We start from the raw sequence: 48,320 nt of genomic DNA on the forward strand, positions 1-48,320 counted from the left end.
ATCGGTAACATTCTCCATACACCTTATCTTATTCTCTCATCCCATTTGGCTATTCAGCATTGAGATAGGGAAATATGAATCGTTGAACCGTAGGGGCGCACGGCGTGCGCCCTCATCTTACCGATGTGCGCCCTCATCTTACCGATGTGCGCCCTCATCTTACCGATGTGCGCCCTCATCTTACCGATGTGCGCCCTCATCTTACCGATGTGCGCCCTCATCTTACCGATGTGCGCCCTCATCTTACCGGCGTGCGCCCTCATCTTACCGATGTGCGCCCTCATCTTACCGGCGTGCGCCCTCATCTTACCGGCGTGCGCCCTCATCTTACCGATGTGCGCCCTCATCTTACCGATGTGCGCCCTCATCTTACCGATGTGCGCCCTCATCTTACCGATGTGCGCCCACCCATGGTGAATGAGCCTTTGATACTCATCAACGAGTGTTTGATACTCATCAACGAGTGTTTAATACTCGCCAACGAGTGTTTAATGCTCATCAACGAGTGTTTGATACTCATCAACGAGTGTTTGATACTCGCCAACGAGTGTTTGATACTCATCAACGAGTGTTTGATACTCATCAACGAGTGTTTAATGCTCATCAACGAGTGTTTAATGCTCATCAACGAGTGTCTGATCCTCATCAACGAGTGTCTGATCCTCATCAACGAGCCTTTGATACTCGCCAACAAGCAAAATCGTAGGGTGCGTTAGCGAAGCATAACGCACCATCGCTAGTTTGCGGTTAAATTAGGCGCAGGTTGGTAAAGAGCGCACGTCGGTGCGCCCCTACGGGGATTGTTGGTTATCCGGTGGAACGCCTGTAATCGTAAACGCCGCCCAATAATAGGGATGTTTATATGGTTTTTCTTGCTGCTTTGGGCGCTGGGGAGATAGGTAATCGTGAAGGTATCGGGAAATAATGCATGGATAGGAAAGCGGTGTAAGTCGCGGTGGGGAATCAGAATTAAATTGTGAATGTGAGCACTGGGATTGGTGATGGATTCGGGATTCAGTTGAGTTAAAATGGCGGGAATATTGAGGATATGCTGTAATTCTTCGAGTAAGTTAGGCAAATTATCCTGCCAAGATTTCCCCAAATCTGGCTCCCCCTTTTCAAAGGATCGTTGCTCTTGCTCCCCCCTTTGGAGATCCCCCTCCCGTCCCCCTTCAAAAGGGGGAAGCCAGGGGATGCTTCGCTTTTTTTGCACGGGGGGCTGGGGGGGATTCTTCCGATAATCCTGATAACATTCATCCCAGGTTTTAATCCAATCCTCTAAGGGTTTAATCCCCCTGACTTCCCCCGACGCGGAGAGAGGCGCATCAATAATAATCGGATTTTCGCTATTGTGTTTAATAATAAATGTAGTCAGGGCATTTGGACTCAGATGCCAATAAACAATCGCGGTTGTGGAATTAGCGAGGGATTTAATCTGGCGATAATTGGGACTAAGCGTGGTTTCCTTTCGGGCATCAAGTATCCAGGTGAGATAGAGATTCTTATTCATCTCGACGGCTTTTAATGCCGAGATAGGTTCACCTTCTTCGACTAAAACATCGACCCGCATTTGGGAGAAGGGGATAAATTTAGCTAGGAGTTGGCGTTTCTGGACTGTGGATTTTTGACTATTTAATAGCGTCTGGAATACCTTTAAGCCTTGGTTGCGCCATTTCTTGGCTTCTGTTTCTTGGTTTAAGCTCAATAAGACGCGAATTAAGTCTTGGAGAACCTCTAAATGCTGTTCAGGATAAGCGTTTGGGGTGAGGGTAATCAAGGCTTGGTGATATTCGGTTACGGCTTTATGCCAATAGTGGCGGTAATTGCGCTGGTACTTGCCTTGTTCATAGTAATTGGCGATCGCTTCTTTATGTTCTCCTAATTGAAACAGCGCCAAACCCCGGTTGAACCAAGCTTTGTAGTAATCAGGTTTGATTTGAATGATTTTGTCCCAAGATGCGATCGCTTGTTCAAACTGTCCTAACTCAAAGTATTCACATCCCCTAACCCCTTCTCCATCCCCCCTAACCCCCCTTTTAAAGGGGGGAAGGGAGAAGGGGAACCATTACTGTTTTGCTCCCCTCTCCCAACCCCCCTCGTTCCCCCCTACGAGGAGGGGGGAGGACTAAGGATGCTTCGCTTTTTTTGCACGGGAGAGGGGCTGGGGGTGAGGGGTTTTAGTTAACATCAATATTACGCATCTCTTTGATGTCTGGAGACGATTCAATCGGTGATATAGCGCTTTCTTTTTCTTTTAATTTATCCATCGCCACACCCCAGTTTTACCAGACTAATTGGCAATCCGCTATCTCCCTCATCTCCCCCTCACCTCACCACTGATTCAGCAACCCCTATTGATGTCGGATCATCTCATAAATTTTCACATACTTAGATACCGAAGTACTCCAGGAGTAATCATACGCCATACCTTGAAGTGCCAATTTACGGAACTCTTCAGGATAGTCATACCACAATCCCAACGCCCGATCCATCGCGGATTCTAACGCATAATAATCGGTGTGACTGAATACATACCCATTGCGTTTTTCCATGGGGTGATTCGGGTCGTGATCTCGGTCAAACACCGTATTTACCAGTCCCCCCACGCTCCGCACAATTGGTACGGTTCCATACTTTAAGCCAATGATCTGAGTCAGTCCGCAGGGTTCGTAATTACTAGGCACCAGAATAAAATCTGATCCGGCATAAATCAAATGAGATAATTCTTCATTAAAGCCCAGCTCCAAATGGACATCAGGATTATCATTTAAGTAGTATTTCTCGTGCCAGAACCAGGAATTAATTGCCGCCGCTGTTGCTGAACCTAATAAAACGAATTGAGCGCCCTTGTGGAGTGAATAGTAGATGGCGTGATGGACGAGATGAACTCCTTTTTGATCATCTAAACGACCAATAAATGCCACAATCGGTTTATCGACATCCTGTAGCAGTAGCTGTTCCCGTAACGCTTTTTTATTTTTCGCTTTGTCTTCAAAGGTATCTGGGGCGTAGGGATAGGGAATATAGCGGTCTTGTTCCGGATTCCAAAAATCATCGTTAATGCCGTTGAGAATCCCGGTAAACTTATCCTGATGCAAATGTAAGATATGACCTAACCCACATCCTATGGGCGTGAAACGAGCTTCCCAGGCATGATGAGGAGAAACAGTTGTAACGGCATTAGAGTACACAATACCGCCTTTCATAAAGTTTATGGCAAAGGGATTAAAATTATCTTTCAAGCGATCATCCTGAAAATAATAGGCTTCCTGATTCAACCCGGTTGCCCTAAGAATCTCATTTCCCCCCATTCCTTGGTGCTTAAAGTTGTGAATGGTGTAGCATACCCGTTGATTCCCCATGCCATGATATTTGTAGATCTCAAAGAGCATGACTGGGAGTAAACCCGTCTGCCAATCGTGACAGTGGATGACATCAGGACGTTTATTACTCTGCAGTAGAAACTCTAAAGTGGCTTTACAAAAGAAAGCAAACCGCATGTTATCGTCATCACAACCGTAGTAGCAGCCCCGATTGAAGAAATTATCTTGGGAATGGGGTTCGATAAAGAAACAGACTCGTCCATGCACCCAACCACAATAGACGGAACAGTGAATCGCTGCACCATACCAGGGTACCCATAGATTAATATAAGCATCATGGAGTCCCCAGATGTGGTCATAGCGCATGTTGTCGTATTTGGGCAGAATCAGCTCGACGCAATGTCCCTGAATCTCTAACTCCCGGCTTAGACCATATACCACATCCCCTAAGCCTCCGGCTTTGATTACAGGGGCGCATTCAGAGGCAACCTGGATAATGTACATTCCGCTTCCTCACTTAATTATCCCGTTTATTTAAACTAAGATGTTGTACCATTTTTAGTTAGCCTCTGTCATCCGCTAAGAGTGTAGAGACGCGCCATGGCGCGTCTGGAAGATGGGGGAGCAGGGGGAGCAAATGACAAAGGACTAATGACAAACGAATAATGTACGTATTAATCGGCGGCGCGGGATTAGTGGGGTTGAGTTTAGCCCAGCAGTTAGTAGAATTAGGACATACGATCGCGATTATTGATACAGATCCTACAGCTTGTCGGTATGCTCGCGAACAAGTGGGGGTTATGGCATTTGAAGGGAGCGCCGTCACTACCCAAGTGCTACTCGAAGCTGGGATTCGCAAAGCCAATGCAATGGCGGCGGTGCTGCGAGATGATGCTTTGAATCTAGCAATGGTTACTCTGGCTAAACACTATGGTGTTCCCCATATTATTACTCGCATCCGCCAACGGGATTTTAAAGAGCCTCTACGCATTGCGGGCGCTCATCATATCATTAGCACCGTTGACTTAGCTGTCAATCGCATGGTCAACGCGATAGAATATCCGGAAGTGGAATCGATTATGCACTATAAACAGGGTCAAGTGGAAGTATTTAAACTTGGGATACCTGGAGAGTCGGATGTAACGGGGCGTACTGTGACTCAAGTGATTCAGGATTCTCGGTTTCCTGTCGGTTCTTTAATTATTGGCTATCAACCTCATCCCCATGCAGATTTAGTGATTCCCAATGGTAATACGGTGCTCGAACAAGGATCAACGATACTTGTGGTGACAAAAGCGGAACTGTTGCACCAAGTCATCAATTTTTTAGGGGTTGGTTCTAAACTTGCGCCGCTCGAATAGAATGGGGAATGATATCATGTCCGCCCAAACAGTTATTATTCCCTTGTACCTTGCAACCTTCCTCCTTCCCTTGGAGCCCTCTGCCCTCTGCCTTCTGAAAGCCTTCTGCCTTGTCTCCACCGATAGTGTAAGTATTCCACCGGACATGATATGACTCAAGCCCAACTCAGATTTTCCAGCTTTGACGACTATTTGTCCTATAATGACGGGACAGACAAGTTCTATGAATTGTACAACGGAAAGCTGATCGAAGTGCCACCCGAATCCGGAGAAAACGTTAGCATTGCCACCTTTTTACTCTTACAGTTTGTTCCCCTCGTTGGTTACTTGCGCGTGAGAAGTCAAGGATTAGAACTGGAAGTGCGCGGAGAACCCAGAAATCGCTATCCAGACTTAACAATTATTCGAGAAGAACATATTGCACAACTACAGCGCCGCAATACAATCCGGCTATCTATGCTTCCCCCACTGCTTGTCATTGAAGTCGTGAGTCCGGGTGAACTCCAGCGCGATCGCGACTACATTGCCAAGCGGCGACAGTACGAAGATTTGGGTATTCCTGAATATTGGATTGTAGACCCTCAAGTTGAATGCGCGGTCGTGCTAACCCTACAGGATCAAGTTTACCAGGAGGTGGGCATATTTCAGGGAGATAGTCAAATTGTCTCACCTACGTTTCCCGAACTGAACCTCACCGCTGAAACCCTGTTGAATGCCGGTCATTGAATCCGCGAGAGGCAATTATTAACCAGGATAAGGGCGGGTTTTGTTGTACAGTTATCCGTTAGATGTATTACGTTTGCCTCTAAACCCGCCCCTACAGTTTCGTGCTGCACTAATCATCTTCTAGCTTTAACAACTGCTCATCAATCTTTTTAATCCGCTCTTGCACCACAGCTTCCGATAGAATCCGCTTCCGCAGGGCGTCTGTTAACGCTCCTTTTTCTGCTAAGAGTAATTGCCGACGAATCGCTTCTAATTTCGTGCGATCGCGCCGATTTTCTGGTGAGTCTTCTGAACGCTGATTATAGATTTCCCGCAAGGTTCTATCAGCCGTGGCGACTCGCAGTTGATAGGAGGCTCGCATTTCTTCATAAATCGATTTCGGTAATACCCCAGTTTTCAGGAGACTGTCTAATTCATCTTGTGCCGCTTTAGCCGTCATCAATTGAGCTTGCAATTCTTCAATTTGCTGATAGGATTCTGAACGATAAGATAACTTCAAACGCCGTACCACCCAACGTAAACTTAGCCCCTGTCCCACCAAAGAAATTAAAACAATGCCTAAAACGATCGCAATCAGAGTTTCTCGTCCCGGCAAATCAGCAGGTAGACTCAAGGCTAGGGCGGTGGAGAGTGAGCCTTTAATATTACCGGCAAAGAGGATATGTCGCCAACGTACTGGAATTGGTTTATCAAAAAAACGCACCCAGGATAGCAAGGGATAAACAGTCAACATTCGCCCAACTTGATAAGCAATTAAGGCTAAAAAAACAGCGGGTAAAGTTTGCCACAGGGTAATTACGTTTATCTCTAAGCCAATCAGTAAGAAAATAAACGTATTAACGCCAAATCCGGCATATTCCCAGAAGCTAAATAAAGTAACTTGATTCGAGGCGGATGTCACCTGTGAATGTTCAAAGTTGCCCACAATGAGTCCCGCTATTACCACAGCAACTACACCCGACACATGCAAAACCTGTCCCGTTTGGAATGCGCCTAAAGCCAGAGCCACGGTGAGTAAAATTCCCCCCAAGGGATCTTCAGTTTTGCTCAATAACCCAATACTCAGATATCCCAACGCCGCGCCAACTAAAGCACCACCAATGAGTACGAATAAAAATTCTTGAACGACATCCAGCGCCGATAATGCTCCCGTTTCATGAATTGTCAAAATTAGACTAAATAAGACTAACGCGACATCATCGTTGAGCAGGCTTTCTCCCTCAACTAGAGTAACCAATCGGTGGGGAACCGAAACCTCTTTAAAGACAGCAATGACTAAAGCAGTATCGGTAATGGATAAAATTACACCTACCAGTGCAGCGGGTATCCAATCTATACCTAACTCAAATTTCAATAAAACTGAGGTAATCCCCGCACAGAGTAAAACACCAGGTCCGGCGAGAAAAACAATGGGTTTAATCGTGCTGCGGAGGCGAGAAATATCGGTATTAATTGCGGCTTCAAACAGGAGAATCGGTAAAAAGAGATTAAAAATCAGCGCCGAATCCAACCCGACGCGACTGGGTAAGAGTTCCGTAATCGCTAATCCGGCTAACACTAAGCCCGTAATGTAAGGGATACGGAATCGGCGCGAAATCAAAGCCACTCCTGTGGCGACTAATAACAGAATAATCAGGAAACTGACAAGTTCTGCTACATTCCCCTCACCCTCGCTGACGGGAACATTCAGGAGGATGCGATCGCTAAACCATTGCCCAAGGTTGGTTAATATTAAGCTGGTGATGCTATTCGTGCTCAGTAAATTCACTCTTGGCTCAATCCCGTATCTTTCATGTAACTTAACAGCCAATTTGCAGCGGTGGCTCGACGTGTCTGTCTCGGACCAAATTCGCCGATTTTATAGCCTTTAAATCCTAACTGTTCTTTCAATAACTGTTTATTTTCCTTGGGAATCGAACGAGTTAGTTTAACTGTGGCGAGACGACTCTCGATAAAGTTAGGCGGTTCCGGATAGTCCTGTTGCCATTCCGGAGGTACATTGGTACAATTCCATTGGTTCGTTTTTTGGTCATAACGATAACCCAAATAGTGCCAGACGAGTTGATTTACGGTATCATCATCCAGTTCTTCATTCAAGATTTGCCAAAGGGTTTCGGTATTGAGTGGAGGAAGTTGAGACATCAGTTTAAGAGTTTTGAGTTTTGGGTTTTGAATCTGTAGGGGCGGGTTTGACGACTATCGTTTCTGGGCTTACCCAAATGCGATTAAACCCGCCCCGACTTTACCCTTAGCTTTTCGGGCATAGTTTTGATCGGCTGATTTGGCGCTAGCTATTGATGATAATGTTACCTCAAAACCCGCCCTTGAGTTAAATAGTTTTGAGTGTAGAGACACACCTGGGCGCTCGATTTAGCTAAAAGACTTGATGCTTGGCTGTTGGCAACTATCTTCTATGGCATAAATTCTCTTTCCAGAGAAGATAAGTTTAAAACAGTAAATCAAGTCAATACTATAGGGACAATAGTATAAGTTAGCCTTTCTGGAGAATTTGCTGAAGAAGAATGTAGATTAAATTGGCAGTATTGGCAAGGGGTGTAAATTAAAGATTTATGGCGAGATATATTTCGTTGATAAAGTATTTCAAGCTCATTAAATTAACAATTATAATATGCCCATTTAGGGTACAATATGTACTGTTAGAGATTATTGGTTGTGGACTGCAAAAAATGGCATCGACAAATAAGGGAAAAAATAAATCAAAAAACCTAGTAAAACCTTTCTTAAAGTGGGCGGGAGGGAAAAGACAGCTAGTTCCAGTAATTCGAGAAAACCATTTACCTAAGAATTACGATCTAAATCGGCATACCTACTATGAGCCTTTTGTGGGTGGAGGAGCGCTCCTTTTTGCCCTGCAACCCAAAAAAGCTGTGATCAATGATTGTAATGCCGAACTGATGAATTGTTATAAAGTGATCAGAGACTCGTTAGATGAACTCATTAATGATTTAGATAATCATGAAAATGAAAAAAATTACTATTATGCGGTTAGAGATTGGGATCGTGATCAAAGTTTTGAAAATAAGACTTCAGTCGAGCGAGCTTCAAGAATTATATTTTTGAACAAGACCTGTTACAATGGTTTATTTAGAGTGAATTCTCAAGGTCAGTTTAATGTGCCTTTTGGTAGATACAAAAAACCTAATATTTTAGAAGAAGCTGTGTTAAAAGCGGTCAGCCAATATTTGAACACCAACCAAATAGAACTGTTAAATCTAGATTTTAAAGACGCTGTTCAAGGAGCAAATAAAGGAGATTTTATTTACTTCGATCCACCTTATGATCCCATTTCTGATAGCGCTTCATTTACAGGCTACGATGTGAATAAATTTAATCGAGATGAACAAAGGAGATTAAAAGAAACAGTTGATGAGTTGAACCGTCGAGGTTGTAAATTTTTACTCAGTAATGCTTACACGGATTTTATTGTCGATTTGTACCGTGACTACAACCAAACTAGAGTATCTGCGATTAGAGCGATAAACTCGAATCCCAGTAAAAGAGGTAGAGTGGATGAAATTTTGGTAAAAAATTATGAATAACTCACGAGGAGAAACCGAAAAAACGAAGAATGATGTAGCTTGGGAGAAAATATTTCAAGACTATTCAGTCTGACGTTTGACCGGGCGAAGCATTCGCGACGGCAATTTAGCCGTCAAACCGAAAAATCTGGGCGCGAATGCTTCGCCCCTACGAATACGAATGTTACGAATGTTATGAATGCGTGAATTTTGGCGATCGCTAACTGCGGTTTGCTACTTGATGTTGACAAAAATTTAAATGTTATTCATAAAAATAAGGTGGGCAATGCCCACCCGACAAAGACGCGATCGCGGATTAGATTCCTTACTGCCAGACAAATACTTTGGCTTCGTATCCGCCAAGATCAATGGTTAAATTATTATCGTTGGCTTCCACCTCATAGTTACCTGTCCACTCGTGCCAAATGCCATTTTCAGGAAAGTTGGAAAGAGTATATCCAGCGAGGAAATTATCAGAAAAATTGGCAACGACAGCAACACGGGAGCCTTCATCATTCCAGCGCACATACGCTAGAACTTTGGCATCTGCATCTTCAAAGAAGAAATTAATGTTCTCAGTATAGAGAGCATTATTGTTTTTTCGCAGTCCGATTAACCCCTTATAGTAGTCCCACAACCCGCGATTATGATCATTACCCAGTAGTTGCCAATCAATCTTTCTGGATTCGATAGATTTCGGTTGATATTCCCCAAACTCTTCACCCATCCACAGCAAAGGAATACCAACTGCTGTCATTAAAAAAACAGCTCCTAACTTGAGCCGTTTGAAGGCTTCTTCATCAAAGATTTCCTGATTCGCCAAATCAACCATCAGGCGTTCGTGATCGTGATTGGTCAAGTAATTTACAACATTAGTCGTTCCTAGGTAGCCTTGACGCTTACAATCAATCACATCCTTAAGGGATTCTAACTCAAACCTTTCACCACAGATGTGAGGTTTAACAGTGTGGTAAAAGCTATCATGCCAGCAACCATCCATGGGTCCATCAACATTGGTGATGCTGGGATTGTCGGGGATGTATTCGGCAATATTGTAAAATGGTTTTGCCCCTGCCGTTTTTTTAGCCTCTTGGACAATCCAATGCATAAAGTCGTAGTTTGCCATTTGCCGCGCCGCGTCGTAGCGAATGCCATCAATATGATATTCAGTGATCCAGAACCGAACTACATCACCGATAAACTTCCGCGCGGGGTAAGTCTCTAGATTTTCGTCGTAATGTTCGTAGTTAAATTCGGGTCCCCAGTTGTTATCCGGGTCACGGGGAGAGTTATGATACCAGTAATCGTGGTCAATTTGGGTGAGAGGGCTTTCCGATTCTGAGTGGTTATAAATCCCGTCCATGATTACCCGAATTCCTTTGCCATGACATTCGTCTATCAGATGTTTCAATTCATCTGTAGAACCATAGCTAGACTCAGTAGCAAAGAAATAGCGAGGATTGTACCCCCAACTGTAGTCACCGGGATATTCTTTGATAGGCATTAACTCAATCGCATTAATTCCCAATTCCACCAGATAATCTAACTTTTCAATAACATGCTGGTAATTCCCCCGTGGATAAGGATCATCTTCGCCACCGGAAAAGTCACCGACATGCATTTCATAGATGACTAATTCATGGTCAGGAGGTAATGGTTTATCATCATGCATCCAAACGTAAGTATCGACAATTTGTTTTCCATCTTTGATCCGCACGACGCAATTCTGAGTCGGATCTTCAATATCGGTAGCGTAGGGATCATTGACCTCTACCCATTGATCAGGTTCAAAAAACCAAGATTTGGATTGAACCCGGAATTTGTACTTATAAATACCATCTTCAAGTTCAACAGATGTGCGAAAATAGCCCTGCTCATCTTTCTCCATGGGAATGTCTTCCCAATTTGAGAAAGAGCCAATCAATGATACTCCTTCGTTGTAAGGAGCAAATAAAGCAAATTCAATGGGAGCAGCCATTTAATTGACCCCCTTAGGGTGAAGTAAGGATTATTTCAAGATGATGCTTATCGTAAGGGGTATTTTCCAGAGATAGCTATCTAGCGGAAGATAGATCTTGCAATCCCTTGGTTATTGTTATTGCCTTTTATCGTCTTTTTAAGGTTGATGGGTTCTAGTGCAAGAAGGCAGAAATAACGCCAACAGCTACTATCTCCAGACGTGCCATGGCACGTCTCTACACCCCTTCCCCAGCTTCAAGAGCTTGATACACCCGACTGGAGGATATATTTTGTTCAAGTCTTAAGTAATATAAAAAAGTGAGGACAGGTTTACCCCTCCGGGCTGGCGGCATCTGCGTCAAATCAGAATTTCCATCATCAAAACACAACTATGGCATCCTCCGACTCCCAAACATCTATCCCTGACCCTTCCAACCAAGCGTGGGAATCCTCGGATTCCATTATCTCTGAAGCCGACCAACCCATGGGAAAATCGTCACCCACACCAAAATTATGGCTGGGATTGTTATTCACCGTTTTAGTGTTTGGTGGTGGTGGTTGGGCGGCTTGGCATTTTTTACGGCAAAACAACTCACCCCCAGCCGCCCAGCAACCTCAGGGTGTCCCCGTGAAACTGGAACAGGTGCAACCGAGTACGCTGGAAGAAAGTTCTCAGTTTGTGGGTACCTTAGAGGCAAAACAAAAGGTTGAATTACGACCTGAAGCTGCTGGTAGAATTACCCGAATTGTGGCTGCATCAGGCGATCGCGTAGAAGCTGGCGCTTTAATTTTACAACTGAAGCCGGAACGGAGTGAAGCCGAACTCAGAAGTGCGATCGCAGATGTGAGTGCCCAAACGGCTACCCTGAATAATGCACAAGCCGAAGTTAGAGCCGCTCAAGCCGATATTGCTCGTCTCAAAGCGGAAGTGGGGCGTCAAGCGGCTGAAGTGCAAAGTCGAGAAGCAGAATTAGAACTGGCGCGGGTAAACTATCAACGGGCAGAACAGTTAGTATCTCAAGGGGTTCAACCTAGACAAGAACTAGATGATAAAACACGCGATCGCAATCAATCCATCGCCGCCCGTGACGCCGCAGCCCAAGCCTTAGCCGCCTCTAAGGAAGCCCTGAATGTGGCACAACAACGAGTCCAAGCCGCCCAAGCCACGGAAGCCAGAGTCGCCGCCAACCTCTCTAGTGCGAGGGCGGATGTGGAAGTTAGGCAAGAGGAGTTGCGATTTAATCGCGTTGTCGCCCCGATTGATGGAGTCGTTGGGGATATTTCCGTCAAAGTGGGAGACTATGTAAATGTGGGTGATACCCTAACCACCATTACTCAAAACCAAACCTTAGATGTAGAAATCCCCATTGACGAACAGCAAAGCCAGAGGGTGCGCCAGGGACTCCCCGTTGAACTGCGAAACCAAGGCACCCCAGCCACCGAACCCCCCATTGCTACCGGGCGGATTAGCTTTATTTCACCGCAAGTGAATAGAGATTCCCAAACCCTCTTGACAAAAGCCACCTTTTCTAATCCAAATGGTCGCCTGTACGATCAGCAGAAAGTGGATGCACGAGTCATCTGGGAAAAACGCCCCGGTGTGTTAATTCCCGTCAATGCCGTATCTCGTCTAGCTGGGAAACCCTTTGTCTTTGTCGCCCAACCCCCAGAGGAAGCCAAACCGGGCGCCCCTGAACTCATCGCCCAGCAAAGACCCGTGACATTGGGTAATATTCAAGGGAATCAATACCAAGTCCTTGAAGGTATTGAACCCGGAGATAGAATAGTTGTCTCAGGTATCCTCAATTTATCCGATGGCGCTGCGATTATTCCAGATTCTTAGTTATTTGTCATTTGTCATTCGTCCTTTGTGTTTCGTAACTATTCCTTATTTTTGGGTTCTCGGGTTTGGGTGAAGCATTTGGGAAGAAGCATTGATGTGACAGTGACAACAGATAGTCCCCCAAATGCTGTTTGGGTGAAGCATTTGGGAAGAAGCATTGATGTGACAGTGACAACAGATAGTCCCCCATATATTCACCCCTACAAACCTAACCACAAATGACCAATGACCAATGACGCTCCCCACCGTTAACTTTAATTGTTTCTAACCATTTAAATGTTTGTCGAATTTTTTATTAAACGACCTGTCTTTACCACTGTTTGCTCCCTGATCATCTTACTAATCGGAGCAATTAGTATTCCTACCCTTCCCGTTGCCCAATATCCCGATATTAGTCCCAAACAAGTCAGTGTCCAAGCCAACTATAACGGTGCCGATGCTCAAACCGTGGAAAATGCGGTGACGACTATCTTGGAACGGGCAATTAACGGTGTCGATGGGATGCGCTACATGACATCAAGCAGTAGCAATGATGGCACCAGTTCAATCAATATCACCTTTGAAGCAAATAAGGATCAGGATATCGCAGCGGTTGATGTCCAAAATCGCGTGTCTTTAGCTGAACCCCAATTGCCAGAATCCGTACTCCAAACCGGGGTCACGGTAAATAAGGAATCTAATAACTTCCTGATGGGATTTGGTCTGTACTCAGAAAATGGCGAGTACGATAACCTCTTTTTAAGTAACTACGCTGACCTTTATCTCGTAGACGCCCTAAAACGGGTTAATGGGGTAGGAAATGTGCGAATTTTTGGCGAACGTACTTATGCGATGAGGCTTTGGCTAGACCCGCAACGCCTTGCGAGTCGTAACCTGACGGCTCAAGATGTCGTTGATGCACTGCGGGAACAAAATCTCCAGGTAGGCGCAGGGCGCATCGGTCAACCCCCAGCGCCAGAGGGACAGCAATATCAAATTGACCTGCGGGCAATTAGCCGCCTGCAAAAGGTTTCGGACTTTGAGGAACTGATTTTAGCCACAGATGAAGATGGCACCCTGATTAAACTCAAAGACGTGGGGCGCGTGGAATTGGGGGCGCAAAATTATGGCACGTTCTTGAGATTTCGAGCAAATGAAGCCGTCGGGTTAGGGATTATTACCGTTCCCGGAAGTAACGCCCTGGATGTGGCGAAAGCCGTTAAAGCAGAAATGGTGAAACTGGCGGCGGATTTCCCACCAGGGATGACCTATGATATTGGCTTTGACACCACAGATTTTGTTAATCAGTCGCTCTCGGAAGTGGTGTTTACCCTGCTACAAGCGGTGGGATTGGTGGTTTTGGTTATCTTTGTTTTCTTACAGGATTGGCGCACCACAATTATTCCAGCGATTACGATTCCTGTGTCTCTCATTGGCACGTTTGCCTTTGTCAAGATTTTTGATTTTTCGATAAACAGTTTGACCCTATTTGGTTTGACCCTAGCCACGGGGATGGTGGTGGATGATGCGATTGTGGTGGTCGAAGATATCACCACAAAGATTCAACGGGGGGGGATAAAATCTCGGCAAGCGGCGATTATTTCCATGCGGGAATTGGTGGGGGCGGTAATTGCCACGTCATTAGTGTTAATGGCGGTATTTATTCCGGTGGCATTCTTTCCAGGAACAACGGGGGCTTTATATCGACAATTTGCCTTAACCATCGCGTTTTCAATTGCGGTTTCCACGTTTATGGCGCTGACGTTGACGCCAACCCTTTCTGGCTTAATCTTGCGGCAAAAGCCAGAGGCGACCGGGTTTTGGGGTCACTTTTTTGATGGATTTAATTGGTTCCTAGAGGGAATGCAGCAGCGATATCGGAGATTTCTGATTATCCTGACTCGCGTGAAAACTCTGGTGATTGTGGCGTTTATTGGTTTATTGGCATTAACGGTGTGGGTTTACGAAAGTGTCCCGTCGGCGTTTCTCCCGGATGAAGACCAAGGCTATTTTATGACCATTGTCCAAGGACCAGAGGGTTCGTCACTCAACTACACCCATGATGTGATTGAGCAGATTGAAAATATTATTTTACCCTTGGATGAAGTGCGGGCTACGTTTGCGGTGGGGGGTTTTGGGTTTAGTGGCAATACGGCGAATAGCGCGATCGTTTTTACGACGTTGAAACCTTGGTCAGAACGGACTGATCCGTCTCAGTCAGCAGAAGCAATTATTAATAAAGTCCGTGGTGCTTTGTTTGGGATTAAAGAAGCCAGGGTATTTGCTGTGAATCCACCCTCTATTCGCGGATTGGGTAGTTTCGGCGGGTTCCAATTTCAACTGCAAGACCGCCGAGGTAATTTTAGCTTGGATTCGTTGATTGAAAATATGGGGAAATTACTGGGTGCTGGCAATCAGAATCCCCAGTTGCAGGCGGTGTTTAGTACTTATGCAGCCAATACACCTCAGTTACAGATTGAGGTAAACCGCGATCGGGCGAAGGCGTTGGAGGTGGATATTGATGATATCTTTGAGACGTTGCAGACGTATTTGGGTTCGCGCTATGTGAATGACTTTACTCTGGAACGGCGCACCTATCGGGTTTATGTCCAAGCTGACGCCCAGTTCCGCTCAAATCCTGAGGATATTAATCAACTGTATGTGCGTTCAGAACGAGATGAGATGATTCCTTTGGGGAATTTGGTTACCGTTACCCCGACGACAGGGGCGCAAACCATTAATCACTATAACTTGTTCCGGTCAATTGAAATTAATGGTTCAGCCGCGCCGGGAGTCAGTTCTGGAGACGCGATTCAAGCCATGGAACAAGTCGCCGCCCAGGTATTACCGCCGGGATTAGGCTATGAATGGTCCGGTTTATCTCTGGAGGAAATCCAGTCGGGGGGTCAAGCCACGATTATTTTTGGCTTTGGCTTGGTCTTTGTTTTCTTAGTGTTGGCGGCTCAATACGAAAGCTATATCGACCCGATTATTATTCTATTGGCGGTTCCTTTGGCTATTCTGGGGGCGCTCATGGCTCAATCTTTGCGGGGTTTGCCTAATGATGTGTACTGTCAGATTGGGTTGGTGATGCTGATTGGTTTGGCAAGTAAGAACTCGATTCTGATTGTGGAATTTGCCAATCAGCTTCGAGAGCAAGGGATGACGCTGAGGAAAGCCGCGATTGAGGCGGCGCAGCAGCGTTTGCGACCGATTTTAATGACGGCGATTTCTACGTTGTTTGGGATTTTCCCACTTGTGATCGCGACAGGTGCCGGATCAGGAAGTCGTCAATCGCTAGGGACGGCTGTTTTCGGTGGAATGTTTGTCGCCACGTTCCTGAGTCTGTTTGTGGTTCCCATTCTCTATATTGTGATCAAGTCGGGGAGCGATCGCTTGTTTAATTCCAATGGGAAGAACCAGAAGACATCAGAGACGAAGGAGCTTGAGCCGAAACCTGAAGTAACAATTCGGTAGTATTCATTAACGTGATCAATCAGAATTAATCAAAAACTATGAACAAACGTGAGGCAATGTTAACAAAGCCATAATTTTGTTGCAAAAATTGACTTGAGAACCCCAGTTTCCCTAAGCTTTGATAAACGTAAAAGTAGAGGACAACTGGGTTCCCTGGAAGACTGAAACTTAATTTTCTCATAATCTAGATCGACTGTAAAATTACTCAATTTTGGTGTTTCAGTATTTTATATCGAACCCAGATGACTACAGTTTTGAGGTTAGGGGAAATCTATGAATATTAAGCGAGTTATTTTTTCCAGCGTTATCACTGGCGTTGCTGGTGTGATATTAGGCATCGGGGTGGCTGAAATTAATCATGCAGATCAGCGACCTAATGCCATGTATCAATATGCCACTATTGGCGGTGTGATGGGATTAGCCGTTGGTGCGGGTCAACAGGCGTTGCGAGAATTAGAGCAGTTGTCAGAAGAGTCATAGAGCATCGGTTCAGTCAAATTAACCGTCACAAAAATGCCCAATTTAAACCAGGGATTATTGAATCGGTGTTCTAGATAATAATTTCATTAGATTTTAACTCACATTTTGACTACTTTCAACAAAGAAAATGGTAGTGGCGTGGCACAGATAATTTGGTGGATTATAATTGTAGGGGCGCACCGACGTGCGCCCGATTTAATCGTAAAATCTATGCCATAATTTTAGCTGTGTCAGTCCGCCATTGTGGGGAGAGCGTTCGCGCAGCGTTCCCAAAGGGTAGATTATCACCAGGGATTCAAATCCCTGGCTAAAAGCGAAAGTCAGCTAAAGCTGACTAAATAAAAGTTTCCTCGTTGGAACATGCAAGTAAACAGTGATCATACTACCTTAAAAAAAAGAGCGATCGCGTAATAAAAAGCGCACGTCTAATAAAAAGCGCACGTCTAATCAAGGGCGCACGTCGGTGCGCCCCTACAATTCTAATCCATCTTGTTTACATGGAATAGAACTGACTTCGGATAAATACAGTGCGTCTAAATCATTTGTACAACTCATATCATGTCCTGACGATTGCCCATAATTGCAATGATTTAATAACAAGGGTTTCATGGGTTTTCATTAGGGGTGTTTGACCGGACATAATATCAAATAATAGACGCGCTATATCGCGATCCTCGTATAACAAACTTAATTTTAGCTGACAAGGTAAGTCTTTGAACCCGTTTTAACGGGTTTTAGCTTTTAGCCAGAACTTTAGTTCTAGGCTATTTATGTGCGGATAGAAAAGTATACTCTAAGCCGACTGACTTAAGCAATTTGTTCCAGGCATTGGTTACATCTTGATCATCGGGACGTTCACGCAGTAGTTCTATTAAAGTACCTACAGTCTCGTACCAAATTCGCTCTTTGGCGTAGAAAGCCAAACGTTCTTCCAGAGTCGCCTGGGCGAGAAAACGTTCATCTAGGGGATTAAATTGGACTCGTTCAATGCCTCCATCTATATAACTATCACCTGAGGACTCATTCGGATTACATATTATCCGTAACTGCCAACGATATTTTTGACCAATCTTTAGGGGAGTAAGCAGTGGGGGACGGGTAGCTAAGCCAGGAAGCGTTAAGCTGATGATACCGGGAGTGCCTTCGACTATTTCAAATTCATGACCATAGGAATTTTTTTGCGTATAATGAGCAAATTTATACTGAGTGGAGTAAACTTCTTTATCATTGGCATCATATAGCACAAATTTAATTCCCCAAGCGTTTGTCTTTGGTATAAACCAAAAGATAGTTGGATACTCAGCTACTGTTTTACCGATTCCAGATAGTGGAACTAAGGTTATAGGAGCAGCTTGGGAAAGTGAGAGACAACCGCATCTTGTTCCTCCAGCCTCTCGATTAATGGCAATAAGAGTATCTCGTAAATCAGTCGCCTGTACAACTTCCCATTCATCAGGAATCAGGCTGCTAAGTGGGGGAGGTTCAGACTGTGCTTGTACCTTGACTGGTAATTTGACTGTTAACCCCAAGGTTAAAGCAAAAGTCAGTAACACTAAGATGAGTATTCGGACGCGGGGTAGGTGGGTTAACCGAGTTATAATCGACATAGTTCTATTAGTTTTGTTGTAATTTTTTACATTTTTTTCATAGTCGGAATAGTTCTCCCTATTCTAACTTTTCTTTACTTTGACATAGAATGAAGACCTATGCAAAGAAACCAAATTGGGGGCATGTCAGGGAAAGCACACGATATCAAAGCTAACCCGCGCTTGTTGGGTTTCGTTCCTCAACCCAACCTACTGGACTTACACAGCTAAAATTGTGGAATAGATTTGACGTTTAAACCGGGCGCACGCCGTGCGCCCCTACAATTCTAATCCACCAAATAAGGTGTGCCACGCCACTACAAAAGTGACATGCTCCCGCCAAATTCGGGTTAGCCACTCCCCCCTTATAACTCAGTCCTTGTCAAGCGGACTTTGTTTGTGTAGAAGCGATTTTAATCGCCGTGGCAAAAGGGAGTCACTAGCGAAGCGAAGGATCAAGTCGGGACGGGTTTAGTCACATCTGTGTACCAAGGAAATGATAGTAGTGAAACCTGCCCCTACATTCGGAAAGAATGGGTTTGAGGTAACGTTATCATCAATCGCTGGTGTGAAAGCATATAAATTCACCCCAATACTCTCTAAACTTAAAATTTAAAACTCAAAACTATTAAAGGTTAGTATGAATGGTTAACGTCAAGGGATGCATTTGGGGAAAGTCTCGCTGAATAATTCGGATAACTTTTTGTTGACTGGTTTTATCTTTGACAATAAATTGGGCAGTGCCATCGCCTTGAGAACCTACACCCTTGCCCCCTAAAATATAAGGTTGAATCGGCTCATAATTGAGCAGTTGATGCAAAACCGGAGCGGTCAATTGTTGGGAACAAGCGGGGATGAGATAGCGGTCAAATTCAGCTTGTGCCTTGGTCATCAACTGACCCAGCTTTAGCGCATCGCCAACTTGTAATGCTTCAACGGCTTCTTGAGTAATTTGATAACTAATAGTGCCAAGATAGTGCTGGACATTCTTCTGCACGTTATCAGTACCAAAGGGATAACACTGATTCAGACGACTGAGAATTTCCTGGGTATTTTTACTCGCACCGAGATCAACAATGACAAAAAACAAATCCTTGGGAACGTTTAGCTCGATAATATCTGTCGATGCGCCATCAAAAATCATGGCAATTGGTTGATTTCCATAAGCGCAGGCTTGATCCATACGTCCGCAGCGAGAGGGTGTGCTTGTCTCGCCCAGATAAGCGTATTCCATTTCGCCTCGCCGAGTCATCTTCAAGTCATACAAGTGATTAAAAGCGCGTGCGACTAAAACACAAACGGCTGCACTGGAGGATAACCCTTTCTGAATGGGTAAATCGGTTTGATAGTTATCGATTTCTATGCCACCAACTTGGAAGTAGGTGAGAAAATGATAAGCAACGCCAGCCGCATAACTCCAAAACTCTCCCTTTTGTGCTTCAGCCAGGAGAACAGGGCGTTCCATGGGCAACTGAATCGCGTCTGGACGAGTACCATCACTCAGGGAAGCGTGAAGAATGAAGTGGGTAGGGTGGGGCTTGACTTTGGCATAGAGTCCTTGATTGGTTCCTGTGATGATGGTGTAGCCTTTTCCAAGGTGAGGATTCAGGCGACGATACCCTCCCGCCCAATCGCTATGCTCACCAAACAGACAAAGGCGACCTGGCACAAACAGTTTCATTCATGTCCCCTATATTTATCGCGATCGCTACTAACTAGAGTACTCTGGAGGTTAACACATTGGCGCGATCGCTCTGGATCTCATGTCATTTAGAATCTCAAACTGATATGACTACCTTAGAATACCAGCTAAAAAACCGTGGTCATTGTGTTATCCTGTTGGGAATACTTGATGCTCAACCCAAAACTGTGGCAGCCAGATGATATTTTTAAGCAATTGGTTCAATTAAAGCCATTATATTAATAACCTGTAATTCTAAAAATCAAAACTTAACACCCAATATTTTTTTAGGAATTAACAACTTATTTTAGAGACGTAAATTATCAGGTTTATTCAAGTCTTAATTATCGTCAAATCAACAAGATTAGGCAAAATCAAAACAACGGTTAGCTCTCTAAGCACAAAAAGGTCAACTCAGGATGCCAAACCTCTGACCGGTTGACCAAAGTCTTGATGGCAAAAACTCTTGGCTAGGGATCTACCGCCATAATTCTTAAAGACCCACCGACGAAAAAAGTATATTTTGTTACAGAACTATCGAGCCAAAAAATAGAAGATTTGAAAATTTCCTAAAGATAATGAACCCAGTTATTGAGAATAATTGAGGCTCTTGACTATCTGGCAACTTATTTGTAGGGTTTTGTCTGAAGTAGACAAGCCAACTTGCTAAACTCCCGATTCCTTAATCAGGCAGCAAACAAAAAAAAGGTACAGAGTTCTGTCATACTCAGATACTTACCCCATCGTCTAAGTCGTACTTCCAATGACTTTATTTACCGCTTCTTAGCTCAATGTTAGGATGTGTTCCACTAGAAAAACAGGAAAGAGAGCGAAATTATGTCTAGACGAACGTTAGAGAAAAGTTTCGACAGAAAAAAGTCTCCCCCCAAAACTAGACAAGTTGATTTACAACGGTTTTCTCCATCCTTCGGGGATTCTCCCTATTTTGACCCCTTGAAAACCATAGCTAAATCCTTTTCTCCCTACTGGCTAGCTTGTATTCCCCTCACAGCAATTATTGTCGTGGTTTGGAATACGGCAGCCGTTGCTCAAACTGAGGCGGTTGACGCCGATGCCATTGCCCAACTCCAGGGAACGTTAAACGCCATCTGGGTGTTGATTGCTGCCATTCTGGTGATCTTCATGAATGCCGGATTCGGTATGCTAGAAACCGGATTCTGTCGTCAGAAAAATGCGGTTAACATTCTCGCCAAAAACCTGATTGTCTTTGCCTTAGCAACCATTGCATTTTGGGCAATTGGGTTTTCATTCATGTTCGGTACAGGAAATGGATTGATTGGTGCGGGTGGATTTTTCTTAACGAGTACCGATCCGGGTACTTATGGACTCGATCCATTTCCTGAAGGCTTACCCATCTCCTTGTATTTCCTATTCCAAGCTGCCTTCGCTGGAACCGCCGCCACCATTGTTTCGGGTGCGGTTGCTGAACGGATTAGGTTTGTTGACTTTCTCGTTTTCAGTCTTCTGATCACCGGGATATCCTATCCCATTACCGGACATTGGATCTGGGGTGGTGGCTGGCTGTCAGAAATGGGCTTTTCCGACTTTGCTGGCTCAACCGTGGTTCACTCGGTTGGTGGTTGGGCGGCGTTGATGGGAGCTGCCTTTCTCGGACCGCGTGAAGGAAAATATAGAGATGGTCAAATCAATGCGATTCCCGGTCACAATATGAGTATTGCCACACTGGGATGCTTGATTCTGTGGATCGGCTGGTTTGGTTTCAACCCCGGATCAGAACTGGCTGCTACTGAAAATGTGCCGTATATTGCTGTAACCACAAACCTCGCGGCTGCGGCTGGCGGTATTTCTGCCACGATTACCTCTTGGACAAAAGATGGTAAACCTGACCTTTCGATGATTATCAACGGTATCTTAGCCGGCTTGGTTGCGATTACCGCCCCCTGTAATGCCGTTTCCTATCTCTCAGCGATCATAATTGGTCTGATTGGGGGCATTATCGTGGTTTTTGCGGTTTCCTTCTTTGACAATATCCATATCGATGACCCCGTGGGTGCGATCTCTGTCCACTTAGTTAACGGGATCTGGGGCACCATTGCTGTTGGTATCTTTACCTTCACTGAAAATGATGCGGGTCAACGACTTGGCTTGATTTATGGGGGAGGAGTTGGTCAACTGGGTATTCAACTGTTGGGTATCCTCTGTGTAGGTGGTTTCACTGTCTTCTTTAGCTCCCTTGTGTGGCTAGCTCTGAAAGCGACTTTGGGACTAAGAGTACATCCTGAAGAAGAAATCCATGGTTTGGATATTAGCGAACACGGGATGGAAGCCTACAGTGGATTTGTTAAGGAATCAGACGTGTTGACCAGTAGCTCTTTTGGTAGTGTCAGTGGTAGTACGGCTGACATTCCTCGCGGATCGGAAGTTTAACGGAAGCGCTTCTAGTTAGGGAAGCGGGTTAAATCCTGTAGGGGCAATTCAGGAATTGCCCCTTTGTCATGGTTTTTATGATCGGCAAAAGTGGAATAGAACTACAATCTGATGAGAGAGCCGATGCTGAATCTAGACAAGTGTCCACAACCTCGAAAAGCTTTCCAATTTGGGCGGTTTTCTCCCTCGCTGTCAATGGCTTACTGGTGCTAGCGATCGCGGGGGTATTGCTGCGCCAATACCAAGGAGCGATCCCTTCTGCGGTTAGCCAATCTCTAGCCACTGATGGGACAAAAGAAGCAACCCCTACCCCTGTCCCCGAACTAGGACCGCGCCACCAGTTTAACTACCAGCAGTGGGTGGCGCTCCTGGAGCAAGAAGCTGAGGTGATGGTGGAGCAGAAGCCGGAGGATTTAGCCATACTCCTGGGAGATTCCATCAGTCTCTGGTTTCCCAATGAGATGCTACCCACTCAACGAACTTGGCTGAACCAGGGAATTTCTGGCGAAACGACAGCCGGATTGTTGAATCGCTTAGATGTGTTGGATCAAACCCAGCCAGATATCATCTTTTTGATGATTGGCATCAACGACATCATTCGAGGTGTCACAGATGAGACAATTTTAGCCAACCAACGGCTGATTATTCGCTACCTGCGGCGCACTCATCCCCAAGCCAAAATCATCGTTCAGTCGATTTTGCCCCATAGCGGGGATAAAGCCACCTGGGAAGGACGCGATCGCCTCCTGGAAATCCCCAACAGTCGTATTGTCGAGATTAACCAGCGATTGAAAGCGATCGCGGATTCGGAAGATGTCATTTACCTGGATCTCTATCCCCTATTTGCCGATACCGAGGGCAATCTAAACATGGAATTGAGTACCGACGGTTTGCACCTAAATCCTCAAGGCTATTTAATTTGGCATTATGCCCTACAAGTCACAGATCAACTCGCCAGCGATGGCGGATTGTGACTGGGGATGGGAAGATGGGGAGATGGAGAAGATGGGCAGATGGGGGAGCTGAGGGAGCTGGGGAAGCTGGGGAAGTTAACTCAAAACGCTTCCTGTTAACTGTTAACTGTTAACTGTTCACTGACCCAACCGGATTCATTTTATGATCGAAAGGAGTAAACAATTGTATACACTCATCTGCTAAACAAGCTTCATGGATACACAAGCCTTCAAACGTTCACTCCATAGTTCAGAAAACTATCACCGCAAGGGATTTGGTCACCAGGCTGAAGTGGCGACTCAGCTTCAATCTGAATATCAAAGCAGTTTGATTCAAGAAATCCGCGATAATAACTATCAACTCAAACGGGGTGATGTGACCATTCACCTGGCAGAGGCTTATGGCTTTTGCTGGGGTGTGGAACGCGCTGTGGCTATGGCGTATGAAACCCGCCAACATTTTCCCACCGAGCGCATCTGGATGACGAATGAAATTATCCATAATCCCTCCGTCAATCAGCACCTACAGAATATGAACGTCAACTTTGTCCCCGTTGAGGAAGGGACAAAAGACTTTTCTATCGTTGGTGCGGGTGATGTGGTAATTTTACCTGCCTTTGGTGCCAGCGTTCAGGAAATGCAACTACTCAATGATAAAAACTGTAAAATTGTCGATACTACCTGTCCTTGGGTGTCCAAGGTATGGCATACGGTGGAGAAGCATAAGAAGAAAGAGTACACCTCCATCATTCACGGCAAGTATAAGCACGAAGAAACCATAGCTACCAGTTCCTTTGCTGGGAAATACCTCGTGGTGCTGAATCTACAAGAAGCGGACTATGTCGCCGACTATATCCTCAATGGTGGGAATCGGGACGAGTTTTTGGCAAAATTTAGCCGCGCCACTTCAGAGGGATTTGACCCGGAGCGGGATTTGCAGCATATTGGCATAGCTAACCAAACCACCATGCTCAAAAGCGAAACCGAGCAAATTGGGAAACTGTTTGAGCGCACGATGATGAAAAAGTATGGTCCTGATCAACTGAATCAGCATTTCCAGAGTTTTAACACCATCTGCGATGCAACTCAAGAGCGACAGGATGCGATGTTGGAGTTGGTTGAGCAAAGGTTAGATTTAATAGTCGTGATTGGTGGCTTTAATTCATCCAATACAACGCAACTGCAACAAATTGCCATTGAACGGAATATTCCCTCCTATCACATCGACAGCGCCGAGCGAGTTGGTCCGGGAAATCGGATTGATCACAAGGTACTGCATCAAGATATGACGGTGACGGACAATTGGCTCCCAGACGGTGAAATTGTTGTCGGTGTAACCTCTGGAGCATCTACACCCGATAAGGTGGTTGAAGATGTGATTGAGAAGATTTTTGAGTTGAAAGCAACTCCGGTAGCTGTTTAATTTGGGTTCGGCTACTGTGTCGATTCCGTAACCCCAGTTAGCGGTTAAAAGCAGTAAGATAGCCTGTCTTTTGTGTTTTCATGCTCCATGCTCCCCAAGGTAAGGGCATGGCAGTGCCATGCCCCTACATCCATCAATATGGGTACACCGCTGTTGTTTTTTTCCAACCTTTATGCCGAGTGAGTTATAGCAACCGCCATAGCTGTTAGGACACATCATTTATGTAGAGACGCGCTTTTGAAGCGTCTCTACAATGGTGCCGAAAGTCCTAATCGATGTGTCTACTGCTATAACTGCCGAGACTCTAAAACAACATCTGAGAAGTATGTTACAGAGAATTGACAAGGCTTTCTCTAAGTTAGCTGCCAGCGAAAGACAAAACATGGAATAATTTTATACAGCTAAAAAAGCGAAAGCTGTTTGACTATTTGCTTGCATTGTGGTTTGTTTCCTTGAATCAAACTGTAAAGATAATCGCCAATTTCTTTTGCCAGTAAAACAGGTACAGCATTGCCAATTTGTTTGTACTTAGACGTTATTGAACCATAAAAAATCCAGTCGTCAGGAAAAGTTTGGATTCTCGCACATTCTCGTACACTTAAGGGACGCAGTTCTATTGGGTGACACATATCTGTCGCTTTTTGCTGTGGGCTTGTGGTTACAGTTGGCGAGGGTTTATCCCAAGATAATCGCCTGTAAAAACCAACTTTACCACCCCCTGATTTATAAGCACCTCCCATTGCCTCTTCTTTCAAGTTGTCGGGTAAATATCTCCAGTTTTGTCCGGCTTTGAGCAATCTCAAATACTTTAAGCGCTTTTCAGAGTACGGTGTAAACTCTGGCTGTTGTTCAACTAAGTCTGTTAATGCATCTTTTAAAGTACGCCACTTGGGTAAATCTCTACCGCCTTTACCATGGGTAGCCAAGGGAAATGTAACAGATTCACCATCTCTAGAACCAATAAACACAACACGCTCTCTATTTTGGGGAACACCATAATTGGCAGCTTCTAAAAGATTGTAAACGAGATGGTATCCAAGTTCATGCATTTCTGCCAATACAACCTTAAGGGCTGCACCCCGCATTTCCTCCGGTTCTAAAGGGGGATAATCTGTCCCTCGTTGGTTAATTGGTCTGTGACGGATAGCAGCGGAAAGTAACCCTTTCACATTCTCCATAAGGAAAAATCGAGGTTGAATGTCTCGAACAACACGGACAAACTCCATAAATAAACTACCACGAGGATCTAAGACTGAAGCTCTTTTTCCTGCTGTACTAAAAGGCTGACAAGGTGGACCACCAACCACCAAATCTACCTCATGAGGACGTAACGCTCTACCTAACTCTAAAACTCGACCACCTTCTAATAGTAAATCTTGGGTACTGATTGTATCGATTGACCTTGGGATAGCACTTTCATGAAGATGAGGTCGGTTAAGCGCTATAGTTTTTGCCGCATCCCGCTCTTTCTCAACCACACTTACGGTATGAAATCCGGCTAGCTCTAAACCTAAATCTAAACCAAAAGCCCCTGAAAACAGAGAAATAGAAATAGTCTTGCCATCTATCACGGCTGTCAGTCCCCAGCTAAATTACCCTTATTTTTGCACTCTTTATAGTTTCTATGAGTGCTTAATAGTGATTGTATTGTATCGCAGTTATTAAACAATAACCTAATATTAGGATGTCTGTGGAACATTGGTGACAAAGTTTGGCTAAGAATAAAAATAAATCACCATGACATGAGCAATAGTAAGAGTATAGAAAAAACACGGATTTTACAGATTTATTGGGAAGTTGGGTATGGGGAATGGGATTTTGGTCACACTGATGACACTGAGGGGTTAGTTCTCAATAGGATTATGATAGTTGGATGGGGATAACTAAAATATAGTCAAAGTAGGAAAAACCCCATTTCCTTAAGCCGGGACAACTATGATACTGGGACAACGCAGACGGAAAGTTATTAGTCTAATTGCTCGTTCTGGCGGCTCGGCGATTGCCGTAACTCTTGCTGGGGCGTTTGTTAACTGGGTGGGTGTGGCTGGAACCGGGACAGTTGCTGTGGCAATTACTCGTGCTGATACTGGGGTATTGGCTGGGGTATTGGCTGGTATTTCAGCCGTCGTTGGTTGTGAGGGGTTGGTTAGGTTATTTCAAGGTGAAATTGGGCGGGGACTGGCTCTGGGTATTGGTTCTGTGGTGGGCTTGGGGTTTGCCGCGATCGCGTTTTTTGAGGTGGTTAAAGGGATTGAAACCTCTGGGGAAAACTAATCAACTGAATTATAAATGATCAAAGTATCTTACCCACTATAGAATCATTCTATGAGCCTATATCTTGTTCGACCTTCCTCTTGGCTACAATTAAATCAAGGTATCAAAGGTAGTTCACCATGACAACAGCAACACCGACTCCTCCATCTCAACAAATGGGTGCTGAACCAGTCGTCACCTTAAAAGGTGTTAGCTGGCAAACCTTTAAAACATTACTGGCGGAAATTGGGGAGGATCGTATCTGTAGAATGACTTATGATCAGGGAGTATTAGAAATCAGGATGCCACTCGAAGACCATGAAGTCCCAAAAGGGATGCTCGAAAGCTTTATTGAAGCTATCGCCGACGAGCTAGAAATAGAAGTTAAGAAAGTCGGTGCATTGAGCTTGAAGCGCGAAGACTTAACCCGTTTTATCGAGCCAGATACCTGTTTCTATATTCAAAACGAATCACGAGTCCGAGGTAGACGAATCAACCTGGAAATTGACCCACCGCCCGACTTGGCTATTGAGTCAGATTATACCAGTTCCTCTATCAATAAACAATCCATTTATGCGGCGTTAGGTGTTCCTGAATTGTGGAGATATACCTGTCAAACCCTCCAGATTTATCAATTAGTTGAAGGAGAATATGAACTGAGAGAACAAAGCCTCGCATTTCCCTTTTTACCTGTAACAGAGGTTCCCAACTTTATTGAACAAAGTAATATTCAGGGACAGCGGACAGCAGTGCGGTTATTTCGCCAACGAATTCGAGAACGTTTACAAACTCAATAAGCTGATTAAATTGGGCGCACGTCAGTTTGAATTGGGTGCACGGAGCGTGCGCCCCTACGATTTCTACCCCATTCCCGCCGCCTCCTTTGCTGATTCCTTCGCCATTTCCATGAAAATATTTTGAGCGCATTGCTCTTTCGCATCCTCCGGTTGACGTTGTATATAACGCCCATCGGGTTGTAATTCCCAAGCTTGGCGATTATCTGCCATCATAATGGCTAAAATTTCTTGCAAATCTTTGATAATTTCTGGATCTTCTACAGGTGTAATCGCCTCAACTCGCCGATCTAAATTCCGACGCATCCAGTCAGCGCTGCCAATATAAACTTCCTCATCACCCTGATTATAGAAGTAATAAATCCGCGAATGTTCTAAAAAGCGACCGATAATACTAATCACGCGAATATTATCGCTAACGCCGACAACACCGGGACGCAAACAGCAAATTCCTCGAACAATTAAATCAATTTGTACGCCGGCTTGGGAGGCTTCATAGAGGGTGGCGATAATCTTCGGATCAACCAAAGAATTCATCTTGGCAACAATGCGTCCCGTATTTCCCTGGCGACAATGTTCGATTTCCCGCTGAATCATCGCCGTCATGCGATCGCGCAGATTCACCGGGGCGACTAATAACTTGCGATAAGAGCGCTGGCGGGAGTATCCAGTCAGAAAATTGAATAAATCGGTTAAATCTGCCCCTAAATCCTCACGACAGCTTAGGAGTCCTACATCCGTGTAAATTCTGGCGGTTTTGGGGTTATAGTTTCCTGTGCCAATGTGAACATAGCGGCGAATCCTCTTCTCGTCTTGACGCACCACCATCACGATTTTGGTATGGGTTTTTAACTTAATAATCCCATAAACCACATGTACACCCGCTTGTTCTAGCTTACGCGCCCAGAGAATATTATTCTCTTCATCAAAACGGGCTTTCAATTCCACCAAAACCGCCACCTGCTTACCATTTTCGGCAGCTTTAATCAAAGCGTTGACAATGGGGGAATCACCAGAGGTGCGGTAGAGTGTCATTTTAATCGCCAGTACATTCGGGTCATCCGCCGCCTGGGTAATAAATCGCTGCACGGTACCGCCAAAGGAATGGTAGGGATGATGGACAAATAAATCCCGTTTGCGAATAATGCTAAAGAAGTCATCCCCATCTTCCTCAGAAGAGAGCGATCGCAACTCGATGGGCATGACGGGTGTCCAGGATGGGTCTTTTAGTTCCGGTAGGGGTAATCCCATAAACGACATCAGATCCCCTAGCCCCAATAAGCCGTCTATTTCGTAGATATCGCTTTCCTCCAGTCCCATCTCCCCCATCAGCGTTTCCCGTAAGGTTTCTGGTACAGTCGCATGGATTTCCATGCGGACGACTGAACCCCCTATACGTCGCTTCCGCAGTCCCTCTTCAATAGCCAGTAGTAGGTCATCCGCCTCATCTTCCTCGACGGCTAAGTCAGCATTGCGAGTAATCCGAAACGGATGATATTCTTGGATATTCATCCCTGGAAACAGAAACTCTAAATTATGGGCAATCACCTGTTCTAGGGGAATACCCACCCAGGTGGCAGGTTTTCCCTTTTGCCGTTCTCGCAACGGTTCGGGAAGGGTGACAAACCGAGGTAAGACTTTGGGCACTTTCACTCGGGCAAAAAATTCCTCGCCCTGATCGGGATCTTTCACCACTACGGCTAGATTCAGACTCAGGTTGGAAATATAGGGGAAGGGGTGGCTAGGGTCAACGGCTAGGGGCGTCAGAACCGGAAAAATTTGCGCCTCAAAGTAGCTTTGCAAATAAGTCCGCTGTTCGGAGTTCAACTCCATATAGTCCAGCAGGTAGACCCCCTGTTGTGCCAATAAGGGGCGCAGGATTTGTTCAAAATGTTCATGTTGTTCTTTGATCATGGGGAGTAACCGCTGATTAATCCCATCCAATTGATCGCTAGGTGTGCGACCATCGGCAGTTAGGGATGTCACCCCCGCCTCCACCTGCTGCTTCAAACCCGCCACCCGAACCATAAAGAATTCATCCAGGTTGGAACTGAAGATTGCCAGAAACTTCAAGCGTTCCAGCAATGGGGTTCGGGAATCGAGGGCTTCATGCAAGACGCGATCATTAAATTCCAACCAACTGAGTTCCCGGTTGAAGTAGTATTTAGGGTCTCTCAGACTAACCTCGGTCGTTGTCTTCGATTTCTTAGCCATGATTATTAGGGAAACGGCGCACCATCCGTTGGCTTTTTCTGGCGCTGGTAGGATGTTTGTCAGTTTAAATACTATAACTAAACTGCCCTTTGGTTAACCTGGCGCTTCGGGAGATGTTGCCTGTTGCCTTAGAATTCGTAAGAAGGCTAAAAAGAAGACTGGGTGTAGGGTGTGGGGTGTAGGGTGTAGGGAAAATTCCAGCATTGCTCATCTTGCCTATATTTCTCATCGGGACTGTACACTAGGTTTCGCGACTCAAACTGGAAAAATCGCGATCGCGCTTCGTTTTCAGGTAAACTCGGATGTTGCGTATTCCAGCCGTTTGACCCCAATCTACGGAGAAATAACCTTGGCGATAGAATTGCGATCTTATGTCTATATAGATAGCTTACAGCCGCAGCACGCGGCTTATATGGGGACAGTTGCGCTAGGGTTCTTGCCATTACCTGGAGATACGTCGCTCTGGATTGAAATCTCACCGGGTATCGAAATTAACCGAATTACCGATGTGGCGCTAAAATCGACCTCTGTACGTCCAGCCGTGCAGATGGTGGAACGACTCTATGGGGTTCTGGAAGTTCATGCGAACAAACAAGGCGAAACCAGGGCGGCGGGGAAAGCGATTCTAGCCGCCCTAGGCGTCGGTGAACGAGAACGCCTGAAACCCCGGGTTATCTCTAGCCAGATTATTCGCAATATTGACCCTCACCAAACTCAACTGATTAATCGCACCCGACGGGGACAGATGATTTTGGCAGGACAAACCCTTTATGTTTTAGAAGTAGCACCAGCCGCTTATGCTGCTTTAGCCGCTAATGAAGCCGAGAAAGCCGCCTCAATTAATATTCTGCAAATTTCTGCCGTTGGCAGTTTTGGACGCCTTTACTTAGGTGGTGAAGAACAGGATATTCTGGCAGGTTCGCAAGCGGCGCTGACAGCACTGGAGAACGTTCCTGGGCGAGAACATCCCGGCGGTGGGGGGAAAGAGTAGAACAGGGGTGCATGTAGAGACGTGCCATGGCACGTCTGGGAGCTGGGGTGGGGAGGAATAGTAACAGTTAGCATAAGCGCGATCGCGCTTTCTGGCAATGCCTCTACCCAATCCCAGGAATGAAAAGTCAAAACATAGAACACCAGTCAGTGTCCTCAAATCATCGACTGAAATTTTCTAGAGCGTATGGGATGAACGCGATAAAATGTTAAATCCAGTTAGCCGCACTCAATGCCGAGGGATTTATTGATTCTGTTTTTTAGATTGTGGTAAAGTTTGTTGAGTATGAGCCGACAATTTTGCTGTCTTATTACTATCACCCTGAATGAGCTTCTTCATGCATCCGGAAATTGCACCTCGATTCTGCATTACAGAGGTGTAACCTTTGGTAATGACTGCTCCTGTAACACCAAAAATCAGGCTCAAAAGTAGCGATTGAGTCAAGGGATGGAGATGATTTGTGGAAAAAGGTGGTAGTATTGGCTGTCGGGGTTCTGTGGGAATTATGGATGGAGCGACGGTAGCGCCAACGGCTGATGTAGCTAAACCTACACCGACGATAGCTACAGTATCTTGTAAAGCGCGATCGCTCTCGGCTTGTTCTGTTTCTACGATACCTCGACTTGCTTCAATCATCTGCCCAAAAAGTTGCTGACTTGGCATCAGATAAGATAAATCAGCGTTAATTTGTGGAATAAGCTTTTTTTGAGTGTCTTTAATAGTTTGTCCTAAAAAATCTAGATTATCCCGATTTTGAATGCTAATATCTTGGAGTTGCTTCAACCATAATTTATAATTTATGAGATTAGTTTGAATCGTCGTGCGATGAATGTCTATATCTCGCAGATAGTTGGCGTATTCAAAAGCAAGTGTAGGAATTTCAGTTAGCCATTCTTTGAGTTGCTTTAGCTTAGGGGTTGGTTCAGATGGTAACTGACGGAAGGCTTTTGCTTTTACCTCTAATTTCCTGTAGAGAAGCCGTGCTTTTTGATTACACCACCGGGATTCTGAGTAGACATATAAAATTTTATGGCGACAACATAATAAATTAATTAGGGGTTGATAATAATCTCCCGCAGCTTCTAATGTTGTTGTTTCCGGGTCGCAATTAAGCCAGACGAGAATATGACAATGTTCAGCCGGATGCTCTCGGTTATTGTCATACTCAAAAATGGGACTTCCTAAAAAGATGCCTTGAGTAGGAGGAGCACGTAAAAATTGTGCAACCTCTGATTTAGGTAGAATTGCAGCTAAACAATCATTGGCAAACTCCTGAATATCCTGAATTTGACCTTCTGGTTGGGCAAAGAGTACCAGGGTTTGTCCCAGAGAGGCTTTAATTTGACTAGGAAGCAGACAACCTTGAGGATTTAAACCCTCTAATTGATGAATGTCTACATTGGGATAGGGATAACGTAGGGTAAGATCAACAGCATAGGTATCATGAATTTGTAGAGGATATACTTCGCCTTGAAGTTGAGGTTTACTACCTTCAGGGATAGAAGAAAACTTTAGTGGATTTTCAGGTTGTAATAATTCCAGATATCTTGAGTTATCCTGATTGGAAGATACACCGATTTGACCGTTACTTTCTTGAAGACGCTCAATTAGGGATTCTAGTCTAGGAACATAAATTTTTTGTCCAATTCGCTGACATTCCTCCCATAAATGATTTGCGTTATTGACGGGTTCATCTTCACTTTGAGCTAAGTTGTTTCGCAGATGAAAAGCGCAAAGAGTCAATTTTGGATTAGCAACTTTCATGAAGCAGAATTGGAGGATTGAGAATCTTTTGAAGAAGAACTTTGCTGAATGGCATTGAGGATAGCTTGTTTGTTTAGTTCGTAATGGGGAGGTTTTACTTTGCCTTCTTTGCTCCCAGGGGTTTTTAGGTTTACACTAATGGGGAAAGTTTGACGAACCTGACGCCATATCTTGAGAATTTCAGCACGTTTATCCTGTTGACACCAAGCTGAAATCGCCTCTGATAGTTGCTCAATATCATCAGGCAAGGTGGCGATTAACTGATCGAGTTCTGTAAGTTCTTCCGGGGTAAAGAGAGTTCTCCGATTGGTTAACAGTTCGATAAATGCAGCTACGTTACGTTCGTCAGATGACATAGGTTGAATTCCTTGTGACTGTGCTGTTTGCTGAACGACTTCTAGTGGCAGATCTAACACCTGCGCGATCGCGTCATCACTTAACCCAAATTTGAGCATTCGCGGTATGGTTTCTAATTTAAACTCCTCTAGAATTTCCTGATAAACTCTGGTTTGCTTTAAGTCACTTAAATTCAACATGGCAGCAATCTCCTTGCGGCTCTTTTGTGGTAACTTGTATACAATGATTGTCTCAATCAAGTTAATTAGATTTCGCTGGATGGCTTCATCTGTTAGCTGTTGCCGTGCTTTTTCGATTAACTGTCTTGCCAGTTGTCCGGCTGTCTCTTCCGGCTCAATTACAAGTTTAACAACTTCTACCCCTAATGAGCGTTCGGCGGCTTCCTCTAACTCATCCAGGTAAATTCGTCTCACCTGGTTCAGGGCTAAGAGGTTACTAAAATGTAACGTCTGTTCTCGTTCAATACGGCGGTTGGGATAGATGACGACAATTTGCCAAGGATGGGGTGGCTGGTATTGCCTTAAAAAGATGAAGAGTTCGGCAAATATGCGGTAGTATAAGCCAGCATCTGGCTGGAACTGAACTTCAACCAGGTATAAAGGTTTGTCAGGTTCGCTGGTTTTGGGTAAAAATAAACCGTCTAAGCGAAAGGATAATTGTTTGACTTCGCGGGAGGTGAATTCATAGCTATCGGCTTCTTCGGGAGGACGGTTAATCAGCTCAAAGAAGATGCCGGGAAATGTCAGAAATAGATTGTAGAAGATACTGTCAGTTTTCACGGGTTATTGACCGATGGCACAGAAGGCTGCCCAGTAGTAAGGTGACTCAAAAGGTTTACTTCCAAAATCTATTGTACAGAAAAAGTCGTACAACGCTTCTTCTTTTGCAGGACTCAGAGGTAAGCTTTGCGCCCAGTCTTGTAATTGTTCTTTGGTCGCATTTCGTAACCAGATTTGGGCTTGGTTGAGGGCAATAGGAACGGTTGAGCCTGATTTAAGATTTTGATAGAACCGGATTATTAACAAGGCTGTAGAGAGTTCATTCACAGTCCACAGAGAACAGACGATGCTGGCAGTACCTGCAACCAAAAATCCATAGTTTAAGCCAATATACTCATCCGTGGCGGATGGAAAGTTGATTAATCCTGTTTCGCAAGCAGATAGAGTGACGAGCCGACATTGACTGAGGTCAAAGGTAAATAGCTCTAACACAGTAAGGTATTTGCTGAAAGCAGTAGCTGGGTCATTTTTTGGGGAAATGTGGCAATCAGCCAGATGTAGTTTAGAAAGCAGAGGGCGTTCAAAGTCGAAGTCGCAGTGACAGGAAAAGTGGATACAGTGGGCAGTTTGGAGTTGCTGGTTGTCAATAGCTGATTTTTTGGCATCGCCTTTGACAAGGATGTGACTGCTATGGAAATACTGCTTAATGGCTTGGACTTCTATATCGCTGTAGTCAAGGTCTTTTGTCGGGTTTTGAATGGCAAAGAGGTGGGTAAAATCAGGGCGCTGAGCATCTGTTGTAGCCCAAATGTTAATTTGCTGCTCAAGCGCTTCAATAGCAATACCATATCCCTCGCTAGCTTCCTGCCAACGGCGATTGCTATAAGCCACATATCCAAGACTACGTCCTATTTTGCAGCAATCTTCAGGATATGCAGTGGGTGTGAAGATTTTTAGCGCTAACCGAAAACAATCAATTGCCTGGTCAATGTTTCTTTGGTTGCTATAGGCACGACCTAGACCATGTTGAGCCTGCGCCCACTCATAAGTTTTCTCGGGAAAGACTTCTAGAGCTTGCTTATAGCAAATAATTGCATCCGCAGTCTTTCCCATTTTGCCATAGACATCACATATATTATATTTAGTCCTTGCCCAATCATCGGGAGATTCATCTTTGGAAGTGCCTTGCAACGCCTTCTCATAAGCAGCGAGCGCTAAATTCAAATTCCGGAGTTTTTCTTCTGGACTTTGTTGACTCTGGCTACGACTCCAGTAAGCATTGCCCAGACTGTTTTGGAGCGTTGTCCACTTATCAAGATACCTTTCATTTTCAAAAAATACTTCTGGAGAGTAGATTTCTACAGCCCCTTTAAAAATGGCGATCGCTTCATCAATCCGTCCTTGGTTACGATAAGCAATTCCCAGAAGGTTTTGGCTCATTAACCAATCCGTTAGATATGCTTCGCGAGTAAACACGGTGGTAGCTACTTGGCAACCCGTGATAACAATTTCCCACTTGATTTCTGGTTTTATCAGTGGAAATTGCGCTATGTAAGTGCAGAAATTATGAATAGATCCGGCAATTCTTTGGGCTTCCTCTGGTTCCACGGTTGATAGCTCGGCTTTTGCCCAACTTCGCAACATTTTAGAAAACTTATCATCCAGTTTGTCTAAATTAGATTTCAATAGTTGTTCCCCTTGTCTTCGCTGCTCCTTGATGTCTTTGTCTTTTATGCGTCTGATTGTCGGCAATGCTTTATTCAAGAACTCGTAATAAGCGTTACGGTTTGGTTGTCTAGGGTTAAATCCTTTTTTCATTTTTATCGGTTAATTTTCTAATGACAGTAAAACAATATTGTTTGATCAAATAAGTTTTACCTGATTTCACTAAAGAGAGTTATTTAACTCTCTTGCAGCACACTTGCCAATCGCTGCTCGCATCAACGCGGATTAGGTAAACTCCTGATTCAGTAACAATTTTTCCCGCATAAACGTAGGGGCGCCCTTTGCCGAGGTGCGCCGTTACACAGGGGCGGGTTTAGTCCCATCTGGGTGCAAAAGAAACGATAATCGTGAAACCCGCCCCTACATATAGGCATGAGAATACCGCCGAAAAGGAGTGATAGCAATCAAACCTGAACCCTGAACCCTGAACCATCAACATTCAATACCGAATACGGGGGTCAATTAAGGCATTAATAATATCAATGGCAATGCTCGCTATCACCACAATAGCCCCAAAAAACACCATAATTCCCTGCACCGTCGGGTAATCTCGTAACTGAATCGCTTCATATAATCGATTGGCTAATCCGGGCCAAGAAAAGGTAACTTCAGTTAACACCGCACCCCCTAGCAACGAAGCAAACGTGAGTCCCATTACTGTAATCACCGGAATCAAAGCATTTTTTAACCCATGACGCAACAGAATCGTCCGTTCCTGAATCCCTCTAGCCCGTGCGGCTTCCACATAATCAGCGTTCAGAGTTTGCTTGAGATTCACCCGCACAATACGCTCAAAAATTCCACTCAGGAGAATTCCTAATGTTAGTGATGGTAGGGTTAAATAGTATAAGGCAGTAAAAAATTGGTTGAAGTTACCGTTCAAGAGACTATCAACAGTATAAAGTCCTGTGAGTCTTGTAGGCGGAATTGCTGATGCGGGAAATCGCCCACCCAAAGGAAACCATCCTAACTGTACAGCAAAGATTAACTGGACAATCATTCCTGCCCAAAATATCGGTAAGGCATAAGTAATAATCCCAAATAACCGTCCACCTAAATCAAAGACTGTACCGGGACGAGAGGCGGAAAAAATACCCACGCCAATTCCTACAGTTATCGCGACTATCATACTACATACCGCTACTTCTGCCGTCGCCGGAAAATACTGCTGAATTACTTGCCAAACATCTCGTCCTTGGTCACTAATTGAACTACCTAAATCGAGGCGGAGTAAACTGAGTAAATAGTTTACATACTGTAACGGTAGCGGTTGATTTAATCCCAACCTTTCCCGAAACTCAGCTTTTACACTTTCAGGCGCACGATTACCAATTACCGCATCAATGGGATCTCCTGGCGTAGCGCGGAGGAGCAAAAATACGATGGTTACAATCGTAAACATCATTAACGGTGCAAGGAGCAACCGAGTGATGACGTAGTAGAGTAAGGCACGAGAACGAGACATGGGAATTCAAATTAGTTTGTAGTTACAGCAGTTTGCTCTGCTATGCGGTACATTGTCGATCCCCCTCGCATCCCCCTTAAAAAGGGGGACTTTTATCTACTGTACTTTATTACAGCGCAAAGCGCTGTATGATGCGAGCGCCATTCCAATAGTACGAAAGATAGAATTCTGTTCTATCCAGATTGTAGAGACGTTGCATGCAACGTCTCTACAGGGTTGTTGGTTTAAGCGCTTTTATCAACTTGCCAAAACGATACACCAATAATTGGGTTTATTTCCACGTTCTCTAAGGATTTTTGAGCAAAAGCAAATTCTTTTTTCTGCAACAAGGGAACCAGAGGAACATCTTGAGCAATTAGCTCTTGAATTTGCCCAAATAGTTCTTGTCGCGCCTGGGGATCTTGTTCCTTCCGTTGAGCGTCAATGAGTTGGTTCATTTTCTCACTGTAATAGAAGAAGCCTTGACTTTGACTGGCACCTTCCTGACATCCAGTTTCGGCTGTTCCTTTCGTACAACTGAAAAAGGGACTGACGTAATTATCCGCATCGCCAAAGTCAGGGAACCAAGCCACTAAATAGCTGGGATAAATGCCTTTGGGAATATTAGCAAAGAGAGTCGTCGATTCAACGGGTTGCGGTTTGACTTGCATCAAACCATCCATTTTTTGCTCGGCGTATTCTTTGAGTAGGGTAACAATTTGTTGGCGCTGGGGGCTATCGGAACTGTACCAAATTTCAAATTCAAACGGATTTTCGGCAGAAAAACCAGCTTGGGTGAGAAGTTCTTTTGCCTTTTCTACATTGCCATCCCCATAAGGTTCCTTGAATACAGGTTTGCTGGTGGCAAAGGTTTTGGGTATAATACTGTAAGCTGGTTCAGCTTGACCCCGATAAACGCGATCAATGATTAAAGCACGATCCACTAACGCCGCGATCGCTTGTCGGACTTCTACCTGGTCTAAAGGTTTTTGCTTGACATTTAGCACTATATAATCTAGGCGACTGCTGGGCTTTTCTAAGACTTGATACCCCTTGGCTTCAGCATCCTCTTTAAGGCTGAGAATTTGATCGGCATCTAAGTCACGATAGGCAATATCAAGCGCACCTGTGGTAAAGGAATTATACAAGTTAGCGGGACTACTGAGAAACTGGAAGTCAATGCCTTGATTGGGCGGTTTTTCTCCCCAATAGTCGTCAAAAACATCCACCTTGACTAAATTTGGCTCAAAGGAAACTAGCTTATAGGGACCCGTTCCCACAAACTCATTGGGTTTAAATTTGCCTTGCCCAATTTCATAAGCTTGAGGCGAAACAGCACTTAATCCGGGAAAAGCCAACAGGTAAGGGAAGGGAGCAAAGGCGTTTTTTAGTTTAATCGTGAGTTCGTATTCCCCCGTGGCTTCCACTGATTCCATGATATTAGAAAGTAAAGCTGAAGGTTTACCCCCGTTTTCACTAAACCGCTTCAGGGAAAAAGCCATGGCTTCTGCATTAAAGGGTGTTTCATCATGGAAGGTAACTCCCTGACGCAGAGGAATCGTGTAGGTTAAACCATCATCACTGACTTGCGGGAGTTCTGTCGCCAGTTGGGGGAGCAGCTTATCAGTATCCCCCGCGTAGGTGTAGAGGCGATCGCCTAAGCTGGTAATAATATCGCTAATCGCTACTTCATACCCATCAGCGGGGTCAAGGGTTCGGGGTTTGGCGACAGAACCCACCGCGATACGTTCAGAACTACTGACGCTCGTGACTGAACTCGCAGAATTATCAGTGGGTGTCGAGGTGTTCAACTCACCACAACTAATAATTAGGACGCAACAGCAGCAGAATAAACCGAAAAATTGAATAATTTGCCGTTTCTGACGAGACAAGGGAAATTTCATGACGTACAGTGAGATAGTTGATTTGAGAGTAGGGGTTTGGTAACCAAACCCCTACTGATGCGTCGAATAATTTTTGTTTTATCTTAATCATTCAACATTGCCATCTGTTCGATAATTAAGTCAGGATCATAATTATATGTAATGGAAGGGTTTAAGCTGATGACCATTTCTGCTGATACAGTATTTTCAAATTTACAGAAAATTGACCAAGTTGATCCGGTAACCAGTGCTATCTACCGAGAACAAGCCCAAGAGGTATTGGCTACGCCATCAATCGCTCTGAAACTTCGAGCTGCGATCGCGGATCGACTCAACCGAGCGAATAACGATCTAGCGCTGCACACCGTAGGGAGTGAAGATAGTTACTAGTGTAGTTGGGATTTAACCATTTAGGGTGAGCCAAACTGCCTGAGCCACGGCTCACCTGAACTTGAGCTACAGTAGGAAAAGGGGAACTATATAGCCAATGGCAATCAGGGGACTACTGATATTAATTTTGATTGCTCATCCTAAATGTGGCAAAAGCTCAGGCAGTATATTTCTAAATGGCGAGGGGTACTGATAAGTGCGCCAACTGTCGCCGGATTGGTGATAGCTACAGCGGGGACGGGTTCGTTTCAGCTTCTGGAATGGGCAACACTAGACCGATTTTTTCAGCTACGTCCCCGAGAATCGGTTGACCCCCGCATTGTGGTGGTGACGATTGATGAGTCTGATATTACCCAAATCGGGACGTGGCCCATTCCCGATCAAGTCTTAGCGCAGTTACTTGAGAAAATAAACGCCCAACAACCGAGGGCGATTGGTTTGGATTTGTATCGTGATTTACCAGTCGAACCGGGTCATCAGGAATTAGTTGAGGTGTTTAAATCCACACCGAACCTGATTGGTGTGGAAAAAGTGGTGGGCGAAACCGTCGCACCATCGCCCATTTTAAAACAACTGGATCAAGTGGGGATGGCTGATTTAGTCTTGGATGCGGATGGCAAAGTGCGTCGAGGATTGCTGTCTGTGCAATTAGACGATGAGTCCATCCACTTGGGATTAGGGGTAAAGCTGGCGTTAATGTATCTGGAAGCCGAAGGGATTACCCTGCAAATGAGGGATGAGGGAAAGAGTCATTTGCAGTTGGGTAAGGCTATCTTTGTGCCATTGACGGGGAATGAGGGTGGCTATGTAAATGCTGATGTGGGTGGTTATCAGATCCTATTAAACTATCGCGGTCCGGCTGAGAACTTCCAAACCGTATCCATTGCGGATGTTTTAGAGAACCGGATATCACCGGATTTGATGCGCGATCGCATTGTTCTCATTGGCGCTACCGGACAAAGTGCCAATGACTTATTCTTTACACCCTATAGTCAAAATACTATCGGTTCTCGTCAGCAAACACCGGGCGTTATTATTCATGCTAATATCGCCAGTCAGATCATTAGTGGGGCGATGGCGGGACGCCCTTTGATCAAAGCTATTGATGGACGCTTTTTAATTCCCTTCATTGATCAGATCAACGGACATTCTTGGCTGACAATTTGGGTCGATCCAGTGGAGTGGTTATGGATTGTACTCTGGTCTTTTATTGGTGCTGGAGGAAGTTGGAAACTCCAGCAAGCTAACCAATTCCCTGACATGATTTTTCCCCGATGGACGGTTGTCATTTTAGGCACATTCCTCATGGGTAGTATCCTGGTGGTTGGTAGTTTTGTGGCATTTATCGCCTACTGGTGGTTACCCGTGGTTTCGCCGCTAGTGGTGTTGATCGGATCAGCGATGGTTATCGCGCTTTACCAAACCTGGGAGTTGCAGCGCCACAATGCTGACTTAGAGATTTTACTCGAAACCACGACGGCTCATTCCGATGCGATTGAAGAGGAGTTACATCAACAAGCCGAAGAAGCCGCGCGGGAAAGTGAACGCCGATTAGCTCAATTTCTGGAAGCGGTTCCGGTTGGGGTAGCGGTATTAGATGCAACCGGAAAAACCTATTACCTAAATCAACGAGCACAACAGTTGATGGGAAAAGGCGTTGTTCCTGATACCTTTGCTGAACAATTCGCTGAAGTCTATCAATTTTATATTGCTGGGACTGAACAACTCTACCCGGCGGAATTATTGCCCGTGGTTCAGGCGTTAATGGGAGAAAGTGCCACCGCTGATGACATTGAAATTTACCGGGGCGATCAGATTATTCCCATTGAAGCATGGGGTATCCCAATTTTTGACGAAGGGGGCAAGGTGACGTTTGCGATCGCGGCGTTTCAAGATATTACCGAACGTAAAAAGGCTGAAGCTGAACGCAAGGATTTCACAGCTCAACTCCTGCAACTGAATCGAGCTTATGAACGTTTTGTCCCGGAAAATTTCCTGCAATTGCTTGATAAAAAAAGTATTGTCGATGTCGAACTCGGCGAGGCGGTGCAGAAGAATATGTCAATTTTATTTTCTGACATTCGTTCTTTCACTACCCTATCGGAACGGATGAGCTTGGACGATAATTTTAAATTTATTAACGCTTATCTTTCGCGCATGGAACCAGCCATTGTTGAAAATTGTGGCTTTATTGATAAATATATCGGTGATGCGATTATGGCGCTGTTTAGTGGTAGTGCTGATGACGCCGTTCGCGCCGGAATTGATATGTTAAATCGGTTGACTGACTATAATAAAACGCGGCAACGCCCGGATCGTCCCCCGATTCAGATTGGGATTGGGATTAACACAGGTTCGCTGATGCTGGGAACTGTTGGCGGACACAACCGCATGGATGGCACAGTGATTAGTGATGCGGTCAATTTAGCCGCTCGCTTAGAACAGCTTACGAAAGAGTATGGGGTATCATTATTAATTTCTCACCACACGTTTTTACAGCTAAATCATCCGATAGAATATGCCTTCCGGATTATCGGTCAAGTTCAGGTTAAGGGGAAAAGCGAAATGGTCTCTGTTTTTGAAGTATTTGAGGCAGATCCACCAGAACTTCGCTCGGTAAAGTTAATGACGAAGCCAGATTTTGAAAAAGGTTTATTTCTATATACTAATCGTTCATTTGCAGAAGCCGCCCAACTTTTTAAAGACTGTTTACAGATTAATCCCGTTGATCAAGTGGCTCACATTTATTTAGATGCCTGTCTGAAGCAGTGTGAGGATTGAAATCGTCATCGTGGTTAGTCTAAGCTGTTCAGTATAGAACGTGCTGTAGCCACTTGGAATACTAAATCCGGGTTAGCTACCCCCGTTATAACCTAGTCCGCGCAGGCGGACGAAAGGCAAGTGTAGCAGCGATTTCAATCGCCTCTTGCTACAAATTGACGTGCGGAATGCGGGTTAAATTGTTTCTCGAAGTTTTCCCGCCGTTAACGCATCTAATGGCATTTGAAATAAATACCCTTGAGCATAGTCACAATGGAGCGTCAGTAGTTGAGTCAATTGCTCCTTTGTTTCTACCCCTTCGGCAATGACTTGCATTCCCAGACTATCTGCCAACATGATAATCGTGCGGACGATTTGCAGGGGTAAGCCTTTGGTGCGATCGCTCATACCGGATTGAGTATTCCCTCCTTTGTCTATGCCAATATTACTAATCAAAGACTGATCAATCTTAATCGTATCAATAGGAAATCGATGTAAATGACTTAAGGAAGAATAACCCGTGCCAAAATCATCAATACATAAACCAATCTGGCGATCGCGCAATTGTTTGAGCCGCTCTTCTGCTGTCTGTGGATCTGCCAGTAAGCAGCTTTCAGTAATTTCCAACTTTAAATGACGCGGATGCAGATGCGTCTGTTGCAGAATTTCGTCGAGGTGTTCTAGGAGTTCGGGTTGTAAGAACTGTTTGCTGGAAAGATTGACATAAATCGTCAATTGATGATTAACGTCTCCAGTTTGAAAACTATCCTCAACCCCCTCATGCCAACATTCTAACTGGCGACAGGCTTGGCGCAACATCCACCAGCCTAGGGGAATAATCAATCCCGTTTCCTCTGCCATGGGGATAAATTCACTGGGGTTGACTAATCCTCGCGTGGGATGATGCCAGCGCAATAGTGCCTCAAACCCAGCAATCTGATGAGTCGAGAGAGATATTATCGGCTGATAGTAAACCTCAAATTCCTGATTTTCCACCGCCCGCCGCAACTCAGTTTCCAACTGCAAGACGCTGAGGGCATTTTGGTGCATGGTGAGGTCAAATACCTCATAGCGCGATCGCCCCAATGCTTTTGCCCGATAAAGTGCTGTGTCAGCATCCCGCAATAAATCTTCTGGGCGATCATAGTGGATGATATCCCCCTCCTGTCGGATCTCTCGACTTAAAACAATCCCCACACTCGCCCCCGTAAAGACTTCATGTCCATCTAAATTAAACGGGGCTGACAATTCTTGCTGAATTCGTTCTGCCACCCGGGTAGCATGGTGAATGTCTTCAATATCCTCTAGCAGGATAGTAAACTCATCCCCACCCAACCGAGCCACCGTATCCTCTGTCCGCAAACAGGATTCTAAGCGACGGGCAATGCCAATCAGCAGTTGATCCCCAATCAAATGCCCTAAACTATCATTGACCACTTTAAAGCGATCTAAATCCAAAAATAGGAGGGCAAATCGATAGGTAGGATGCCGTTTGGCTCGCTCTACAATATGACTTAAGCGATCCATAAATAAAGCACGATTAGGCAATCCTGTCAACGTATCGTAGAATGCCCGGGCTTGCAGTTGGTCTTTTGCCAATTTGTGTTCAGTGATATCTTCGACGGTGCCTTCGTAATAGAGCAATTCCCCTGTCATCGTATCGCGAACAGCACGAGCATTTTCGGCAATCCAGATCACACTGCCATCTTTGCGATAGACTTGGGACTCAAAATCAGCCACCGCATCATTTTCTTGCAACAGCCGACTAAACTCAGTCCGTCGCTGGGGATCAACATAAAGCTGATGTTCAATATCCGTCAGTCGCGCCATCAATTCATCGGGAGAGGAATAGCCATATAAACGGGCAAGTGCTGGATTGGCGCTAATATAATGCCCATCAGCGGTGGATTGAAAAATTCCTTCCAAGGCATTCTCAAAAATACTGCGATATTTAGCCTCTGCCTGTTGCAACGCCTGTTCTGCCCGTTTGCGTTCGGTAATATCCCGTGCTACCCAAACCACTGAGTCTGCCAACGTGGGGGAAATCGTCGCCGCAAACCAAACGTCGCGATCGCCCACGGGTAAACTATACTCAATATTCACACGCGAACAAGTCGCGATCGCCTCCTGAATATACACCAAAAACTGATCGGCTTGAGCTGGGGCAAAGAGTTGATGCAGGGTTTTGCCCACCAATTCATAAGCATTCTTAGGCAACAGTACAGGCTCAGGATTCGTCGGGGCAATCTTCAGGAAACACCCCGTTTCATCCAAGACAAAAATAGAATCCGTCATCGCCGCCAATAATGCCCGCAACTCCGCCTCAGAGGAACGCAGCGCCACTTCCGCCTGTTTGCGCTCAATCGCTACCCCTAATTGGGCGGCTACTGTAGAAATCAAATCTACCAATCGCTGATCCGTTTGCCACGATTCAAGCCGGAAAAACGTCAACACCGCCAGAACCTCGTCATCAGCCATAATTGGCACCGCCAAGCCAGCCCCTAAACCACAGGCTTTTGCCAAAGATGAGCGCACAAACACCGAATGATTCGCACGGGAAACATCGGGAATCCATTCTGGGTGACGGGATGCCCAAACTCGTCCCGGTAGCCCACAGCCTAAAGCAAAGGTAAAGGCGGGACTATATCGGCAAAAGTCGGCTAAGGTTGATTCATCAGACGCCAAGCTAGGGGGATAGGGGGACATTGCTACTCTATCTGTGCCAGTGGACTTGGGATCATGTCCAAGTCGCCCGTTATCATTTCTTTTTACCTTTCCATTTTGCGCCTTCCCTGGGAGCCTCTGATTTCTGGCTTGTGCCTTCCCAGGCATCTCCTCCCCTCTGCGCCAAATCGTGGAACATTCTAAAACCTTACCATCACCACGTTTGACCCAAGCTTCGCCCAAATCCCAATGGGTGGCTTCCCCCACTTTACTCAAAGTGACATACAAGGCTGACTGAAAATCTGGGGCTTCACCAATCGCCTGAGTCATAGTTTGCAAAAGTTCCAGGGCGTCTGTTGCCCACTTGCGCTCGGTGATATCGGTAATAAAGCCCTCTAAAGCCTGCAACTCTCCGTGGCGAGAAAAAATGCCGCAACCTTGTTCCCAAACCCACTTCTGAATTCCGGTTGCTGTGGTAATCCGATATTCTATTTGATAGGGTCGTTTTTCGGTAACGGCGGCTTTTACATCCTGCTTCACCCGTTCTCTATCGTCTGGATGAATTACGTCGCTGAACACTAATGCCCGATTTTCGATTAAATCACGGGGATTGTAGTGGAGTAGATTAAAACAGCCCTCACTGACAAACTCCATTGTCCATTGACTATCTGCTCGACAGCGATACGCCATCCCGGGGAAATTGCTCATCAGCGTGGCTAGGGTGCGTTGACTTTCTTGCCAAGCGGCTTCGGCTTGCTTGTAATTGCTGATATCAAAGGCACTTAACAGTAGGGCGGGTTTCCCTTGAAATTCAATGATCCGGGTACTCATCTCCAGCCAGCGTTTATCACCGGTTTTGGTTAGGATTTGCACCTCATAGCGACGTTGTGATTCCTGCTCGTTCCATTCACTCAGGGATTTTTTGGGCATTAAGGCGTGGCTACTCGGATGCAGCAAGTCCCATAAATCCATGGTTAACAATTCAGATTGGCTGTATCCTGTAATTTCACAGACTAGGGAATTCACATAGACCAACTGATTGCTTTGGTAGATTAAGGCAGCGGCGGAAATGGTTTCGGCTAAGGTACAAAATTTGACCTCTTGTTCACACAAGGCATTGGCAATTAACTGGCGGCGTGTTGGTTGAGGTGATGTCGCTGTTTGCGGATGCGATGCAGATAAGGGGGGGAGGGATTCGGGGCGATAGGGGCTCTCTGTAATCGGCTGGAAAATTGCCACAAAGGCTGACTCTCCTTTAAATGTTAACCGTTGTAACGAAACTAGGCTCCAAATCGGCTTGCCCTGGCGACTCGGCATTTTGACGGTGTAATCCCGCAAATAGCCTTGGCTAACTAATATCTGTAATATTACTTGTCGTTGGGTGGGATCGTGATAGAAGGATAGGGTTTGGCGATCGCAAATGGGTTCATTGACGCTGGAACTCTTCTTGCGGCGGCGATCAAAGGTTGAGCTGTAAGGGTCATTTGCATACAGAATCACACCATCCTTTAACCGGGCAATCACTAAGGGTAGGGGAATGCCTTGCACTAGGGTTTGCCAGGATAGGGTGTCGCCGTCTCCTCTGCGTGGATGTGTCGGGACACTCAGAAGCTCCAGTACGTTTGTCTCTGGCTCTCGTGGTGTATCTTTTTCCAATAAATGGCTGTAGCTTACCTCTAAATGTTTCACGGCTGCATATAACTCCAACGTCTTGTCCTGGGAAATTCCCTCTTCAGGATGAGGAATGAAATAGTTCTGATGTTGATGATAGATAGCACCGTGAAAAATACAGCGATTGAACCTAAGCGTGCTGTATGCGATCGCATCGCTTACTGCAAACGTTTGTTTAAACCCAATTTTCTGGTAAATAATAAGATTACACTAAGGTTAAGAATAGGAAACTGTTAACTAGGCTACCGTATAATGCTAATCCTTTCTTTTTCCTTAATAATTTAAGAATCAGCGCACGTTGGGAATGGGTGCACCATCCGTCATCCGTGTCAACTTAAGCCAAATCAGTTAGTGAGCAGGCTTCCAGGCACACTCTCGTTCCCAGGCATAGCCTGGGAATGCCTCTGTTGAGGCTCCGCCTCCTTTGACAAGCGGCTGGAGCCGCTTAAGGATCATTTCCGCCCTAAAGCTGGAAACGAGAATGGGCGCACGTCGGCAATGGGCGCACGTCGGTGCGCCCCTACGGTTTCTGTATTTTATGAGTTATGACTTTTTTTAAATTAAAGGATTCGATTGTCATCCCGCCCAAGTTAACCCCGTACCTGTTTTTGCTCCCGGCTCTGGTTATCTTGGCGATAACAGTATTTTTGCCAGCTTGTCAAGCCTTTTACTTAAGTTTTACTCAATACGACTATGATTTGACCCAAACGCCTGAATGGGTAGGCTTGAAGAATCTGCAACGCTTGGGCAAAGATCGAGTATTTTGGCAAACGGTGGGGAATACGTTGTTATATCTGATTGGCGTCGTGCCAATTTTAGTCACACTCCCCTTAGGATTAGCCATTTTAGTCAATCAGAAACTGCGTGGAATAAGTTGGTTTCGGGCGGCTTATTATACACCCGTGGTGATTTCTATGGTGGTGGCGGGAATTGCTTGGCGATGGCTTTATGCAGAAAATGGTTTATTTAATCAGATACTCACTTTGGTGGGATTCAAAGAGGGAATTCCCTGGTTGACAAGTCCAGATTGGGCAATTTTTAGTGTCATGGCAGTAACCGTGTGGAAGGGGTTAGGCTACTATATGGTGATTTATCTGGCAGGTTTGCAATCGATCCCCAACCAACTCTATGAAGCGGCGGCGTTGGATGGTTCGGATGGGTACGGGAAACATTGGGATATTACAGTTCCTTTAATGCGCCCCTATTTGGCGTTAGTTGCGGTAATTTCGGCTATTTCGGCGACTAAGGTCTTTGAAGAAGTTTATATCATGACCCAAGGCGGACCTCGCAATAGTTCCAAAACTGTGGTCTATTATTTGTATGAGCAAGCATTTTCGGATTTGGAAATTGGTTATGCTTGCGCGATTGGATTAGTGCTGTTCCTGGTTATTCTGGGATTGTCCCTGCTTAATCTTAGATTATCTCAAGGACGCGATCGCATCGGTTAGAAATTTTGGTACAGTATGTGAGCCTACTGTTCCTGTTTCCTGTTCCCTAGGGTTAAATCGTCTCGACTTGAGATATAATAGTGCCTTCTTAAACATCATCTACCATCTCAGGATATGGCAAACCAGGCATTATGGCATAGACCATGGGGGTTAAGCCTAATTATAGCGGGATGGGGCGCGATCGCATCCGTCGCCTCACCTACCTTGGCGCAGATTCAACCCGATACTACCTTAGGTGCTGAAAATTCTATCGTGACACCAAATGTGGAGATAAAAGGCTTACCCGCCGATTTGATTGAAGGAGGGGCGATTCGCGACACAAATCTGTTCCACAGTTTTGGGGAATTTAATGTAGGTGAGGGGGGGCGCGTCTATTTTGCCAATCCCCTTGGAATTGACACGATTTTCTCTCGTGTGACGGGTTCTGATATATCGGATATTCTGGGAACATTGGGAGTAAATGGAGGTGCGTCGTTATATTTACTCAATCCCAATGGGATTATA

General features: G+C 45.2%; 32 protein-coding genes and 1 pseudogene. 18 read left to right on the forward strand and 15 right to left on the reverse strand.

Going from position 1 to position 48,320, the window contains the following annotated elements; all coding sequences use genetic code 11:
* Positions 1 to 442 precede the first annotated feature (442 nt).
* Positions 443 to 706 (forward strand): hypothetical protein, encoded by a 264-nt coding sequence (locus RIM23_RS27035; protein WP_446371058.1) that lies wholly within the window; start codon positions 443 to 445, stop codon positions 704 to 706.
* A 30-nt stretch (positions 707 to 736) separates the two neighbouring features.
* Here RIM23_RS27035 and RIM23_RS27040 read toward each other — a convergent pair.
* Both RIM23_RS27040 and glgA read right to left on the reverse strand, forming a co-directional pair.
* Positions 737 to 1,993: pseudogene (locus tag RIM23_RS27040) on the reverse strand (tetratricopeptide repeat protein); the annotation flags it as partial.
* A 358-nt stretch (positions 1,994 to 2,351) separates the two neighbouring features.
* Positions 2,352 to 3,827, reverse strand: a complete 1,476-nt coding sequence (gene glgA, locus RIM23_RS27045) for a glycogen synthase GlgA (RefSeq protein ID WP_446371060.1) — start codon at positions 3,825 to 3,827, stop codon at positions 2,352 to 2,354.
* 161 nt (positions 3,828 to 3,988) lie between these two features.
* Here glgA and RIM23_RS27050 point away from each other — a divergent pair, with 161 nt between their 5' ends.
* Both RIM23_RS27050 and RIM23_RS27055 read left to right on the forward strand, forming a co-directional pair.
* On the forward strand, positions 3,989 to 4,684 hold the full coding sequence (locus RIM23_RS27050) for a potassium channel family protein (RefSeq protein ID WP_446371062.1): 696 nt from the start codon (positions 3,989 to 3,991) through the stop codon (positions 4,682 to 4,684).
* 150 nt (positions 4,685 to 4,834) lie between these two features.
* Entirely contained in the window at positions 4,835 to 5,410 is a 576-nt protein-coding gene (locus tag RIM23_RS27055) for a Uma2 family endonuclease (protein WP_446359517.1), read from the forward strand.
* Between the two features lie 109 nt (positions 5,411 to 5,519).
* Here the strand turns inward: RIM23_RS27055 and RIM23_RS27060 are convergent, their stop codons facing one another.
* Complete coding sequence (locus tag RIM23_RS27060; protein WP_446359520.1) at positions 5,520 to 7,100, reverse strand: cation:proton antiporter; 1,581 nt, start codon at positions 7,098 to 7,100, stop codon at positions 5,520 to 5,522.
* A 74-nt stretch (positions 7,101 to 7,174) separates the two neighbouring features.
* Positions 7,175 to 7,552 (reverse strand): DUF1823 family protein, encoded by a 378-nt coding sequence (locus RIM23_RS27065; RefSeq protein WP_446371064.1) that lies wholly within the window; start codon positions 7,550 to 7,552, stop codon positions 7,175 to 7,177.
* Between the two features lie 545 nt (positions 7,553 to 8,097).
* Here RIM23_RS27065 and RIM23_RS27070 point away from each other — a divergent pair.
* Positions 8,098 to 8,970 (forward strand): DNA adenine methylase, encoded by an 873-nt coding sequence (locus RIM23_RS27070; RefSeq protein WP_446371066.1) that lies wholly within the window; start codon positions 8,098 to 8,100, stop codon positions 8,968 to 8,970.
* Between the two features lie 304 nt (positions 8,971 to 9,274).
* Here the strand turns inward: RIM23_RS27070 and RIM23_RS27075 are convergent, their stop codons facing one another.
* Entirely contained in the window at positions 9,275 to 10,927 is a 1,653-nt protein-coding gene (locus tag RIM23_RS27075) for an alpha-amylase family glycosyl hydrolase (protein WP_446371068.1), read from the reverse strand.
* A 372-nt stretch (positions 10,928 to 11,299) separates the two neighbouring features.
* On the opposite strand from RIM23_RS27075, the gene RIM23_RS27080 reads away from it, so the two are divergent.
* The 4 genes from RIM23_RS27080 to RIM23_RS27095 all read left to right on the forward strand — a co-directional run bounded on the left by RIM23_RS27080 (position 11,300) and on the right by RIM23_RS27095 (position 17,404).
* Positions 11,300 to 12,751: an efflux RND transporter periplasmic adaptor subunit gene (locus tag RIM23_RS27080; RefSeq protein WP_446371070.1), complete on the forward strand. Its 1,452-nt coding sequence runs from the start codon at positions 11,300 to 11,302 to the stop codon at positions 12,749 to 12,751.
* A gap of 276 nt (positions 12,752 to 13,027) precedes the next feature.
* A complete protein-coding gene (locus tag RIM23_RS27085; protein ID WP_446371072.1) occupies positions 13,028 to 16,207 on the forward strand; it encodes an efflux RND transporter permease subunit in 3,180 nt (1,059 codons plus the stop codon).
* 273 nt (positions 16,208 to 16,480) lie between these two features.
* A complete protein-coding gene (locus RIM23_RS27090) occupies positions 16,481 to 16,687 on the forward strand; it encodes a hypothetical protein (RefSeq protein ID WP_446371074.1) in 207 nt (68 codons plus the stop codon).
* A gap of 651 nt (positions 16,688 to 17,338) precedes the next feature.
* Entirely contained in the window at positions 17,339 to 17,404 is a 66-nt protein-coding gene (locus tag RIM23_RS27095; RefSeq protein WP_446371113.1) for a hypothetical protein, read from the forward strand.
* A gap of 47 nt (positions 17,405 to 17,451) precedes the next feature.
* Here RIM23_RS27095 and RIM23_RS27100 read toward each other — a convergent pair whose 3' ends face one another.
* Both RIM23_RS27100 and RIM23_RS27105 read right to left on the reverse strand, forming a co-directional pair.
* Positions 17,452 to 18,294: a DUF928 domain-containing protein gene (locus RIM23_RS27100; RefSeq protein ID WP_446371076.1), complete on the reverse strand. Its 843-nt coding sequence runs from the start codon at positions 18,292 to 18,294 to the stop codon at positions 17,452 to 17,454.
* A 607-nt stretch (positions 18,295 to 18,901) separates the two neighbouring features.
* Positions 18,902 to 19,954, reverse strand: coding sequence for a mevalonate kinase family protein (locus RIM23_RS27105; RefSeq protein WP_446371078.1), 1,053 nt, complete (start codon positions 19,952 to 19,954; stop codon positions 18,902 to 18,904).
* Positions 19,955 to 20,791: 837 nt separating this feature from the next.
* Between RIM23_RS27105 and RIM23_RS27110 the strand changes: the two genes are divergently transcribed.
* From RIM23_RS27110 to RIM23_RS27120, 3 genes are all read left to right on the forward strand, one after another.
* The gene (locus tag RIM23_RS27110; RefSeq protein ID WP_446371080.1) at positions 20,792 to 22,363 is read left to right on the forward strand and encodes an ammonium transporter; all 1,572 of its coding nucleotides are present in this window, start codon (positions 20,792 to 20,794) and stop codon (positions 22,361 to 22,363) included.
* A 140-nt stretch (positions 22,364 to 22,503) separates the two neighbouring features.
* Entirely contained in the window at positions 22,504 to 23,337 is an 834-nt protein-coding gene (locus RIM23_RS27115) for an SGNH/GDSL hydrolase family protein (protein WP_446371115.1), read from the forward strand.
* Between the two features lie 193 nt (positions 23,338 to 23,530).
* Entirely contained in the window at positions 23,531 to 24,739 is a 1,209-nt protein-coding gene (locus tag RIM23_RS27120) for a 4-hydroxy-3-methylbut-2-enyl diphosphate reductase (RefSeq protein WP_446371082.1), read from the forward strand.
* Positions 24,740 to 25,140: 401 nt separating this feature from the next.
* On the opposite strand, the gene RIM23_RS27125 is transcribed toward RIM23_RS27120, so the two are convergent.
* Positions 25,141 to 26,310 carry a DNA cytosine methyltransferase gene (locus RIM23_RS27125; protein ID WP_446371084.1) on the reverse strand — a complete coding sequence of 390 codons (1,170 nt, stop codon included), beginning with the start codon at positions 26,308 to 26,310 and terminating at the stop codon, positions 25,141 to 25,143.
* A 364-nt stretch (positions 26,311 to 26,674) separates the two neighbouring features.
* Here RIM23_RS27125 and RIM23_RS27130 point away from each other — a divergent pair, with 364 nt between their 5' ends.
* Positions 26,675 to 27,013 (forward strand): hypothetical protein, encoded by a 339-nt coding sequence (locus tag RIM23_RS27130; RefSeq protein WP_446371086.1) that lies wholly within the window; start codon positions 26,675 to 26,677, stop codon positions 27,011 to 27,013.
* 119 nt (positions 27,014 to 27,132) lie between these two features.
* The gene (locus RIM23_RS27135; RefSeq protein WP_446371088.1) at positions 27,133 to 27,789 is read left to right on the forward strand and encodes a Uma2 family endonuclease; all 657 of its coding nucleotides are present in this window, start codon (positions 27,133 to 27,135) and stop codon (positions 27,787 to 27,789) included.
* Positions 27,790 to 27,852: 63 nt separating this feature from the next.
* Here the strand turns inward: RIM23_RS27135 and ppk1 are convergent, their stop codons facing one another.
* Positions 27,853 to 30,000, reverse strand: a complete 2,148-nt coding sequence (gene ppk1 / locus RIM23_RS27140) for a polyphosphate kinase 1 (RefSeq protein WP_446371090.1) — start codon at positions 29,998 to 30,000, stop codon at positions 27,853 to 27,855.
* Positions 30,001 to 30,349: 349 nt separating this feature from the next.
* Between ppk1 and RIM23_RS27145 the strand changes: the two genes are divergently transcribed.
* A complete protein-coding gene (locus RIM23_RS27145) occupies positions 30,350 to 30,991 on the forward strand; it encodes a hypothetical protein (protein ID WP_446371092.1) in 642 nt (213 codons plus the stop codon).
* 243 nt (positions 30,992 to 31,234) lie between these two features.
* On the opposite strand, the gene RIM23_RS27150 is transcribed toward RIM23_RS27145, so the two are convergent.
* From RIM23_RS27150 to RIM23_RS27170, 5 genes are all read right to left on the reverse strand, one after another.
* Entirely contained in the window at positions 31,235 to 32,755 is a 1,521-nt protein-coding gene (locus RIM23_RS27150) for a hypothetical protein (protein WP_446371094.1), read from the reverse strand.
* Positions 32,752 to 33,891, reverse strand: a complete 1,140-nt coding sequence (locus RIM23_RS27155) for an Rpn family recombination-promoting nuclease/putative transposase (RefSeq protein ID WP_446371096.1) — start codon at positions 33,889 to 33,891, stop codon at positions 32,752 to 32,754. Before RIM23_RS27155 ends, RIM23_RS27150 begins: the two co-directional genes overlap by 4 nt.
* Before the next feature lie 3 nt (positions 33,892 to 33,894).
* Positions 33,895 to 35,649, reverse strand: coding sequence for a CHAT domain-containing protein (locus RIM23_RS27160; protein ID WP_446371098.1), 1,755 nt, complete (start codon positions 35,647 to 35,649; stop codon positions 33,895 to 33,897).
* A 346-nt stretch (positions 35,650 to 35,995) separates the two neighbouring features.
* Complete coding sequence (locus RIM23_RS27165; protein WP_446371100.1) at positions 35,996 to 37,021, reverse strand: ABC transporter permease; 1,026 nt, start codon at positions 37,019 to 37,021, stop codon at positions 35,996 to 35,998.
* Between the two features lie 224 nt (positions 37,022 to 37,245).
* Entirely contained in the window at positions 37,246 to 38,904 is a 1,659-nt protein-coding gene (locus tag RIM23_RS27170) for an ABC transporter substrate-binding protein (RefSeq protein ID WP_446371102.1), read from the reverse strand.
* A 159-nt stretch (positions 38,905 to 39,063) separates the two neighbouring features.
* Between RIM23_RS27170 and RIM23_RS27175 the strand changes: the two genes are divergently transcribed.
* Positions 39,064 to 39,273 carry a hypothetical protein gene (locus tag RIM23_RS27175; protein ID WP_446371103.1) on the forward strand — a complete coding sequence of 70 codons (210 nt, stop codon included), beginning with the start codon at positions 39,064 to 39,066 and terminating at the stop codon, positions 39,271 to 39,273.
* Positions 39,274 to 39,417: 144 nt separating this feature from the next.
* Positions 39,418 to 42,054 (forward strand): CHASE2 domain-containing protein, encoded by a 2,637-nt coding sequence (locus tag RIM23_RS27180; protein ID WP_446371105.1) that lies wholly within the window; start codon positions 39,418 to 39,420, stop codon positions 42,052 to 42,054.
* Between the two features lie 174 nt (positions 42,055 to 42,228).
* Here the strand turns inward: RIM23_RS27180 and RIM23_RS27185 are convergent, their stop codons facing one another.
* Positions 42,229 to 46,404, reverse strand: a complete 4,176-nt coding sequence (locus RIM23_RS27185) for an EAL domain-containing protein (RefSeq protein ID WP_446371107.1) — start codon at positions 46,402 to 46,404, stop codon at positions 42,229 to 42,231.
* A gap of 509 nt (positions 46,405 to 46,913) precedes the next feature.
* Between RIM23_RS27185 and RIM23_RS27190 the strand changes: the two genes are divergently transcribed.
* Both RIM23_RS27190 and RIM23_RS27195 read left to right on the forward strand, forming a co-directional pair.
* A complete protein-coding gene (locus RIM23_RS27190) occupies positions 46,914 to 47,816 on the forward strand; it encodes a carbohydrate ABC transporter permease (RefSeq protein WP_446371109.1) in 903 nt (300 codons plus the stop codon).
* A 114-nt stretch (positions 47,817 to 47,930) separates the two neighbouring features.
* On the forward strand, positions 47,931 to 48,320 hold a 390-nt coding region (locus RIM23_RS27195; RefSeq protein ID WP_446371111.1), incomplete at its 3' end, for a two-partner secretion domain-containing protein.

This window comes from Coleofasciculus sp. G3-WIS-01 (assembly GCF_040223135.1).
GTDB lineage: Bacteria > Cyanobacteriota > Cyanobacteriia > Cyanobacteriales > Coleofasciculaceae > Coleofasciculus.

Coding starts and splice junctions, on each gene's coding strand:
- glgA (WP_446371060.1), bottom strand. CDS start 3,827: ATGTACATTATCCAGGTTGCCTCTGAATGCGCCCCTGTAATCAAAGCC.
- RIM23_RS27050 (WP_446371062.1), top strand. CDS start 3,989: ATGTACGTATTAATCGGCGGCGCGGGATTAGTGGGGTTGAGTTTAGCC.
- RIM23_RS27055 (WP_446359517.1), top strand. CDS start 4,835: ATGACTCAAGCCCAACTCAGATTTTCCAGCTTTGACGACTATTTGTCC.
- RIM23_RS27065 (WP_446371064.1), bottom strand. CDS start 7,552: ATGTCTCAACTTCCTCCACTCAATACCGAAACCCTTTGGCAAATCTTG.
- RIM23_RS27070 (WP_446371066.1), top strand. CDS start 8,098: ATGGCATCGACAAATAAGGGAAAAAATAAATCAAAAAACCTAGTAAAA.
- RIM23_RS27075 (WP_446371068.1), bottom strand. CDS start 10,927: ATGGCTGCTCCCATTGAATTTGCTTTATTTGCTCCTTACAACGAAGGA.
- RIM23_RS27080 (WP_446371070.1), top strand. CDS start 11,300: ATGGCATCCTCCGACTCCCAAACATCTATCCCTGACCCTTCCAACCAA.
- RIM23_RS27085 (WP_446371072.1), top strand. CDS start 13,028: ATGTTTGTCGAATTTTTTATTAAACGACCTGTCTTTACCACTGTTTGC.
- RIM23_RS27090 (WP_446371074.1), top strand. CDS start 16,481: ATGAATATTAAGCGAGTTATTTTTTCCAGCGTTATCACTGGCGTTGCT.
- RIM23_RS27100 (WP_446371076.1), bottom strand. CDS start 18,294: ATGTCGATTATAACTCGGTTAACCCACCTACCCCGCGTCCGAATACTC.
- RIM23_RS27105 (WP_446371078.1), bottom strand. CDS start 19,954: ATGAAACTGTTTGTGCCAGGTCGCCTTTGTCTGTTTGGTGAGCATAGC.
- RIM23_RS27110 (WP_446371080.1), top strand. CDS start 20,792: ATGTCTAGACGAACGTTAGAGAAAAGTTTCGACAGAAAAAAGTCTCCC.
- RIM23_RS27120 (WP_446371082.1), top strand. CDS start 23,531: ATGGATACACAAGCCTTCAAACGTTCACTCCATAGTTCAGAAAACTAT.
- RIM23_RS27130 (WP_446371086.1), top strand. CDS start 26,675: ATGATACTGGGACAACGCAGACGGAAAGTTATTAGTCTAATTGCTCGT.
- RIM23_RS27135 (WP_446371088.1), top strand. CDS start 27,133: ATGACAACAGCAACACCGACTCCTCCATCTCAACAAATGGGTGCTGAA.
- ppk1 (WP_446371090.1), bottom strand. CDS start 30,000: ATGGCTAAGAAATCGAAGACAACGACCGAGGTTAGTCTGAGAGACCCT.
- RIM23_RS27150 (WP_446371094.1), bottom strand. CDS start 32,755: ATGAAAGTTGCTAATCCAAAATTGACTCTTTGCGCTTTTCATCTGCGA.
- RIM23_RS27160 (WP_446371098.1), bottom strand. CDS start 35,649: ATGAAAAAAGGATTTAACCCTAGACAACCAAACCGTAACGCTTATTAC.
- RIM23_RS27165 (WP_446371100.1), bottom strand. CDS start 37,021: ATGTCTCGTTCTCGTGCCTTACTCTACTACGTCATCACTCGGTTGCTC.
- RIM23_RS27170 (WP_446371102.1), bottom strand. CDS start 38,904: ATGAAATTTCCCTTGTCTCGTCAGAAACGGCAAATTATTCAATTTTTC.
- RIM23_RS27175 (WP_446371103.1), top strand. CDS start 39,064: ATGACCATTTCTGCTGATACAGTATTTTCAAATTTACAGAAAATTGAC.
- RIM23_RS27180 (WP_446371105.1), top strand. CDS start 39,418: ATGTGGCAAAAGCTCAGGCAGTATATTTCTAAATGGCGAGGGGTACTG.
- RIM23_RS27190 (WP_446371109.1), top strand. CDS start 46,914: ATGACTTTTTTTAAATTAAAGGATTCGATTGTCATCCCGCCCAAGTTA.